Source organism: Spelaeicoccus albus, from assembly GCF_013409065.1.
Taxonomy (GTDB): Bacteria; Actinomycetota; Actinomycetes; order Actinomycetales; family Brevibacteriaceae; genus Spelaeicoccus; species Spelaeicoccus albus.
Genome location: NZ_JACBZP010000001.1, coordinates 2,873,124 through 2,928,105, shown reverse-complemented (window position 1 = coordinate 2,928,105; position 54,982 = coordinate 2,873,124). Strand labels below are relative to the sequence as shown.

Genomic DNA, 54,982 nt, shown 5'->3' with positions numbered 1-54,982 from the left:
ACAATTACGTCCATGCCGGAATGGTCGGCCTGGACGGCGAGAAGATGAGCAAATCGCTCGGCAATCTGGTCCTGGTGTCCTCGCTTCGAGCCGAGGGCGTCGATCCGGCAGCCATCAGGCTGCTCATCCTGGCCAACCATTACCGGACCGACTGGTCGTTCACTCGCGAAGGGCTGAAGGACGCCGAAGCACGTCTGGCACGGTGGAAAGACGCCGTCGACGGTCATTCATGCGGGCCTGCCGCGCCCACTGTGAGCCGGCTCCGCGAGCGGTTGGCCGACGATCTTGACACGCCGGCTGCGCTCGACGCGGTCGATCGGTGGGCCGCGTCCACCGGCGGGACTCCGGCCGATGGGCCCGCCATGTGCACGGCGGTCGATGCGTTGCTCGGTATCCGGCTCTAATACTGGGCGGCTCTACCGTTTCGGACCATCGGGCGGGTTGCGGCGCAGGTATTTCTCGAACTCCCGGGCGATCGCCTCGCCGGATGCCTCCGGTAAGTCCGCGGTGTCCTGCACTTGTTCGAGTTGGTGGATGTACGCCGCGACGTCCTCGTCCTCTTCAGCCAGTTCGTTGACGCCTCGTTCCCAGGCGCGCGCATCCTCAATGAGCTCGTTTTGCGGAATCGACACCGAAAGGAGTTCCTCGATCTTGGACGTGATCGCCAGCTGGGCTTTCGGTGACGGCGGCGCCGCCACATAGCTCGGGACGGCGGCCCACACCGACACCGCGGGAATTCCACGCACGGATGCCTCATGGGACAAAATGCCGATGACGCCGGTCGGGCCCTCGTAATGGTTCACCTCGATATCGAGTGTCTCGCGCAATTCGGCGTTCTCGCTGCTGACCGAGACCGGGATGGGCCGGCTGTGCGGCACGTCGGCCAAGAGCGCGCCGACAAGGATAATTCCTGCCGCGCTGCTGCCGTGGCTCAAAATGGTGTCGACGAACCGGTGCCACCGAAATGACGGTTCGACTCCCAACACAATGACGGCGTCGAGGTCTTGGCCTTTCACGGACGCTTTGAACACCCTGGTGCCCGGCCACGTGATTGACGAAACCCCGTCGGCGTCGCGTCCGACCACGGGCCTCGTGAACTGGAAATCGTAGAACACGTCCGAATCGAGCTCCGTGATCTCTTCGGCGTCCCAGTATTCGCACAAGTCCGACACCGCCGCGCTTGCGGCGTTTCCGGCATCGTTCCATCCCTCGAACGCGACGATCATGACCGTGTCGCGTTCGGCGCCCTCGGCACGCGCATGCGCCCGGCCGGTCTCCGTGATGAGCGGTATCGCCGGCTGGTCGGCACCGGATGTTTGATCCTCCATACGGCTACCCTACGACGGGGCGGTCACCGCGCGCGGAGTGCGGGCAGGCACGATAGAGGTATGCCTGAAGAACTTGCCGCCGTCCTCTGGGACATGGACGGGACCCTTGTTGATACCGAACCGTATTGGATCAAGGAAGAATCACGGATGGTGGCCGAGTACGGGCACGGCCGGTGGAACAACGACGACGCCATGTCGTTGGTCGGTAATCCGTTACTGACATCCGCGGAACTCATTCGGCAGCGCGGCGGGGTCGACCTCGCGCCGGAACGGATAGTCGATATGCTCCTGGACTCGGTGATCGAGCAGGTCCACGAGCACGTGCCGTATCGTCCGGGCGCCTACGAGTTGCTGCTGGCTCTGCGCGACGAGGGTATCCCGTGCGCTCTCGTCACGATGTCCTACCGCAATTTCGCCGAGGCAGTCGTCGAATCGTTACCGGACGGCAGCTTCCGCGCCATCGTCCCGGGCGACGAAGTGTCTCGCGGCAAGCCCGACCCCGAGCCCTATCTCACGGCCGCCGCGGCGCTCGGCGTCCGGCCGGAGCAGTGCGTGGCGTTGGAGGACTCCAAGCCCGGCATCGGCGCAGCCGAGGCCGCGGGAGCTTGTACCGTCGCGGTACCGCATATGGTGCCGATCGACGACGCCCCGTCGCGCACCGTGCTGCCGACGCTCGACGGCGTCACGCCGGCCGACCTGCGCCGCATCTTTGCGGCGTCCCGATCATCGAAAGTCTGAAGGGCCGCAGCGTCACCGACCCGACCATCCGACCCGGCCCCCGCACGCCCGCACGCTCGCCCGCCGAGTGGTGGTGAATGGCTGCTAAATCTGCGATTTCGCAGCCATTCGCCACCACTCGGCGCGGGATCAGATGACCGTGACGTCGGGCGGGTCCGGGGGAGTGCCGCCCCAGGCCGGGCAAATGGGCCGGTGGTGACACCAATTGCACAGCTTGGACTTCTGCGGGCGCCAATTTCCCGACCGGGCGGCAGCTCGAATCTCATCCCACAAGGCTTCGATTTTTCCCTCGGTGACGTGCATGTCTTCGATCCGGGGGCGGTACCGCACGACGTCCCGGCTGCCGAGGTACATCAACTGCAGCGTATGCGGCAGCACGCCGCGCAGCCGATAGACCACGAGTGCGTAGAACTTCATTTGGAAATCGGCCTTTGCCCCGAACGCGGGCGGCGGAGCCTTGCCCGTCTTGTAATCGACGATCCGAGTTTCACCGGTCGGGGCGACATCCACGCGGTCGATGAAGCCGCGAAGCGTGACGCCGTTGTCCAGCCGCGTCTCGACGAACAGCTCGCGGTCTTCCGTTTGCACGCCACCGGGGAATTCCAGGGTGAAATAGTCGCCGACCAGGGAGGCGGCGGACTCGAGCCATGCAGCCCGCTCGTCCGGCCCGGAAAACAGTTCCTCAACCGTCGGGTCCTTGGCCAGCAAGTTCGACCAGGCTACCGGCAGCATTGAATGCGCGGCTGACGGCGTGCGCTCGGCGGCCGGCAGCTCGAACAAGTCCTCGAGCACGGCGTGCACGAGGCTGCCCTTCAACGCGGCAAGGCTCGGCGGTTCCGGGAGTTTGTCGACCACGCGAAACCGGTACAGCAGCGGGCATTGCATGAAATCGTTGGCGCGGGACGGCGACAGCGAACGAAGTTCGACCATGTTCCGACTGTAGCTGGCGCCACCGACCGTCCGGTGGTCGTCGCCCGCCGATATGCTGGAATCATGCCGAGTTCAGAAACGCCTGCGGTCGAGGATGCCCAGCAATACCGCGGGCTTCGACTCGGTACGATCCTCGGCGCCCCGGTAGTGCTGTCCTGGTCATGGTTCATTGCGGCAATCATCATCATCGTGATCTTCACGCCGTGGGTGTCCGGCTACGGCGTGCCGATGCCGCTGTCGATAGTCGTGGCATTCTCGTACGCCGTGCTGCTCTTTGTATCGGTTTTTCTGCACGAGCTTGCCCACGCAATCGCCGCCAAGGTATACGGCCACGACATCATCGGCATCGAGCTGAACGTGTGGGGCGGGTACACGCACTTCACCTCGGATTCGGGACGGACCGACGGCTCGCCTGCCGTGCGCTCGCTCGTCGTCTCCGTGGTCGGGCCGCTCACGAATCTGTTTCTGGCTCTGGCCGGATGGCTCATCCTGCACGGCACTGCTCTCGGCTCGGTCACGTGGCTCCTCTTGTTCGCCATTACCTTCGCCAACCTGGCTCTCGGCGTCGTCAATCTGCTTCCGGGCTTGCCGTTGGACGGCGGTCGAGCACTCGAGGCGGCCGTCTGGGGTGCCACCAAACGCCGGAACCAGGCAACGATCGTCGCGGCCTGGGCGGGCCAGGTCATCGCGATCCTGGCCGTGGTCGTGATCCTCGGCTCGTCGATGGTCCGCGGCGCGCGCCCGTCGGTCTTCACTGTGCTCTGGGCCGGTTTGATCGGCTACTTCCTGTTCACCTCGGCGCACGCCGAACTGAAGGGCGCGAAAATGCGCGAGCGGGTTGAGAAATTCAACTTGCAGCGGGTGGTCGCCCCGGCCGTGGCAGTTCGGAGCGAAGCGACAGTAGCCGATGTGTTGTCGCTCGAGCCGCGAGTGGCCGCCGGAAGCGCCACGGCAGTGGTGTTCGACGAAACGTCGAAGCCGTGGGCGCTCGTGAACGCGGCGGCCGTCCGATCCGTCGCCGAGCCCGTGCGAGCCGACACTCCGATTGCCGGCTGCAGCCACGTCATCGACCACTGGCTCGTCATGCACGCCGGAATTTCCACGCCCGACATCATCTCGGCACTGTCCCAGCAACCGGGCACTGCGCATGTCTTCTTCGTTCACGACGCGGTGATCACCGGCTACCTCGATGTGCAGCATCTTTACGCCGCACTCGTCGATCGCTGACCTCCACCCCGTACGCTGTTCCCAACCCACCCGAACAGGAGCCACCATGACAACCGCTCAGATAGGCGTCACCGGACTCGCCGTGATGGGGGCCAATCTGGCCCGGAATTTTGCCCGCAACGGCTACACCGTCGCCCTGCATAACCGCACCAAGGCACGCACGGACCAGCTGGTCGCCGACCACGGCTCGGAAGGCGACTTCGTGCCGACCGAAACGCTCGAGGAGTTCGTCGCGGCATTGGAGCGTCCGCGCCGCGTGCTCATCATGGTGAAGGCCGGCGACCCCGTCGATGCGGTGATCGACGAGATCACTCCGCTGCTGGAAGCCGGCGACATCGTCATCGACGGCGGCAATTCGCAATATACCGACACCCGACGCCGTGAGGCGTCGCTGTCCGAACTGGGTCTGCATTTCGTCGGCATCGGCGTCTCCGGCGGTGAAGAAGGCGCCTTGAACGGTCCGTCCATCATGCCGGGCGGATCGGCCGAGTCGTACCGGTCGCTGGGCCCCATGCTTGAAAAGATCTCGGCCCACGTCGGCGACGACCCTTGCTGTGCCTGGATCGGCACCGACGGCGCGGGACATTTCGTGAAGATGGTGCACAACGGCATCGAATACGCCGATATGCAGCTGATCGGCGAAGCGCACGACTTGTTGCGGTCCGTAGCCGGTATCGAGCCGGAAGAACAGTCCGGGATCTTCGCCGACTGGAACACCGGCGACCTGGCGTCGTTCCTGATCGAAATCACGGCCGAAGTGCTTGCGCACCGCGATGCCGCGACGGGCAAACCGTTCATCGACGTCGTCGTGGACAGCGCCGGGCAAAAGGGCACCGGCCGCTGGACCGTCGCCTCGGCGCTTGACCTCGGCTCACCGGCCAGCGGCATCGCCGAGTCCGTGTTCGCCCGCGCCCTGTCGTCGCAGCGCGACCAGCGTGAAGAGGCGAGGAACGTGCTGTCCGGGCCCGAACCGGCCGGCGAAGCGGACGAGTCGTTCGTCGACGACGTCCGGCAAGCGCTCTATGCGTCGAAACTCGTCAGCTATGCGCAAGGGTTCGACATCATCGTGCGCGGCGCCGACGAATACGGTTGGGATCTCAATCTGTCGGAAATCGCCTCGTTGTGGCGCGGCGGGTGCATCATTCGCGCCGATCTGCTCGACGTCATTCGGCGAGCCTACCGTGATCAGCGCCCGGCAAACCTCTTGTTCGCCCCCGAGTTCGCCGATGCCATAGCCAAGGCTGCGCCGGCCTGGCGGCGTGTCGTGGCCGCCGCCGTTCAGTCCGGCGTGCCGGTGCCTGCGTTCTCGGCTTCGCTCGCGTACTACGACGCGCTCCGCCGCGACCGGCTGCCGGCGGCGCTCACGCAGGGTCTGCGCGACCTCTTCGGCGCCCACACCTATCAGCGTGAGGACGCCGAGGGCACGTTCCACACGATGTGGGGGCAGGACAAACGCGAGGTGCGTCAGTGACGCAGCCCGATCCGTCCGGCCGGCCGGAATCGTCGGACCAGGCCGCCCCGACCGGTTCGCAGCGCTGGCGCGGCCCGTTCCGCGCCGGCGACCGCGTACAGTTGACCGACGCCAAGGGCAGGATGAACACCATCACCCTCGTCGCCGGCAAGACCTTCCACACGCATCGCGGCCATTTCGAGCACGACGATTTGATCGGGGCACCCGAGGGGTCCGTCATCAGCGGCACCGGCACCACCGAGTACCTGGCTCTGCGCCCGCTGCTGTCCGACTACGTGCTGTCCATGCCCCGCGGAGCCGCCGTGGTCTACCCCAAGGACGCCGGCCAAGTCGTCCAGATGGCCGATATTTTCCCGGGGGCCCGCGTCGTCGAGGCCGGTGTCGGCTCGGGAGCGTTGTCCATGTCGTTGCTCCGGGCAGTCGGGGACGACGGGTACCTGCACTCGTTCGAACGCAGACGAGAGTTCGCGCAGATCGCCCAGGGCAATGCACGCGAGTTCTTCGGCTGCGATCATCCGGCTTGGACCGTGTCGGTCGGCGACCTGGCCGAGACGCTTCCCGACGCCGAACCGGCCGGCAGTATCGACCGCGTCGTGCTCGACATGCTCGCGCCGTGGGAATGCCTGGACGCCGTCGCCCATGCCTTGGCGCCGGGCGGAGTGCTCATCGGATACGTGGCAACCGCCACCCAACTGTCCCGCACGGCCGAAGCGCTGCGGGCCGATGGACGCTTTACGGAGCCGGACGCCTGGGAATCAATGGTTCGCGGCTGGCACCTGGACGGTTTGGCAGTGCGGCCGGAGCATCGGATGATCGGACATACCGGTTTCTTGATCTCGGCCCGTCGGCTGGCCGACGGCGCGGTGCCGCCCAAACGCCGCCGCCGTCCGCAAGGCACCGAGGCCACGGACGAGGACAAAGCCGCCTGGACCGAGGGCAAGGACTTCACGGACGACTCGTTGGGCGTGCGCCCCGTCTCAGATAAGAAGATCCGCCGCGTGCTACGAGATACCGACGGCTGATGTGACCTAGAGTCGTAAGTAGTGGTCAGCTCCACTGGACCGTCGTTGCACTGGGAGGCGTGATGACCGAGAACACACATCCGGAACGTGACCCTGCGGCGGATCGAGAGCTTCGCGCCGAGGTGATGGGCCTGCGTCGCGATTTGCACGATGTATCGCTTCGGAACACCCGACTTGTCGAAACGCTGTCGAACGCCCGCGAAGAACTCGTGCGGTTGAAGGCCGAAGCCGAGCAGCTCGCGCAGCCGCCGAACAGCTTCGGCACGGTGCTTGCCGTGACGACCGGCGGCGACAGCGTGCTCGTCGACGTGTTGCAGGCCGGCCGCAAAATGCGCGTGTCGGTGTCGGCCGACATCAACCCGGACGATCTTGTGGTCGGGCGCGAAGTGACGTTGAACGAGTCGCTCGTCATAGTGGCTGTCTGCGATTTTGAGCGGACCGGCGAGCTCTATTCGGTCAAGGAGTTCTTGGGCGACGATCGCGCGCTCGTGATCGGGCATGCGGACGATGAGCGCGTCGTCACGCTGTCGGGCGAACTGAGGAACGGCTCGGTGCGTGTGGGCGACGCGTTGACGGTGGACACGCGATCGGGCCTCGGATACGAGAAAATTCCCCGCGCCGAGGTGCAAAACCTCGTGCTCGAGGAGGTTCCCGACATCGGGTACCGCGACGTGGGCGGCCTCAACGCGCAGATCGAGCAGATTCAGGACGCCGTCGAGCTGCCTTTCCTGCACTCGGATCTTTACCGCGAGCACAATTTGCGCGCCCCGAAGGGGATCCTGCTGTACGGCCCGCCCGGCTGCGGCAAAACACTGATCGCCAAGGCAGTTGCCAACGCGCTTTCCAAACGCGTCGGCGAACTGCGCGGAACGGAGTCCGAGCGCCGCACCGAGGCAAAGAGCTATTTCTTGAACATCAAGGGCCCGGAACTTCTCGACAAGTACGTGGGCGAAACGGAACGGCATATCCGGCTGATCTTTGCCCGAGCGCGCGAAAAGGCATCGGAAGGGTCGCCGGTGGTGGTGTTCTTCGACGAGATGGATTCGCTGTTCCGTACCCGCGGCACGGGTGTGTCGTCGGACGTCGAAACCACTATCGTGCCGCAACTGCTCAGCGAGATCGATGGAGTGGAACGCCTCGACAACGTAATAGTGATCGGCGCGTCGAACCGTGAGGACATGATCGATCCGGCAATTCTGCGCCCCGGCCGGCTGGACGTGAAGATCAAGATCGAGCGGCCGGACGCCGATGCGGCGATCGACATCTTCGGCAAATACTTGACGCCCGACCTTCCGCTGCATCCGGACGATCTCGCCGAACACGGAGGCGATGCCGCTCGGACCGTGGCCAATATGATTCAGCGCACCGTCGAACGGATGTACGCGGACGACGAGTCGAACGAGTTCCTCGAGGTCACCTACGCCAACGGCGACAAGGAGATACTCTACTTCAAGGACTTCGCGTCCGGTGCCATGATCCAAAATATCGTCGACCGGGCCAAGAAGGCTGCCATCAAGGACTTCCTGGGCAGCGGAACCCGAGGACTGCGAGTGGATCACCTGTTGGCCGCATGCGTCGACGAGTTCCGCGAGCACGAAGATCTGCCCAATACGACGAACCCGGACGATTGGGCGAAGATCTCCGGCAAGAAGGGTGAGCGGATCGTGTACATCCGCACCATCATCCAGAGCAAGGAAGGCACCGTGACGGGCAAATCGATCGATACCCTGAACAACACCGGCCAATACCTGTAACCGGTACCGCAAAACGCCCCGCGCCGTACAAAACGCCCGGTTATGACGGGGCGGGCTATACGCCGCGGGGCGTTTTGCGGCGAGAACGGCGGAGGATTGGGATGGCCGCCGCCCGCCAGCCGAGCAGCAGCACGCCGACGGCGACAAGCGCCACCACAATGAAGCTGACGGCGGTACCTTGCCCGCTGACGACTCGCAGGGCCATGCCGATGCCGACGGTGATCAGCCAAATTCCGATACCGGAGCGCACGATCGACATTGGGCGCAGCCAGGCAGCGGTGCCGATCCAGCCGACCGCGAGACCCGCCAGGAACGGCCACCAGGTCGTCATCGTCCCGGCAAGCGTGATGCCTTCGGCGTGCGAGCTGCGACCGATGACGACGAACGCGAGGGTGAGGACGACGTCGAGGACCGCGGCAGTCGCGACGAGAGATTTGGAGTGCACCCTCCCACTCTAAACGGCGCCTCAGCGACGGGCCCGATCACCGCATCGTGAGGCCACGTAGGCTGGTGTCATGAGCGTTCGTCGTGTCATGGGAATCGAGACGGAGTACGGTGTCAGCGCGCCCGGTGACCCCGGTGCCAACCCGATGCTGATGTCCGCCCGCGTCGTGCACGGCTATGCTGCGCCGCGAGGCCTGCGGTCGGCCGGATCGCAGTGGGATTTCGCCGACGAGACGCCGTTGCAGGATGCGCGCGGGTTCTCGATGCCGCGCGCGGACGCCGACCCCAGCCAGCTGACCGATGAAGGCATCATCGACGAGCCGAACCTGGTGAACGTCGTCCTGCCCAATGGTGCGCGTTTGTACGTCGATCATGCGCATCCCGAATATTCGTCGCCGGAGGTGACGAATCCGAAGGACGCCGTCCGCTGGGACAAGGCCGGGGAGCAGGTCATGCTGGCCGCGAGCCGTCAGCTGGCCGGTGAGCCGCGCGGCGGCCCCGTCAACCTGTATAAGAACAATATCGACAACAAGGGATCGTCGTACGGAACGCACGAGAACTACTTGATGCCGCGGTCCACACCGTTCGGTCGAATAGTCGCCGGCCTCATTCCATTCTTCGTCACTCGGCAGGTCTTCACCGGCGCGGGCCGGGTCGGTTTGGGCCAGCGGGCCGAAACCGAGGGCTTTCAAATCAGCCAGCGGGCCGACTACTTTGAAACCGAGGTCGGCCTGGAAACGACGTTGAAGCGTCCGCTCGTCAATACGCGCGACGAGCCGCACGCACTTGCCGACAAATACCGGCGGCTGCACATCATCCTGGGTGACGCCACGCAGTCGCAAATCGCCACCTATTTGAAGATGGGCACCACGTCGCTCGTTCTCGAACTGATTGAAAACGACAGGGCGCCGGACATCGAGCTGAATCATTCACTGGAAGCGCTCTACACGATCAGCCGCGATCCGACCTGCACGGTCCGCGTGCCGTGCTCCGACGGCAAGTCGTACACGGCAATCGAATTGCAGAAGCGTTATCTGGAGGCCGCACAAAAGTACGCGGCCGAGACCGGAGCCATCGATGACGACGACACCCGGGACGTGTTGACCGAATGGGAGACGATCCTGACGCGGCTCGCGGCCGATCCGCTTCAATGCGGCGACGTGCTCGACTGGGTCGCCAAGTACACGCTGTTGGACGGCTTCCGCCAACGTGAGCAGTTGAGTTGGGCGGCCCCGAAGCTGGCGCTGATCGACTTGCAGTTCTCCGACGTCCGGCCGGAAAAGGGATTGTTCGCCAAGATGCAGGCGCGCGGCAAATTCCGCCGCCTGTGGTCGGACGAGGCGATAGCGTACGCCGTCGACAATGCCCCCGAAGACACGCGCGCCTACTTTCGCGGGCAGTGCATCAGCCGGTACGGCAGCTCGATCGCCGCCGCCAGCTGGGATTCGGTGGTGTTCGACCTTGCCACCCATCGGACTTTGCAACGAGTGCCGATGCTCGAACCGTTGCGCGGAACCCGTGATCACGTGGGCGGATTGTTCGACGACGACCCGTCCGCGGAGGAACTCGTCAGTGCGCTCGGCGCGGATTGACGGTGCCCCGGCATAGGATCGGGGATACGGACGTTGAACCGGAGTACACGGTGATCGAACGAAAGGATCGACCATGGCTGGCCAAGAGCAAATCAATCCGAAACGCCGCGAGAACGAGCCGGAAGAGCCCCCGGAGGCTCCGCCCGCACCATCGGCCCAGGCCGATACGGAAGGCGTGGACGACCTGCTGGACGAGATCGATGACGTGCTGGAATCCAATGCGGAGACCTTCGTGCGCAGCTTCGTGCAAAAGGGCGGTGAGTAAGTGAGCGCGGAGCGCGGACTGAATGACGCATATATGAACGTCGGCACGTCGTCGTTCCAGGAATTCCTCGCCGCCACGGCTCCCGATCTGCTCCCGGCGAAGCGTTCCCTGCCGGGCGGCGACGTGCCGGACAGCCCGCACGGAACCACGATCGTGGCGCTGACGTTTTCCGGCGGCGTCCTGATCGCCGGGGACAGACGGGCCACCATGGGCAATCTGATTGCGAGCCGGCATGTCGACAAGGTGTTCCCGACCGACCACTATTCGGCGGTCGGCATTGCCGGCAGCGCGGGCTTGGCGATCGAGTTGGTACGGCTTTACCAGGTCGAGCTCGAACACTACGAAAAGATCGAGGGCGCGCTCCTCAGCCTCGAGGGCAAGGCGAACCGGCTGGCCGGGATGATCCGGACGAACCTGGGGCTGGCGATGCAGGGCTTGGCGGTCGTGCCGCTGTTCGCCGGCTACGACCACGACGCCGGAATGGGCCGGATCTTCTCGTTCGACGTCACGGGCGGGCGCTACGAGGAATTCGACCATCACACAATCGGTTCGGGGTCGGTGTTCGCCCGCGGCGCGCTGAAGAAACTGTGGAAGCCGGGCTTGTCGTCGGAGGCCGCCACGGCGGTCGCTATCGAAGCGCTCTACGACGCCGCCGACGACGACAGCGCAACCGGCGGGCCGGACGTGACGCGTTCACTGTGGCCGACGGTGTGCGTGATCACCGACGACGGCGTCACTTCACCGCCGGCCGACGAGCTCGGCGCCATGTCGCGCGCTGTCATCGCCCGCCGCACCGACGAAGCAGGGGAGGCCTGAGACATGTCCATGCCGTTCTACGTCTCGCCGGAACAGCTCATGAAGGATCGCGCCGACTATGCGCGCAAGGGCATTGCCCGTGGTCGGTCGGTAGTCGTCTTGAGCTATCTGGACGGTTTGGCGTTCATTGCCGAGAATCCGTCGAACGCCCTCCACAAGGTGGCCGAGATCTACGACCGGATCGGCTTTGCCGCCGTCGGCAAATACAACGAGTTCGAAATCCTCCGGCAAGCAGGCGTGCGTTACGCCGATCTGCGCGGGTATTCCTACGACCGGTCGGACGTCAGCGCACGCGGCCTGGCGAACGCATACGCGCAGACCCTCGGTGCCGTATTCACCACCGAGCAGAAGCCCTACGAGGTGGAGATCGTCGTGGGTGAACTCGGGTCCAACACCGGAAACGACCAGATCTACCGGCTGACGTACGACGGCTCGGTCGTCGATGAACGGCACTTCGTGGCCATGGGCGGCCAGTCCGAACAGATCAATGCCGCCTTGAAGGAGCGGTGGCGGCCGGAAGCCGACCTGTCCGAGGCGATCCGCACCGGCGTCGCGGCGCTCGGCAAGGGGGCTGCGGACGCCGTCCCGGAGGCCGACGCGCTCGAAGTCGCGGTGATGGAACGCGGCGCCCGGAGGCGCACGTTCCGGCGTATCGGCGCGGCCGAGGTGGCCCGGATAGTCGCCGCCGAGCCCGATTCCGGGGCGCAGAACGCGTGAAAAAACGGATCTTCGGCATTGAGACCGAATACGGGGTCGCCTATTCGGCCGACGGCGAGCGACAACTCAGCGCGGAGGAAGTGGCGCGATATCTCTTCCGCAAGGTGGTGGCCTGGGGACGCTCGTCGAACGTGTTCTTGCGGAACGGGTCGCGGCTCTACCTCGACGTCGGTTCCCATCCCGAGTACGCGACCGCCGAATGCGACGACGTGCGCCAGCTCGTCATCCACGACAGGGCGGGGGAGCGGATCTTGGAGGGCCTCCTGGCCGACGCCCAGGAACGAGTGGCCGACGAAGGCTTTTCCGGTCAGGCGTACCTGTTCAAGAACAACACCGATTCGGCCGGCAACTCGTACGGGTGCCACGAGAACTATCTGATCACCCGGCGCGGCGAATTCGCGCGGCTGGCCGACGTGCTCTTGCCGTTCCTCGTCACCCGGCAGATCATGGTGGGCGCCGGCAAGGTGCTCAGCACGCCCAAGGGCGCCGAATACTGTTTGTCGCAGCGCGCCGATCACGTATGGGAAGGCGTGTCCTCGGCGACCACCCGGTCGCGACCCATCATCAACACCCGCGACGAGCCGCACGCAGACGCCGAGCTGTATCGGCGCTTGCACGTGATAGTGGGCGACTCGAACATGTCCGAGACGACCACCTTGCTCAAGGTCGGCTCGACGGCACTCGTGCTTGACATGATCGAAGCCGGGGTTCCGCTGCGCGACTCCAGCCTGGAGAACCCGATCCGCTCCATCCGCGACATCAGCCACGACCTCACGGCGTCCAAACTCGTCACGCTGGCCAACGGTCGGCGTGCATCGGCCCTCGATATGCAAGAGGAGTTCTACGCCAAAGCCGAGGCGTTCGCGGCCGAGAACCCGACGAGCCTGGGCTCGCCCGAACGCACCAAGCAGGTACTCGACCTGTGGCAGCGCACCCTGCTGGCCATCCGACGCGGCGACCATACGCTGATCGACCGCGAGATCGACTGGGCCATCAAGAAACGCGTGATCGACCGGTACCGCGCCAAACACGATCTAAGGCTGGACGACGTGCGCGTTGCCCGAGTGGATCTGGCCTACCATGACATTTCCCGCGATCGCGGCCTGTACAACCTGTTGGCGGACCGCGGCCTCGTCGAACGGATCTGCACCGACGTCGAGACGTTCGAGGCGACGGCTCTGCCGCCGCAGACCACCCGGGCCAGGCTCCGCGGGGACTTTGTGCGCGCTGCTCAAGAGCACCGCCGCGATTTCACTGTCGACTGGGTACATTTGAAGCTCAACGACCAAGCGCAGCGGACGGTCTTGTGCAAGGATCCGTTTCAAAGCGTCGACGTCCGGGTCGAACGTCTCATCGAGAGCATGTAGATCCGTCCGGCACTCGCCACGGTTAGGAAATTGCCAGCTTGCCGCGCTACTCTGACACCGCCACGTGCGCCCCCATAATTTTTACACATTGAAGGTTGATCAAGTGCGTCGAAGTGTCATTGCAGGTTTGCTGGCGGCAGTGCTCGTCGTGTCCGGTTGCAGCAACGGGAACGACGATGCCTCGTCGTCCCCATCGCCGTCCACCGGCAGTTCGGCGGTCTCGGCCAAGGACGCGAAGTCTCATGGAATAGGCGACATCACGGTTGCCGGCAAATCCGGTAAAGAACCGACCGTCGACTTCAAGGCGCCGCTCGTGGCGAAAGACTCGTCAAAAATCGTGCACCGCGGCAAGGGCAAACCGGTGAAGAAGGGCCAGCTGGTCAGCGCCAATATGACGATGGTCAGCGGCAATACCGGCAAGACTCTTCAATCCAACTACGGTCTGAAGAAGTCCGCGCAGTTCCCGATGGACTCGAAGCAAATCAGCCCGGCCCTGTTCAAGGCCGTCAAGGGCGCGAACATCGGCAGCCGCATCCTGTTGCTGCTCAACGCATCGGCGCAGCAAGGACAGCCGCAGCAGACGCTCGTCTACGTCATCGACGTCACCGGAGCGAAAACCATCCCGACTCGGGCCAAGGGCACGTCGGTGCCGCCCAAGAAGGGGTTGCCGAAGGTCAAGCTGGCCAAGGACGGCAAGCCGTCGATCTCGGTGCCGAAGTCGAAGGCGCCGACGAAGCTCACCGTCCAGCCGCTCATCAAGGGCAAGGGCAAGGTCGTCAAGGCCGGCGACAACCTCACCGTGAAATACACGGGCGTGCTGTGGAAGAACGGCAAGGAGTTCGACAGCAGCTGGGGAAAGTCGCCCAGCACGTACACGGTGCAGAACATTGGCCAGGCGCGAGTCATCAAGGGCTGGAACAAGGGGCTTGTCGGTCAAACGGTCGGCAGCCAGGTCTTGCTCGTGGTGCCGCCGTCGATGGGGTACGGCAAGGACGACAACAACGGGATCCCCGGCGGCTCGACGCTGGTCTTCGTCGTCGATATCCTGTCGGCCGACTCGTAAATCGCGCGTGACCCGTCCGGAACGCGCCCGAACAACAGACAAGGACACCCATGAGCGCTAATCGGAGCAAGCCGCAAATCGAATTTCCCGGCGAGATCCCGCCGGCTGACCTCGAGGTCGTCGATGAGGTAGTCGGCGACGGTGCCGAGGCGAAGGCGGGAAGTGTCGTCAGCGCTCACTACGTCGGCGTGGCTTTTTCCACGGGCGAGGAATTCGATGCTTCGTGGAACCGCGGCAGCCCGCTCGAGTTCCAGCTGGGCGTCGGACAGGTCATCGCCGGATGGGATCAAGGCATCGCCGGCATGAAAGTCGGCGGACGTCGTCGTCTCACCATCCCGGCCAAGCTGGCCTACGGCGACGCCGGCGCGGCAGGAGCCATCGCCCCCGGCGAATCTCTCATCTTCGTCGTCGACCTCATGGGCGTGCGTTAGCCGCGTACCGTCCCGCAGCCGCCGCGCTGACGAAGGCCGCCCGGTCGTCGCCCGGGCCCCTGCCCATGGTTCTCAAAGGAACCGGGCAGCCGGCCAATGCGTCGTCCAGGCCGTCCGCCGGCACGTTGACGAGAACGTGCCGGCCGCGCGGCGCTCCGAGCGCGGCCGCTTGCCTGCGCACGTCCGCACCGAATTTCCCCGGCAGCTCCGGCACCGCGATCTCGGCGGGCGCCAGGGCCACCTGCCCGTAGGCGGTGAGCGAATGGTGCGAGACGCCGAAATGTCGGTGCCTCTCATCGGCCTCGGAGACGCGCAGCGAACCGATGGGACGCCCGTGCAAAACGGACGCCGCATTGACGGCTTCGCCGGCCGACACGCCGGAGAACCCCCATTTCGTCCCGGTGCCCAGGTTGCCCGGGCCCTGCGCCACAATAGCGATATCGGCCCGGAGCACGCTTTTGGCGGCAAGCAGTCCCGTGTGCAGGCTGACCGCCTCAATATCGCCGCCAAAGCTCTGCCCCACGCTGACGGTCCCGGCGATCCAGCCGGACTCGGTCAGGCCGGCAGCCGTGGCGGAGAACCGGGCGGGCAACGCGCCGCCGTCAGTCATCACGTACGCCACCACCAGCGACGGATCGACAAGCCGGATCCCCGCCACTATCGCCGGCAGCGCCGAGTGCAGATCGGCCACCACGACCGGCATCCCGTCCAGCGAGTCCGCCGCCGCCAACGCGTCATGATGCGGCGATTCCTGATCGTCCACGCCCAGCACCATGGTCTGCATCGGCGTGTACCGGGCCTTGACGAGGTGTCCGGGCCCGTCCGGCGGATCGGCCGGGAGCCGGTCCGGCAACGCCACCACCAGCGCAAACCCGCCCGTGCCGAGACCTCGGGCCAGCGCCGACACGTTCACCAGCACGTCGTCGCCGCGTTCCGGCGTCCCCACGAGGTCCGTGTACGCCACGGCCCGGACGTCGCTGGTCGTCGCTCCCGGGAGCGACGTCGACGGCGTGACGGTGAGTTCACGCACTCCCGGCCGGTCGGACAGGATCGACGCTACGCGCGCCCTACGCCAATGAATCACCTTCGAAACGCTACCCGGCGCGCGGCAGGTTCACCACTCGCCGGCGCGATCTCAGGTAGATTTGCACTGTGCCTACCAGTTCCACGCCCGTCGGACGCACCGAGCGACTGCTGAACCTGGTGATCGCCTTGCTGTGGACCCGAACGTGGTTGACGAAGAGCCAAATCCGACAAGCCATCGAACCGTATGCCAACGCCAAATCCGTTGAGGCGTTCGAGCGCATGTTCGAACGCGACAAGGACGAGCTGCGCGAACTCGGCATTCCGGTCGTCACCGGCACCAATGAGACGTTGTTCGACGACGACACGACGACCACCGGTTACAAGATCGACCGCGAGGCCTACCAGCTGCCGGTGCTCGACTTCACTGCCGCAGAGGCAACCGTGCTGGGCATCGCGTCCCGGACCTGGCAGCAGGCCTCGCTAGCCGGGCCCGCAGCGCGTGCCTTGACCAAGCTTCGTGCCGTCGGCGTCGAGCCGGACAGCGAATCGCTGATTGGCGTCGAGCCGCGGGTGCGCACCGTCGAGCCGGCGTTCGCGCCGCTGTATCGCGCCGTCGGACATCGACGCTCCGTGACGTTCAGCTACCGCAAGCCCGGCGGCGACACGGCCGAGCGCCACCTCCAACCCTGGGGACTGTTGACGTGGCACGGCCGTTGGTACGTCAGCGGCCACGACACCGACCGGGATGCTCCGCGCGTCTTTCGCCTCTCACGCATCACCGGAACGGTGAAGGCCGTCGGACGTTCGGGCGCGTACGAGATCCCCGACGACTTCGATGCTCGCCGGGTGCTCTCGAACGATCCGGCCCCCACCTATCCTGCCCGGCTCGGCCTTGCCGCCGGCACCGGACAGTCCTTGCGCATGCGGGCCTGCGGAGATCACCCGTTCGACGCCGACCAGATCGACATCGACTTCACCGACCTCGGCTCGTTCGCGGCCGAACTGGCCGGCTACGGACCGGACGTCGTCGTGCTGTCGCCGCCCGAACTCCGCCGAGCAGTGATCGAACGGCTCGAAGCATTTGTCGCCGGAAGCGAGGAGGGAGCCCGATGACTCTGCCCGCGACCGATCATTTGTCCAGGCTGCTGGCCATGGTGCCGTATCTGCTCGACCATCAGGGCATCGGGCTGTCCGATGCCGCGGCCCGGTTCGACATCACCGAAGACGAACTCGTTGACGACCTGCAGCTGCTGTTCCTTTGCGGCACACCCGGGCACATGCCCGATGACCTGATCGAGGCCGATTGGGAATCCGGCCACGTTTACCTCGGCAACGCCGACGAGCTTTCCAAACCCGTGCGATTGTCGATGGACGAGGCGCTCACGCTTATCGTGGGCCTGCGCATGCTCGCCGACGTGCCCGGCCTGGCCGGCAAGGACGCCGTGGACAGCGCCCTTGCCAAACTAGTCGAGGCGACCGGCGGGCTGTCGGCAGCTCGGACAATTGGCGTGGACGCTGCCGAGGCCGGCAGTGCCGACGTCCTTGCCACGCTGCAGCGGGCGCTGGGCGCGACCCGGCGCGTGCACATCTCATACCTGGTGCCGGCACGCGACGAGGTCACCGAACGGGACGTCGACCCGATGACTCTCACGTCGACGGACGGCCACTGGTATTTCGAGGGCTGGTGTCATCGCGCAGCCGATGTGCGGCTGTTCCGCACCGACCGGATCACGGCGGCAGAGCTTCTCGACATCGATGGGACACCCCCGGAACGGGCCGAGCCGAAGGACTTGAGCACCGGCATTTTCGTGCCGGCTTCGACCGACACGGCAGTGACGATGGAACTTGAGCCGGAAGCCGGCTGGATTGCCGAATACTATCCGACGGACGAGGACGTCGATTTGGGCAACGGCAGACGTCGCATCGTATTGCGCACTGCCGACACGGGATGGCTCCGCCGGCTGCTGCCGCGCCTCGGGGGAGCGGCAACGGTCATCGAACCGGCGGAAATCCAGGACGGCGCCGTCGAAGCGGCCCGCTCGGCTCTGAACCGTTACCGGGAGCTCGGGTGATGTCGACGTCCATATGGCGTACAATGAAAGCTAACGTTTAAAGGAGAACAACACCATGGGCAGACTGTTCGACGGACCACAGATCCTCATCGTGATCTTCATCATCGTGTTGATCTTCGCTGCGCCGAAGCTTCCCGGACTTGCCAAGAATCTCGGTAAGTCGATGAAGATCTTCAAGAGCGAGGTCAAGAGCCTTCGCGACGATGACGACAACGAGTCCGACTCCGATACCGAGTCGGGGGAGCCGCAACGGCCCATCGAAGGAAACATCGTCGACAAGGACCAGAAGTCCTCCGGCAGTACCTCGTCAACTCGCCACACGGACAGTTAACCGGCGGTGGCGCGAACTGTGACGCGCCGCGGTCGTAATGCCGACGGGCGGATGCCCCTCAAAGCGCACATCATCGAGCTGCGGAACCGTCTGATTATCGCCGCGATAGGCGTCGTCCTCGGGGCAGTTGCCGGTTGGTTTCTCTACGATCCGGTCTTCTACATACTTCAGCAACCCATCCAAGAAGTCGCCGCCGCACGCGGAAACACGGCCGACGTCAACTTCCAAAGCGTTGGCGCCGCCTTCGACATGAAGTTGAAGGTGTCGCTGTTCATCGGCGCCATCGTGTCGTCGCCGGTGTGGATCTACGAGATCTGGGCGTTCGTCACCCCGGGCCTGACAAAAAAAGAACGCGGATACACGCTCGGCTTCATGGGGGCGGCCATCCCGCTGTTCCTGCTGGGTTCCGTCGCTTCCTTCTTTGCCCTGCCGAACGCCGTCAAGGGCCTGACGAGCTTCACCCCGAAGGGCGCCAGCAATATCATCAACGCTCAGGACTACCTGAGCTTCGTCATGATGATTGTGCTGATGTTCGGCATCGCCTTCGTCATCCCGGTCATTGTCGTGGCGTTGAACATGGTGGGAATCCTCAGCGCGAAGACGCTCGTCAAGGGCTGGCGCATCATCATCATTCTCACGCTGCTGTTCTCGGCCATCGCGACGCCGACGCCGGACGCCGTGTCCATGTTCTTCCTGGCCGTCCCCATGCTCGTCTTGTTCGTCATCGCCTGGGTGATCTGCGCGGCGAACGACAGACGCCGCAAGCGCAAGGCCATCGCCGAGGGCACCTGGGTCGATCCGGATGCGGACGACGATCTTGACGAGTACGACGCCGACGATGCGGACGCCGGCCGAAACGATCCGGATGCAAAACGGGAGTGACCCACAGCTAGGCTGAAGTCATGAGTTCTCCCGCGGAGCGCTACGCCGCCGCACGGAAGGCGGCCCGCGCACGGCAACCGGAGTTCGGGAAATTCAGCCGGTCGCTCGGCTTTGAACCGGACGATTTTCAAATCGACGCATGCCGGTCCCTCGAAGCCGGCAAGTCGGTACTCGTCGCCGCGCCCACCGGTGCCGGAAAGACGGTCGTTGCCGAGTTCGCGGTCCACCTGGCGATCGGATCGGGCCGGAAAGCGTTTTACACGACTCCCATCAAGGCGCTCAGCAACCAAAAATACGGCGAACTGTGCGCCGCCTACGGCAGCGACCGCGTGGGCCTGCTGACCGGTGACGTGAGCGTGAACGGCGAAGCCCCCATTGTCGTCATGACGACCGAAGTGCTGCGTAATATACTGTACGCGTCGTCGGCCACCTTGTCCGGACTGGGCTTCGTCGTCCTCGACGAGGTGCACTATCTGGCGGATAAATTCCGCGGGCCCGTGTGGGAAGAAGTGATCATCCACCTGCCGCCGTCCGTGCAGACCGTCTCGTTGTCGGCGACAGTGTCCAATGCCGAGGAATTCGGCGACTGGCTGGGCGAGGTCCGGGGGGAGACCGACGTCATCGTCACCGAAGCCCGTCCGGTGCCGCTGTTTCAGCACGTCATGGCCGGTAGCCGCCTGTACGATCTCTTTGTCGACGGCTCGGTCAACCCGCAGTTGAAGCAGCTGGCTTCCGTGGAGACCAGACCCAGGCAGCAGCCGGGGCACCGCCGCAGCCGCCGCGAGCGATATGACCTGCGGCGCGGCGATCAGGGCCGCACGCGCCGTCCCAGCCGCTCAGCGGTCATCAAGCGACTGGACTCCGAGGCGCTGTTGCCCGCCATTACGTTCATTTTTTCGCGCACCGGCTGCGACGCGGCGGTTCAGCAATGCTTGCGGGCGCACGTGACATTGACGACGCCGGAGGAGCAACGCGTCATCAAAGACACCATTGACGAGCGGTGCGCGGAGCTGCCGGCCGAAGACCTCGACGTTCTCGGGTTCCACGACTTCCGGGCCGGTCTGCTGTCCGGGTTGGCCCCGCACCACGCCGGTATGCTGCCGACGTTCAAACAGCTCGTCGAAGAGCTGTTCGTCGCCGGGCTGGTGCGTGCCGTGTTCGCCACCGAGACTCTGTCGCTGGGCATCAACATGCCCGCGCGCACCGTCGTATTGGAAAAACTTTCGAAATTCAACGGGCAGACGCATACCGACATCACGCCGGGGGAGTTCACGCAGTTGACCGGGCGCGCCGGACGCCGGGGCATCGACGTCGAGGGACACGCGGTCGTCCTGTGGGGCCCGGGAATGAACCCGAAGAGCGTGGCGGGGCTCGCCTCGGCACGCAGCTACTATCTGCGGTCGAGTTTCCGACCGACTTACAACATGTCCGCCAATCTCGTCACCCAGGTGGGCCGTGAGGCGGCACGCGGAATCCTGGAAACGTCGTTCGCCCAGTTCCAGGCCGACAAGGGAGTCGTGGGCCTGGCGCGGAAGGTGCGCGAGAACGAGAGCGCCCTCGACGGCTACGCGAGGGCGCAGCAGTGCGACCACGGCGACTTCGCCGAGTACGCAGCTCTCCGACGTGAGCTGACGGACCTGGAAAAGCGCGCGTCCTCGGGGGCCGCCAGCGGCATGAAGCACCGGCTGCGCCGGTCACTGCTCGACCTGTTGCCCGGTGACATCATCGACATCGGCACGGGCCGGAGAGCCGGCCCCTCGGTAGTCGTCCTGCCCGGGCACGTGAGTAAGCGCGGCAATGCGCAAATGCCCACGGTGTTGACGCTCGACGGTCAGCTGCGGGTCGTCCGCGAGACGGATGCCGTCGATCCGGTCGAGCCCGTCGGCCGAATCAAGGTTTCCAAACATTTCGACGTCCGCAGCCCGAAATCACGGCGCGATCTGGCTTCATCGTTGCGCAGCGCGCTCCGTGAAGGTCGGCGCACGCCGCACGATCTTCGAAACCGTCGACGGACGCCGCCGCGGTCGTCCGCCGACGACGAGGCCATCGAAGCGCTGCGCCGGCGGATCGCCTCTCATCCCTGCCATGGCTGTTCCGAACGCGAGACCCATGCTCGATGGGCTGAGCGCTGGTGGAAGTTGCGTCGGGAAACGGATGCGCTGGTACGCCAGATCGAGGGGCGGACCAATTCGATCGCCAAGGTCTTCGACCGGGTGTGCGGGGTGCTGGAACGTCTGGGCTACCTGCCGGGGCACGCTGACGCGTTGTGCCGGATCTACGGCGAGCGGGACCTTCTCACAGCCGAATCGCTGCGCGCGGGACTTTGGAAGGATCTCGAACCGGCGGAGGTCGCCGCCTTGGCGTCGACGCTTGTCTATTCGGCCCGCCGCGAGGAGTCCGGAATGCTGACACGGTTCCCGACCCGGCGCCTGAGCTCGGCCGTCGACGGCCTGCTGGGTACCTGGGCCGCCCTCGAAGCCGTCGAGTCCGATTTTCGGGTCGAGCGCACGGCCGAGCCCGATCAGGGGATCATTTGGCCGATGTACAAGTGGGCGTCGGGTAAGTCACTGGACGCCGTCCTCACCGGCGGCGATCTGGCGGCCGGCGATTTCGTCCGGTGGGCCAAACAGGTTCTCGATCTGCTCGATCAGCTGCGAGGCGTCGGCGACCCGGCCTTGCGCCGCACCGCCGGAAAAGCAATCGACGTCGTGCGACGCGGGGTCGTCGGCCAGGCCCTGGAGTAGTCCCGCTCAGCCCTTCTTGCCGAGCCGTCGGACGAACGATTCGATGTCCGAGCTCGACACCGACTCGGTGGTCAGATAGGTCCACGTCGAACTCGGCCGCCGCATCCCGTGTCCGACCAGGTCGATGCCGTTCTCGTTGAATTCCGCGTTGTTCACGGTGTCGATCGTCGAGGAGAGGACATCGGGCCAAAACGTTTCAAACGCCTTGATGGACTCGATGTTGAACGCCTCGTGCGGCTTTTCCCGGGCCAAGCTGCGCAAGTGGATGCCTTCGCGAAGATCGTTCAGGAATTCCAAGTGCTCGACCCACCGCTCGTCCAGATGGAACAGTAGCGCGTCGCGCAGTCCGGCGTGCACTGCCGCTTCGCCGAATTCCTCGATCGCGTCGTCGACTATCGAATCGCGGGCGCCCTCAATCACTTCGCTTTGGCCAACCCCGTCATGGCGAATGCCCTCGCGCTTATCGAGCACAAGCGATCGCTGCTTTTGCACCAACTGATTGAACCGCCACGTGTCGCGGTGGATTGCCGTGTTCTCGCCTTCCAGAATCCGTTGCGCGTGCTCCAACAGCGGCGCGGCACGGCGGTGCGTGACACGGCCGCTCTCGTCGGCGGCGTCCGCGAGCCTGGACGCTTCCGGCACGCGCCGGAACAAGTCGTCGTCGAGGCTGGTGAAGAAGACCGAACTGCCCGGGTCGCCTTGCCGACCGGACCGGCCGCGCAGCTGATCGTCGAGCCGGGAGCTGTGGTAGCGTCCCGCGCCGATCACGACGAGGCCGCCCAAGTCGACGACTTCGTCGCCGCCAAGACGGATGTCCGTGCCGCGCCCGGCCATTTGCGTCGACACGGTCACGGCACTCTTGGCGCCGGCTTTGGCGATGATCTCGGCCTCGCGCTTGTCGTCTTTCGCGTTGAGCACCTCGACGTCGATTCGCCGGGACGTCAACTGTTCGGCAAGCCGTTCACTATCGGCCACGCTGCGCGTGCCGATCAGAACGGGCCTGCCGAGTCGGTGGTGCTTGCGGACTTCGGAGATGAGCGCCTTGTCCTTGGCCGCGGTGGTGGCGTAGATCCGATCCTCTTCGTCGTCGCGCACGCACGGCACGTTCGGATCGATGACGGCGATCTCGAGCCCGTAGAACTCGCGCAAGTCCTCGCCGACGGCAACCGCCGTCCCCGTCATGCCGCAAATGCTGCGGTAGGAGTTGATCAGCTCTTCGACGGTGATCGAGTCGAGGATCTCGCCGCTGGCCGTCGCGCTGACTTCTTCTTTCGCTTCGACAGCCGCTTGAAGCCCGTCCGGCCAACGTTGCAACTGCGCCACGCGGCCGCGAGAATCGCTGACGAGCCGGATCTGCCCGTCAACCACCAGATAGTCGACGTCGCGGTGGACCAGGGCGTGCGCATACAACGCTATGTTGACGGCTGAAAGACGGTCGGAATCGTCGCCGTAAAGGTCGATACCGCCCAGTCGTTCTTCGACGGCGTCCAGGCCGGCTCCGGTCAAGCTGACCGCTCGGTTGTCGGGGCTGACCTCGTAATGCACGTCGGGATCCAGCTCCGCGATGATCCGCGGAAGTTCGGCGTCGAACGCTTCGGTGTTCGTGCTGCCGGCCAAAACGAGCGGCACGCGCGCCTCGTCGATGAGGATCGAATCGGCCTCATCGACAAGGACGACGTCGAATTCTTCGATGCGTTGGTCGGCGTCGCGTTCGATGAAGCGATCGCGCAGCAGGTCGAAGCCGACCTCATTGACGGCCGCATAACAGATCGGGGCGGCGTAGGCTCGCTGCCTGTCATCGGCAGGAGTGTTCTGATCGATCGAATCGGTTGCGACGCCGAGCATTTCGTGCAGCGGCAGCATCCACTCGCGGTCGCGCCCGGCCAAATAGTCGTTGACGCTGAGCACATGCACACTGCGGCCGGCCAACGCCCACCCGGCGGCGGCCATCGCGCCGGCAAGAGTCTTGCCTTCGCCGGTGGCCATTTCGACCACGTGGCCCGATAAGAGTCCGAGCGTGCCGAGGATCTGCGTATCGAATGCGCGTTCATCGAGCGCGCGCCGCCCGGCTTCGCGGGCGATGCCGACGAATTCGATGTGTTGGGCGCGCGTCGGTTCGCCGTCGCCGTACACGTCGCCGGCAGCGTCGCGCAATTCATCGTCGCTGAGTTTCTTCAGCTCTTTCTCCGCGTCGCCGATCTGCTTCAATGCGGCGTGCGCCCACCGGAAGCTGCTGCTGGCCGCAGCGCCCGGGCGGTTCAGCAATCGGGAGAACAAGGTGCCGACGGCCATCAGAGGGTCACCGGCCAGGCACCGTCGACGACGGCGTCGGGGTTGTGCCGACGCAAATACGATTGCAGGCTCGCCGCTTGTTCCCGTTTCCAGTCGGCTTGCAGCGCGTGCAGCTGTTCGGCGGTGTGTCCGGCCAAATCGGGGTAACGGTGGCCCAGGACGGCGGCGACACGGGCTGCGGCAACGGCATCCGACGTCGCGTCGTGGGCGTTCGTCAACGGCACGCCGTAATGCGCGGCCGTGACCTCGAGAGTACGTTTTCCTCGGCGGAATCGATCCATGTGTTTGTCCATCACTAGGGTGTCTATCACCCACCCTAGGGTGCCTTTCTGTGGGTTCGGTGGATCCAGGTGCCAGCGAAGCGCTTCGGCGTGCAGCACCGTCAGATCGTAACTGACATTGTGCCCGACCACCGGGATTCCCTGTCGAGCAGCCTGACCGATCCGGTCAATGATCTGCTGCAGCGCGGCGGCCGCCGGCATGCCCTCCGCCCGCGCACGCGCCGACGTGATGCCGTGGATGGCCACGGCAGATTCCGGAATGTCGATGCCCGGGTCGACGAGCCATTCACGGGTGTCGGTGATTGCCCGGGTCAACGGATCGGGTCCCGGGCCGAGCTCGGCAGCGGTCGCCGTCACGATGCGGGCGGTGGCGGGGTCCACGCCCGTCGTCTCCAAATCGAAGGCCAGCAATGCGCCCGCAGTCCAGCTGATCTGGTTCGAGATCATGATTGCTCCCTGTTGTCGGCGGCCCCGTCGGCGGCAGCGCGGTCGCGAGCGGCAAGAAGCCGACTCAAGCTCGAATCGACACGTAGCGGCTTCGCCCAGGTCAGCGCCGCCGACCGGTCGGCGGCCGTATCGAATGCGCCGGCGACCGGCGCGCCGGCGCCGTCGACCCACGATGACACCGGAAGGTCTTTGACGGTCGTGACGACCCGGTACGCCCGGCGCAGGTCATCGGCCGATTGCTCGATCGCCGCAGCGATACGGGGGGTCATCGGTTTGACCGGATCGGCCGCGGCATCGATGATGCCGTCGAGATCGCCGAACGCGTCCACGAGCTTGGCAGCGGTTTTGGCGCCGACGCCGGCCACGCCGGGCAATCCGTCGGACGGATCGCCGCGCAACGTCGCCATCACGGCGTACGCCGTGCCGGATGCGACCGAGTACTCGTCGCGCAAGATCGTCGGATCGATGCGGGTGGCTTCGCGGATCGATTTGCCCGGATAGACGACGTTGACGTCGTCATCGACCAGCTGGAACAAGTCGCGATCGCCGGTGACTACCACTTTGTCGCCGGCTGCTGCCGTGACAAGCGATGCGATCACGTCGTCCGCCTCGTAGCCGGGCACGCCCGCCACCGGGATGTCCGCCGCGCGCAACGCCGTGCGGATCCAGTCCAGCTGCGCCAACAGCTCCGGCGGCGTCTCCTGGCCGTCCTCGGTGACCCGGTGGGCCTTGTACGAGGGGACGAGGTCGACTCGGAACTGCGGCCGCCAATCGTCGTCCCAACAGGCGAGCACATGTGACCCGCCGTAGGTTCCGATGAGGTGCGCAATCATGTCGAGCAGGCCGCGCACGGCGCCCACCGGCTGCCCGTCGTCGGTCGTGATCGACGAGGGCATCGCATAAAACGCCCGGTAATAAAGCGCCGGGGTGTCCAGCACGAGTAGCGACGGCGCCGCGGGGTCTTCGGTCATGCGTCGACTCTATCGGGCGGCACCGACATTTCTCATCCCCGTTCGGTCGGCGCCGGCCCCGTCACGACTCACGGACGTGAGATGGGCCACCGGGTGCAGCGCATGACGGCGCGGCACGGCAAACTGGAGGACATGCACAAGACTCTCTTTCTGGGCGGCGATGTGTATTCGCCGGCCGATCCCTTTGCCACGGCCATGCTCATCGACGGCGATTCGGTGGCGTGGGTCGGATCGGACGAGGCGGCGCGCGCCGTCGGCGACAGCGCGGAGGTGGTGGAGCTGGACGGCGCGCTGGTGACGCCGGCGTTCGTGGACGCCCTGGCGGACGGCTCGGCGCCCGACGCCGCCTCGGCCGGTGCCGCCCGCGGCGTCGCGGCGGTTCACATCACGGTCGGCGCGGACGACGTCGAGCGGTTCGCGCCCGACGAGGAATCCGATACGGCAGTCTATATTGCCGCGCAGGTGTCTACCGCCGCCGAAGCCGACGAGTGGAAGGACGCCGCGCCGTGGCTGACCGGTTTTGCCGCTGAGGTCGGAGACGACGGTGACATCGCCGCTCAGATCGCGGCCGCCACGTCGGCCGGCTTGCAAGCCCGCTTCACGGCGGCGGACGATGGACAGCTGGCCCGTGTGCTTGCCGGGTACGATGCGGCTGCCGAGTCTGCCGGCCGAGCCCGGCTTGCTGCGGCCGGCCACCGCGTCGATATCGCGCACGCCGCCTCCGACGACATGATCGCCGAGATGAATTCGCGCAGGCTGTCGGTCGGCGTCCGGCCCGGCGACGGCGAGGCGCGCATCGGCAGCATGATCAAGGCGGGCATTCCGGTTGCGTTCGGAGCGGCCGGCACGGACGGTGCGCCGGATCCGTGGGGGTCGGTGCGCGCTGCAGTATTCGCCGACGACCCGAATGAGCGAATTTCCGCCCGTGCCGCGTTCACTGCCCACACCCGCGGCGGCCGACGCGTCGCCGGCGGGCCGGGGGACGGCGCGCTGGTGCCCGGAGCGCAGGCCACGTTCACGATCTGGGCGCCGACCGATCTGCTGGTACAGGTCGCCGACGAGCGGATCGCCGCCTGGAGCACCGATCCGCGCTCCGGCACGCCGGGCCTGCCGGACCTGGCCGATCCGGAGTTCCGCCCCACGTGCTTGTCGACGGTGCGCCGCGGTCGGCGGGTCCACATGTCCGAACAGGGTCGAAGCGCGTGAGACCGACGACAGTCGCTAGCACGAAAATCGCGACACGCCACGGGACACGCCGAAGGTTTACGAAATATTCACCGACAGAGCGTGCGTCTGACCAGCGCAAACGTGCATCGTCCCTGGTCAGAGCGGGATTGACACCACCGTACCAACAGGTAGGTTCGTACTTGGTCATCACGACCGATTTGTCGCACATGGTCCGATCCGGGCGGTCAGTAGAAAACGAATTGCAGCAGCTTTTCGGCCCGAAGGCCGCACCGGATCGGACCAGTGTGACACTAAGGCGGGCCCGATGACCGTTCCCGGCAGCCGCACGCTCGTCGTCATGCCGACGTATAACGAACGCCGTTCCCTGCCGACATCGGTGACCGCACTCCTGGACGGCGACCGCGAGATCGACATCCTCATCGTCGACGACAATTCTCCCGACGGCACCGGACGGATCGCCGATTCACTCGCCGCGGATTCCGACCGTGTCTTCGTACTGCACCGGCATCGCAAGTCCGGGCTCGGCAACGCCTATATCGCCGGCTTCCGCTGGGGGCTCGGGCACGATTACGACGTGTTCGTCGAAATGGACGCCGACGGTTCACACCGCAGCGAGGATCTCCCGCGGCTGCTGGACACGATCACTGCCGGCGCGGACGTCGTACTGGGGTCGCGGTGGGTGCCGGGCGGACGCGTCGTCAATTGGCCCCGGCGTCGCCAGCTGCTGTCCCGGTCGGCGAACACGTATGTGCGGGTGGCCATGGGAATCGGACTGCACGACGCCACTGCCGGCTTCCGCGCCTACCGGCGCAGCGTGCTCGAGGCGCTCGACCTCGACACCATCTCGTCGCAGGGCTATTGCTTCCAGGTGGACATGGCATGGCTCAGCAGGCTTGCCGGGTTCGCCATCGCCGAGGTGCCCATCACGTTCGTCGAACGAGAATACGGCACCTCCAAGATGACCGGCGCCATAGTGGGCGAGGCTTTCGTCTTGACGACGGCGTGGGCGATACGACAACGGGCCCGCCAGCTGAAATCGCTGACGAGCCCGTTGCGGCGTGCGGCAAACCGACGCCGGAAGAATTAAGACCTGCTACTTCTTGGCCTTGCGCTTGGCGGGTTTCTTTGCCGATTCCTTGCTCTCGCCGGTAGCCGGGCTCTGGTGCAGTCGGCCGGCGTGCAAGAGTTCCAGCCGCTCGTCCAGAAGCGCCTGCAATTCTTCGGGGCTGCGCCGCTCGAGCAGCATGTCCCAGTGGGTGCGCACGTGCTTCTCGTCATCGGCGCCGGCCTCTTGCGTCCCCTTGAGGATGCCGTGGCCGCTGGTGCCCGATTCCCAGGTCTGCGGAATATCCGCTTCGACCGAGAACGGCACGGTGAACGTGCTGCCGTCCGCACACACGTATTCGGCAATCTGACGTGGTGCCGGCTCAACGCCGGCATCGGACTCCAAGCTCCTGGAGCCAAGCTGTGTCCCTCGGAGGCTGCGCTCGCTCATGCTTTACCCTCTCATCGATGATGCCGCGATCCGCGGCGGAAAAGTCTTCACTCGGACAACGCGCGACTCCCGGCGTTTGTTCCGGTGCAACACGGCAGTCTATCGGTTCAGGCTCCGGTTGGCCAAAGCTCGCGGGCTGCCGCCACGTCCCGTAAAACATCGACGGCGTCCGACACGATGCCGTCGACGCCCAGGTCAATCAGCTCGTTCATGACTGCCGGGTCGTCAATTGTCCACACGTCAACGGCCAGCCCGGCGAGGTGAGCCCGCTCAACGAGCCGGCGAGTGACCACGCGGAGGCCCGAGTAGTCCAGCGGCAGCTGGAGGCGGGTCGCGCCGCCGTCCACCGCGCTCCGGCGAAGGCGGGGGAGGGTGCCCAGGACGAACAGCGCCGTCTCGCGGGTCGAGGCCGACGTGGCGACGTCCGGCATCAGACGCCGGAACAACCGCAGCCGCCGATTGTCGAACGAAGCCACGGTGACCCGGCTTGCCGCGCCGGTACGGGTCAGCACGTCCGCAACGCGGCGGGGTGCGCCGTCGTCCTTCAAATCGATGTTGAAATGGCAATCCGGCAGCTCGGTCAGAACTGCTTCAAGACGGGGGAGGGGTTCGCGCCCGGCCACCAGCACGTCGTCCAGCGCACGCGACGTCGTCTCCGACAGCAGCCCGGGCATGCCGGTCATCCGGGTCAGCTCCGCATCGTGCAGCACGTACGGGACGCCGTCGCAGCTGGTGCGGACGTCGGTCTCCAGATAGGTGTATCCGAGGTTGCGGGCATTCATGAACGCGCGCACCGTATTCTCGATGCCTAAATTGGCGTCGAGAGCGGCTCCGCCGCGATGAGCGGTCGGCCGGAACTGTCGCATCGGCATCACCCTAGCCGATCACGGCAGCCAGGCCGTCGCCGTCGACCCTGTCGAAAATCACGTTGGTCTCGGTGTGCAAAACCGCCGGATGCCCGATCAGGTATTGCAGCACGAAATCGCGCAGCCCGGCCGAGTCTTTGACGATCACGTGCAGCAGGTAATCGTCGGCACCGCCGGTGTGGAACATCGTGATGACGCCGGGCCATCCCGGGGCGGCCTGCTGAAAGCTGTGTACGTGCGAACCGTCGTGCGCACGGAGCCGGACGGCGATCATGGCTTGCAGGGCCGTCTGGAAGGTACTCACGTCGATGTCGGCCCGGAATCCGCGCAACACGCCCGCGGAGATCAACCGACGCAGCCGGACCGAGACGGTCGATTCCGCGACGCCGATCTTCTCGGCAAGTGCGCTTCCGGACATTCGGGCGTTGACGCTGAGCGCCGACAGTAACGCCCTGTCCACGCCGTCCAGGGAAATATTCTTCGCGGTCATCGCCGCTTCTCCCTCCATTTCGCAAGATCGTTCGGCAATACAGTCGTGATCAAAAGCATATCCATGACTGGTTGGGATAGACAGGCGATCTTGCTGTAATCGGTGCATGTCTACGCATGATTCACATTTGGAAACCCTTGCCGTTCATGGCGGGATGGAAGGGCTCACTGCGCAAGGATCGCATGTGCCGCCCATCGACTTCTCCACGACCAATCCGCTGCCCGGAGTCGAGACCGGCGGAATGGCCTATGAGCAGATGGCCGGCGGCGGAAGGCCCGGCTCGGACCAGTCGCACGTTTATCAGCGCCTGTGGCAGCCCGGCGTCGCGCGGTTCGAAGAGAGCCTGGCCGGACTCGAATGCACGGCCGAGTCGGTAGCATTCAGCACCGGGATGGCCGCGATGAGCGCCGTCCTGACGGCAATGGTGCAGTCGGGCAAGCGCCACGTCGTCGCGATGCGTCCCTTGTACGGCGGCACCGATCACGTGCTCGACACCGGACTGCTCGGCACCGAGGTGACGTGGGCCGACGACGAAGACGTCTCGGCAGCGATTCGGCCGGATACCGGACTCGTCGTCATCGAGACGCCGGCGAATCCGACTCTGGAGCTTGTCGACATCGCCGCCGTCTGCCGGTCTGCCGGCGATGTCCCGGTGCTCGTCGACAACACGTTCGCCACCCCGGTGCTCCAGCGGCCGGCCGAGCTCGGCGCCGCGTTGGTACTGCACAGTGCGACGAAGTACTTGGGCGGGCACGGCGACGTGATGGGCGGCGTCGTGGCGTGCGGTCCCGAGTGGGCGGTCCGGCTGCGCGGCGTCCGTGCGCTGACCGGGGCACTGTTGAATCCGTTTGCCGCGTACCTGCTGCATCGGGGACTGCGGACGCTGCCGGTTCGAGTACGCGCACAGCAGGAAACCGCGAAGTCCCTGGCGCGTTTTCTCTCCGAGCACCCGCGGGTGGCGCGTACCTTGTATCCGGGTCTGCCCGGGCAGGATCCGCGCGGACTGCTCGAATCGCAACAATCCGGCCCCGGCAGCATGATCGCCTTCGAAGTGGAGGGCGGGCATGCGCGGGCGGCGGCTTTCGCCGAAGCGTGCACTCTCATCGGGCACGCCGTGTCATTGGGCGGCGTGGACACGCTCGTCCAGGTGCCGGCGTCGATCACGCACCGGCCCGTCGCCGGCGATGCCAAGCCGGACGACGCGATCGTGCGGATGTCGGTCGGGCTCGAGCACGTGGACGATCTCAGCGACGACCTCGACAAGGCGCTGACCGCCTAGGCGCAGGCGGCGTCCGGCCCTATTCCTCGGTGGAGTCGTCGGGCGCCGTCGGATGCGTGCGGTCGGTGAATTGCCGGAACTTGTCGCGCACCTTGTCCATGAGCGGCGATTTGCCGCCGGGGGAGTTGTAGCGGCCGGCGAGTTCTTGGCCGGACATTTCGTGAATGGCGTCCATCACGCGGTCCGTCAGCTCGCGGCGCGACCGCGCCGATTTCGCGTTCACGTCGGGCTTCGGCTCGATCATCTCCCCGAACTGGACGGTGATGCGATGCAGCCGGGGGAGTTTGGCGCCTTTCGGCAGGAGTTTCGGCGTGTCCTTCAAAGCGACGGGCACAATCGGCGCTTTGCTTTGCAACGCCAGCCAGGCAACGCCGGTGCGTCCCCGGTAGAGCCTGCCGTCCAAGGACCGCGTGCCTTCCGGATACACGGCGTAGGCGCCGTCGCTTTCCAAGATGTCCAAGCCCTTGTCGAGAGCCGCCTGGGCGGCGGCGCCGGCTCCGCGCTTGACGCTCACGGCACCGATGGCCGTGAAGAACATGCGCATGCACCAGCCCTTGAATCCGGGCGTCGTGAAGTATTCGTCCTTTGCCATGAACGACACCCGGCGCGGCGCCACCAGCGTGATCACGATGCTGTCGACGAATGCCAGGTGGTTACTGGCCAGGAGGACGCGGCCCTTCTTCGGGATGTTCTTTCGGCCGATGACCTTCGGAAAGAAGATCAGACGCGCCAGCGGGCTGGCAATGCCGCGAGCCAGGGCGAACCACATAGGCCCTCTCTTTCGTCGCGGCGGCAATGCCCGATCCGGGCCATCGCCCAGAATAGTCGATCGGCACTTTCCAGGATAAATTCGGGCCGATCGAATCGCGTAATCGGCATCGCCCCGCTTCGCGTCGGCGTCACTCTTCCGCGTAGGCGTCTTGCACGTCGTACGCCCACGCCGAACACCGAGCCCCGCGAGGAAGAGCTACAACGGGTCACGGCTCGAGGTAGCGCGTGTATCGCGCGAGTCTCCTGATCTTGTCGTGCTTGGAGTACCGGACGGCGCGGATGATCTTGGTGGGCATGACGTCGTCGGCCCACTCGGTCACGCGCAGCACCAGAGCGCCGGCAATACACCCGCCGATCAGATCGGTGGCCCAGTGCCAGCCCAAGTAGAACGAGTCGACAACTGTCATCACGGTGATCAGGATGACGACGCCCACGAGCACGCGATACGCACGTCTGGTCAAGTATCCGTACCGAAGCAGAAGGTAGACCATCACGCCGTACAGCAGGACGGCTTCGGACGCGTGCCCGGACGGATAGCTGATGCCCAGCCAGGCGTTCTTGAAGATCCCGCCGTGAAAAAACGCCGGGTCGCCCAGTTCGGGGGACTGGCGGGCCATCAACACCTTGAACCAGCCGACGAATCCGACGATCAGGAACTCGGCGAGGCAGGCGACCAGGAACGGCCGCCACGACCGTCGCGCCCACGAAACGCAGACGGCGATGATGCCGAGGATCGGCACGGCGACCGCTTGCCCGGCGATCGGGTCGAGAACGTTTTCAATGAACGGCCGCCACGACGGCATGATGAATGACGACCAGTCCCGGTTCAGTGCCCTGTCGAGACCTTGCAACGGTCCGGCGGCCAGGAACGTAAACACCAATAACACGCCGGCCAGCACCGGAATGGTGGTGATGGTGCGCCATAATGTCCGTTTTCGTGAAACACGGGGTAGGCCCCCGCCGTGTTTCGCCGCAGGAGCGTCGTCGTCCATCCCTGCGGACCCCGATTCGATATTGCGCATTACGAAAATCGATATTACCGCCGCCGGGGCGGCTGACCAATTCGCACTCGCGCAATTGACGGAGCGTTTTATCGAAGATAACGGGCATCTTCGAATAAGCTGAGAATCCACACCGAAACTCACGAAACGGGGGGAGGCGCTGGTGGCTCCGCAATTCTCGGTCGGCGACCATGTGCGATGGAACTCCGAAGCCGGCACTGTTCAAGGGACCATCGTCCGCGTGCACACCGAAGACGTCGAATACAAGGGCCATATGCGCCGGTGCAGTCCTGAGGATCCGCAATACGAAATCGCCAGCGACAAAACAGACCATATCGCCATGCACAAAGGCGCCGCTTTAACGAAGATCGACTCGTGACGCTGCGTGATCTCGAATCGTTGCGGCGGGTACGCGACCGAATTGATCGCGAATACGCGCAGCCGCTCGACGTCGAGGCACTTGCTCGCGGCGCGCACATGTCGGCCGGGCATCTCAGCCGTCAATTCCGCCGGGCGTATGGCGAGTCGCCGTATTCGTACTTGATGACGAGGCGGATCGAACGCGCCATGGCGCTGCTGCGGCAAGGCGATCTGAGCGTCACGGACGTCTGCTTCACTGTCGGCTGTTCCTCGCTGGGCACCTTCAGTACGCGATTTACCGAGCTGGTCGGCGTCCCGCCGAGCATCTACCGAAAGCAAGCGACAGCGGCCACCGAGGGTATTCCTTCGTGCGTGGCGAAGCAGGTGACGAGACCGATCAGGAATCGAGAAGCGCCGGCCGGGTCCCGTCAATAGACTAAGCGGCATGGATATCACTATTGCCGCTAGTTTCCTGCCGCATCACGACCACGAGGCGTCGCTGTCTTTTTACCGAGACACCCTCGGGTTCGAAGTCCGACGCGATGTCGGATACGGCGGCATGCACTGGATCACTGTCGGGCCGTCCGGCCAGCCCGACACGTCCATCGTCTTGTACCCGCCGGAGGCCTCGCCCGGCGTCACGGACGACGAACGCCGCACGCTTGCCGAAATGATGGCCAAGGGCACGTACGGTCTCGTCCTATTGTCCACGAACGACGTCGACGCCACCTTCGACGCCGTGCAGTCGGCGGGCGCCGAAGTCGTCCAGGAACCGACGGACCAGCCATACGGCGTCCGCGATTGTGCTTTCCGTGACCCGGCCGGAAACTTGCTGCGAATCCAGGACGCCCGATGAACCCGGTCGCTGCGCTGCGGGCCGACAGCCATGACTTGATCCGCGTGCACGGCGCACGGGTGAACAACCTTCGCGGCATCGACGTCGAAATCCCCAAGCGGAGGTTGACGGTGTTCACCGGGGTCTCCGGATCGGGCAAAAGCTCGTTGGCGTTCGGAACCGTCGCTGCCGAATCGCAGCGGATGATCAACGAGACCTACAGCGCGTTCGTGCAAGGGTTCATGCCGACTCAGTCTCGCCCGGACGTCGATCTGCTCGAAGGGCTGACAACCGCCATCGTCGTCGGGCAGGACAGGATGGGGTCGAATCCGCGGTCGACAGTGGGTACGGCCACCGACGCCGATGCGCTGCTGCGCATCGTCTTCAGCCGCCTTGGTCGGCCGCATATCGGCTCACCGAACGCCTTTTCGTTCAATGTCGCATCGATCAGCGGCGCCGGAGCCGTGACCTTCGAGCGCGACGGCAAGAAGGTCAAGGAACGGCGCAGCTTCCAAGTCACCGGCGGGATGTGCCCGAACTGCGAAGGCCTGGGAAGCGTCAGTGACGTCGACCTGACCCAAATCATCGACGACGGCAAATCGCTGCGTGACGGGGCCATTACCGTGCCGGGCTACGGCTCCGGCGGGTGGAATGTGCGTCTCTACGCCGAGTCGGGGTTCGTCGACCCGGACAAACCGGTTCGCGAATTCACCCAGACCGAGCTCGATGATTTTCTGTACCACGAACCCGTCCGCATGAAGATCGCGGGCATCAACATGACCTACGACGGGCTAATTCTGCGCATTCGGCGTTCCATGCTCTCAAAGGATCGGGAATCGATGCAGCCGCATATTCGCGCCTTCGTCGATCGCGCCGTCACGTTTACGGCGTGCCCGGAGTGCGGCGGTACCCGCCTGAACGAGGGCGCGCGGTCGTCGACGGTCGCCGGAATCAACATCGCCGACGCTTGCGCCATGCAGATCACGGACCTTGCCGAATGGGTGCGGACGCTGCATGAGGAATCGGTCGCGCCGCTGCTCACCGCCTTGGCCGATCTGCTCGAGTCGTTTGTCGAGATCGGTCTGGGCTACCTGTCGCTGAACCGTGCGACCGGCACCTTGTCCGGCGGTGAATCGCAGCGCACGAAGATGGTGCGGCATCTCGGCTCCTCGCTGACCGACGTCACATACGTCTTCGACGAGCCGAGCATCGGGATGCACCCGCACGACATTCAACGGATGAACGACCTGCTCCTGCGTCTTCGGGACAAGGGCAACACGGTGCTCGTCGTCGAACATAAACCCGAAACGATCGAGATCGCCGATCACGTGATCGATCTCGGCCCCGGCGCGGGTACGGACGGCGGCACCGTGTGCTTGGAAGGATCGGTCGACGATTTGCGGGCCGGCACGACGATCACGGGCCGTCATTTGAACGATCGGACGACGTTGAAGGAATCGGTTCGCACGCCGTCCGGTGCACTGGAAATTCGCGGTGCGGACACCCACAATCTCCGGTCGGTCGACGTCGACGTTCCGCTCGGCGTGCTGTGTGTCGTCACCGGAGTCGCCGGATCGGGGAAGAGTTCGCTCATCAACGGTTCCGTGGCGGGCCGCGACGGCGTCGTGACGATCGACCAGACCGCTATCAAGGGCTCGCGTCGCAGCAATCCGGCCACGTATACGGGGCTGCTCGACCCGATCCGCAAGGCGTTTGCCAAGGCCAACGGCGTGAAGGCCGCGTTGTTCAGTTCGAACTCCGAGGGCGCCTGCCCAGGATGCAAGGGCGCGGGAGTCATTTACACCGATCTCGGCGTCATGGCCGGGGTGACGAGCATTTGCGATGAATGCGACGGCCAACGGTTCCAGGCTGCCGTACTGGACTACGAGCTGGCGGGCAGAAATATCAGCGAGGTCCTGTCCATGTCTGTCGACGAGGCACGGGATTTTTTTGGCGGGGGAGAGGCACGCATCCCGGCAGCATTGAAGATCCTCGATCGGCTGGCCGACGTCGGGCTTGGCTATCTGACTTTGGGGCAGCCGTTGACGACGCTGTCGGGAGGGGAGCGCCAACGACTGAAGCTGGCCACGCACCTGGGGGAGAAGGGCGGGGTGTACGTCCTCGACGAGCCAACCAGCGGATTACATCTTGCCGATATCGAGCAGCTGCTCGGCATGCTCGATCGCCTGGTCGATGCCGGTAAATCCGTGATCGTCATCGAACATCACCAGGCCGTGATGGCGCACGCCGATTGGATAATCGATCTCGGACCGGGAGCCGGCCACGACGGCGGCACAGTGGTGTTCGACGGCACGCCGTCGGATCTCATTGCGGCCCGCCCGACGCTGACCGGCAAATACTTGGCGGCGTACTTGGAGTCCTAGCGACCGGCTCAGCGTTTTAGTCACCGAGTTGATCATGAGCCGTCGTATCCGGCTCGGCCAACTCGCGCCGAAGCTCACGGCCGTCATCGATCATTGTGTCTTCTTGACGCGCGGCCTTTTCAATGCCTCGCGTATCCCGGGCCGGCAACTGGATACGGTCTTCGGCGACGATGCCGGCCTGCAGTTGGCGGGCGCGTTCGGTCTCCACGTTGAACTCGGCGCCGAAGAGCAGCACGATGTTCATGATCCACAGCCATAGAAGCAGCACGATCACGCCGCCGATCGCACCGTAGGTGGCGTTATAGCTTCCGAAGTTGGCGATGTAGAAGCCGAATCCAGCCGTCGCCATACCCATGACGATGATGGTGAACACGGCGCCGATACTGAACCAGCGCAGTCGTTGCTGTTTGACGTTCGGGGTGGCGTAATAGAGCACCGTGATGACAAGAACGACCAGCGCTACCAGGACGGGCCACTTGGCGACGTTCCACACCATGATGGTGAGCGAACTGAACCCGATCAGACTGCCGATCCGCTCGGCGATCGGTCCGGATACCACCAAGATCAACATCATGATGATTGCGATCGCGAGCACGCAGACAGTCACGAGCAGCATGAAGGGATAGAGCTTCCAGAACGGCCGGCCTTCGGTGGCTCGGTAAATTCTGTTCATCGCCCGGCCGAAGCCTCGCACGTACCCGGAAGCGCTCCAGACGGCGCCGGCGAGTCCGACGATGAGAGCGGCCCCGGCCCCCGGGGACGTCGCCAATTGATGCAATGGTTCTCTGAGCAGGTCCAACGCATTGTCCGGTACGCCCAGTTTCATTGCAATATGCAGCAGCGACTGCGTCGATCGTTTGCCTTGGCCGATGACGCCGAGAGTGGACACGATCGCCAGAAGAGCCGGGAAAACGGACAAGACGGCAAAAAATGTCAGTCCGGCGGCGAGGTCGGTGCAGCCGTCGCGTCTGAACTCGTAGAGCGTGCGCTTCAGGGCGTACGCCCACGTCGGTTTGGCCACCTCCACGGGCGTGGCGGGGAGCGGACCGGTCTGTTGCGCCCGGTGCGGCTCGTCGGGATATGTCATGGAATCCTTATTACTACATCGGGGGTTATCGTCGGGCGCGACTGCTGTCCAGCCCGGCCACTATCAAGTCGATGCCGAAAGTGAACTCGGCCGTCGGATCCGCGCCGCCGACGGGCAGTGCGTCGGCGAGCACGCCGACGCTGTCGTACTGCATCCGCTGCTGTTCGTACGAGACGTGCCCGAGTACGAAGTGCAACAAGGCCATCGCGGCTCGCCTCGCCGTTTCCCGATCGAAACCTCCGGCGGCGACAGCGGCCGCGAACCGATCTCGGGCCATCGTAGAGCCCAGGCCGAGCGCAAGCGTGCCGGCCACCACTTCGGCGCCGTCGCGATAGGCAAGTAGCGCATCGCGCAGCGCGACGGCTTCGGCGCGAACACTCGTTGTCCACGACGAATCGGGATCATCGGCCGCGGCTCGTGCCACTATCCGATCGGCGAGTTCGGCCAACAGATTTTGTTTATTGGCGAAGTGCCAGTACAGGGCGCTCGGCTGCACGCCGAGCGCGTTCGCCAGACGGCGCATGGTGAGGTCCGGCAGGCCGTACTCGTCGAGAATGTGCAGCGCCGTGCGTACGACGTCGTCGCGCGTATGCCCGCGGCCGCTTCCGGTTCGTGTCATACCGCTACTATAGTGAACAGCGTTCTAGTGAACACTGTTCAGGTAGGGATCACTCCACCGTCACCAGCAAAGGAATCTCGATGACAAAACCTGCCACGCCGGCCGCTCGAACGCGTTTCCGGCGGTGCGATGCCACCGATCTGGCCCGAGTATCCGTGTGCGCCGCAATTGTCGCGGTCCTGGGGCTGCCCGGGGGATTTACCGTCCTGGGCGCCGTGCCGATCACCGCGCAGACGCTTGGTGTGATGTTGGCCGGGGCAATCCTCGGACCATGGCTGGGGGCGCTGTCAATGTCGGTGTTCCTGGCGTTGGTCGCCATCGGCTTGCCGTTGATGGCCGGCGGCCGTGGGGGGATCGGCGTGTTCCTCGGGCCGTCCGCCGGCTTCGCCATCGGCTGGATCGCCGGGGCCTTCGTGATTGGCCTGATCGTACACGCCGGCGGGCGCCCGGTGCTCTGGCGAACTCTCCTTGGCGTGGTGACCGGCGGGATTGCGGTAATTTACGCCGTAGGCATCCCGGTGCAAAGCGCGCTCACACGCCTTCCGCTTGCGGAGACCGCGCTGACCAGTCTGGTGTTCGTGCCCGGCGACCTCATCAAATGCGTTCTCACCGCCGCTGTCGTGATGACCCTAGTCCGCGCATATCCGCGTGCCTTCCGTCGCACGTGGGCTGCTGCGCCGGTCGACGATCACGACCCGGAATTCGTGCCGTGATCGTCCCGTTGAGCGGCGCCCCGGACGGTCTGCTCGATCGTCTCCGCGTGGTGCGTGCGTCCGGAGACGTTCCGCTTGTCACGGATCCCCGCTGGTCCCGTACCCAACGGGATGCCGTGGTCGCCGCAGCAGTTTCCGCGGATGTGACCGAAGACATCGCCTGGGCGACCCTGACCTCCGGGAGCAGTGGTTCGCCGCGCGTCGTGCTGCGCAGTGCACGGTCGTGGGCCGAGTCGTTCGACGCTGTCGCCACACTACTGAATGCCGGGCCCACCGACTCCGTGGCACTCCCGGTTCCGCCCGTCTCCTCGCTGACGTTGTTCTCGATGGCGCACGCGCTCGCAGGCGGCCCGCACCCAATTCTCGGTACCGACCGGCAAACCGATGCGACGTGCTTGCACGGCACGCCACAGTCGCTGCGTGCCGTGCTCGACTCGGGTGCGCTCCCGCACTTGCACACTGCGTTGATCGGCGGGTCCAGGCTCGATCCGGCGCTTCGCCGGCGGGCCGAGGCGAGCGGAATCGACGTGCGGGCCTATTACGGTGCGGCCGAGCTGTCGTTTGTCGCCGTTGACGACGGAAACGGTTTGAGGCCGTTTCCGGGGGTCGAACTGAGTAGGCGAGCGGGGGAGTTGTGGGTGCGTTCGCCCTTCGTCGCAACCGGGTATGCCGGCGCGCCCGGTCCACTCCGTCGGGACGGTGCATGGGCGACGGTCGGCGATCGCGTGGAGCCCGTCAACGGCGGGATGCGCCTACTCGGACGGGCGGACGACGCCATTTTGAGCGCCTCGGCGACGATCGTGCCGGACGAGGTTGAGGCTGTGTTGCGCTCGATACCCGGCGTCCGCGATGCCATCGTGTTCGGGTTGCCGAACGGACTCGTGGGCTCGCTGGTCGCGGCTTTCGTTGAGCTGGAAGGAGACGCGTCCGAGGCCATCCGCGCCACGGTCGGCGTCCACCTGGCGCCCGCGCACCGGCCGCGGCAATGGTTCACGGGCGTGCTTCCCCGCACGGGGTCGGGCAAGCCGGCTCGAGCCGAGGCCGTCCGCTGCGTACTGGCCGGAGAGGTGACTCGGCTTGCCGTTTGACCACGACCCGGTCATCATCGCCGCCAGGCGTACACCAATCGGCATACGCGGCCGAGCGCTTGCCCGCTTGCGCGTGGAAGAACTCGCCGCCCCGGCTATCCGTGCCGCCTTGGCCGACGCCGAGATTGCAACCGGTCCGCTGCCGGCCGTGGCCGACGTCCAACTGGGCAATTGCATGGGCCCGGGCGGAAACCCCGGGCGCATTGCCGCACTTGCCTCCGGGTTGGGGGCGGAGGTCCCGGGCGGCACCGTTGACCGGCAGTGCGGTAGCGGGCTCGCCGCGGTGATCGATGCGGTCGCCGCGGCCCGCATTGATACCGACAGCGTGCGCGTAGCCGGCGGCGTCGAGAGTGCGTCCACCGCGCCGGTGCGTTCGATGAACGGACTCCCGTACAGCCGGGCGCCGTTTGCCCCGGACGGATTCGCGGACCCGGACATGGTGCGAGCGGCCGAGGATCTTGCCGGGCGTGACCGCATTTCGCGCTCGCGCCAGGACAGGCACGCCGGTCGCAGCCATGCGCGCGCACGCGCGGCAGCCGAGGCAGGTCGGTTCAACGACGAGCTGGTGCCGGTGGCCGGGCTCGACCGTGATGAAGCGATCGGTGGCGCCGAACCGCTGCTGCTGCGGCTGCCGGCGATCTTCCCGGGCGGCACTCTCACGGCGGGAACCGCCACACGGTTCGGGGACGGCGCCGCAGCGCTGGTTCTCGCCCGAGCGGGCTCAACGCCGGGACTTGCGGTACGGGCTTGCGCCACAATCGGCTGCGATCCTGCCTTTCCGGGTATCGGGGCCGCCCACGCCGTACGGACCGTTCTTCGACGCGCCGGCGTAGAGACGGCGGATGTGAGCGCGTTCGAAATCGTCGAGGCGTTCGCGGCGCAGAGTCTTGCCGTGCTCGACCGGCTTGGTCTGGCCGACGATGATCGGCGGATTTGCGCGGACGGCGGCGCACTGGCGATCGGGCATCCCTGGGGCGCCAGCGGAGCGATTGCCCTTGTGCGGCTCTTCAGCCGCCTCGTGCGTACCGGATCGCCGGCCGGGACACTCGGCGTCGCCGCCGCATCGGTCGGCGGCGGCATGGGCGTCGCCGCCGTGCTGGAGGTCGTCCGATGAGCGCGGCGGCCATCCACCTCGACTCCGTCGGGGTGCGTCTGGGGGAGGTGGACGTATTACACGACGTCTCGCTCGATCTGGACACGCGCACGGTGGCGGTCATCGGGGAGAACGGCTCCGGCAAGTCCACCTTCGCCCGACTACTCGGCGGATTGATCGCCCGGACCAGCGGCGACCTGAGTATCTTGAGATTCGACCCGGCCAAGCATGCCCGCGTGCTGCGTCGACGCATTGCCTTGGTGTTCAGCAACCCGGACGCCCAGATCGTCATGCCGACCGTCGCCGAAGATGTCGCGTTCTCGCTGCGCGCGGAGCGGCTCGGCCGGGACGAAATCACGGAGAGAGTCGACGCCGCCCTCGACCGCTTCGGGCTCGGCGCTCTGGCCGAGCGGCCCTCCCACGATTTATCGGGCGGTCAGAAGCAGCTCCTCGCACTGTGCGGCGCCTTCGTCCGCCGGCCGGACCTGGTCATCGCTGACGAACCAACCGCATATTTGGATGCACGCAACGCGCGCCGCGTGGCCGACCATCTGTTCGAAAGCGCCGGGCATCGTCTGGTGCTCGTGACTCACGATCTCGCTCTCGCCGCCCGCTGCGATTCGGCCGTCTTGTTCGGCGACGGTCGGGTGCGGGCGGTGGGCGAGACATCCCGCATTCTGGCCGAATACGAGGCGATGCTCGAATGCTGACGCTCTATCGGCCCGGAGACGGGCTGTTGCATCGCACCCCCGCGGGACCGAAGGCGCTGGTCGTGCTGGCCGCCGTCTTGGCCGTCTCGCTTTTGCCGTCCACCTGGTGGGCAGCCGCAGCGGCGACGGTCGCGGGCGTCCTGGCATACGCCGTGGCCGGGCTTCACGACGGCATGCTCGGGATGCGAGAACTCGGTTCTCAGGTATTCGGCATCCGCTGGATCATCCTGATTACCGTCACCGGTCAGCTGATTTTCCTTGGGGCCGAATCGGCGTTCGCCAACACCACACGGGTCGCGGCAGCGATCGTGCTCACCGGGCTGTTGGTACTCACCACGCGCGTCACGGCGCTGCTCGATGCCGTCGAACGCGGCCTGAAGCCGCTGGAACTGTTGCGCGTCGACCCGCAACGAGTGGCTCTCTTGCTCACGGTGACGCTGAGCACTGTTCCGGTGTTGGCACGGCTCGCTCGCGACGTACGCGAGGCCCAACGGGCACGGGGTGCGCGCGGTAATCTGCGCACCTTTGTCGTCCCGTTCCTCGTGATGGCGTTGAAGCATGCGGACGAACTCGGTGACGCGCTCACCGCCCGCGGCGTGCAATGACGGTCCGTGACGGCCGCTCGGACCGGTACGCTCACTGACCATTAAACAAGTCCGATAAGGTACATTATGTCAAGTAACGCAGTCATCGGCCGACGCCACTCTTCACCACCAGCTCAGGCGGCTCTGTCGAGCGAGCTCAATTAGCGCGTCCATACGGCAGCTCACGACACTGGCGTCCAGCGCTCCGCAACCAGGCCGAGAGACACCAAAGCCGCGCTGACCAGGTCCTGGTCGTAAAGGATCTTGCAGCCGTCGGCGACGACACGAGCGGTGCCGGGATCAACAGGCTGATCCATCCACGCGCACGTCGTGATTCCGAACTCGACCACGAGGCCGCCGGGTTGGCGGACTCGTCGCTCATGCATCGGGCCCCATTGCGCGCTTCGGACCAGGGTGCTGCGCGGCGCAACAATCGCAGATACGAAGTCGAGCGACTCCAAGTGCTTCTCGACGTCATCTGTCAGGAACACCAAATCGACATCGCTGCTCATGCGCGGTCGTCCGTACGCGTACGACCCCACCACGATCGCTGAGCGAATGTCCTGGACACCCGCAGCCCAGTCAGCAGCATTTCGTACGACTCGATTGACCAATTGTCGGCGTGCCCGAAACCGTGCGCTCACGTAAGCATTATCCATGAGGCGCCCCAATTGATCGCTTGGCTGGAACGACCTCGAATATCGCTTACGCGTCGGACAGGCGTGCGCGCGTCGCCGGCGACGAATACGCACAAACTTGATACGCAGGCCGTCCAGAAACAGTCTGCGTATTGCATCGGAGGAATCACTCACCGGTCAGTGCCTGCCGCCCTTTAACGTGCGCAAATCCGGTTTGACACGGTCGAACGCTGCCCAGCCGCTTGAGCAAAGTCCACTTTGGCGCGTTGCCACAACGACGCGGTAATTCGCCCGATACATCGCCGCTGCCGCGGGTATTGACCAATGAAGATAGTCGTACAATGATTTTAACGAGAGGCCGAGAATGTGCCTCCGATCTCCGCGAACGGTGGCGGACTTCATTGCAATCAGAGCCAAGCGCGCCGACGGCTTGATCGATGGTGTTGACCATGAATGCGTACACACGGACATGGTGGCGAGTATGGATCGTATTTGCCTGCGTGGTGGCCGGTCTCGCGTTTGCTGCGTGGACGATTCAAATCGGTGTCTTCTTCGTGCTCGGCGCCGCGGCCGGCGTCATCGTCGTGGTCCGGAGGAACCACGCACGACTCCCCCGCGGCGATCTCATTCGCCGAGCGGCACGTGTTGGCGCCCGGACCGGAATTTTTACATCTGCCGTGATCGCGTGCGGCCGGCTCGGCGGGACTCTAGTGTGGCCGGTGATCCTTGTGGCAGTACTGACATGTCCCGCGCTGACCGGCATCGTGACGAAATACACCGACAAATTACGCCCCATGCGATTGCCTGCCGTCCCGGATGCGGATCGAGCCGACGCGGCGGGGTTCGGCAAGATCTTGGCAGGGGTCGACGACGACGAACTCTGCCGCGCGTGGTTTGAAAGTTACGCGTTGCTGCAACGCCAAGCAGCCACGAACAACGGCCAGTACGTGGTGTCCTATCGGCAAGCGTGCCTGGACGAACTCGAGCGCCGACATCCCGCCGAAATGCACAAGTGGCTCGAGTCCGAGCCACCGCCCACGGCGAATCCGCGCAACTTTTTCAAAGCCGACTGATCAATCGGCGTCATCGTCGGGATTGACCACGTGCACCGCCGCTTCTTCTGCCCCTGCCGCGCCACCGTCGATCCCGACGTCCGTCGCGATGACGTCGTCGTCGGTCTCGTCGCCAATTCCACTGTTGTCCGTGAGGCGGCCGGCTCGCGTATCGCCGACCTCTCCCCCGACGGAGTCGTCGTCGGATGCCGGATCGGCCCAATCGTCGGGTTGTTCCCGTTCCACGCGTTCGTCAAGCGTTTCTCCTTCGCGCTCTTCGGACGCCGTGAATCCCTCGCGCATCGGTTCCGAGGGCTTTTCCGGCGGTGAGACGCCCTCGTCGAGAGCGTCATCGAGGCCGCGATCCACCAGCGTGTCCTCCTCCGGAAGCTGGTTCGAATCCGGCTCGGCAACGTATTCGTTGGTCTCGTTCGGTTCCGTCATCGTTCAACTCGCTCCTCAAGGACTTGTCGACTACGCGACGATTCGCTTCTGTGTCCTTGTCTCCGTGTCTACTCGGACGACGCCGGGGAGTCAACGTCCGCATGCCGATCCGTGCGGCTTCCCGCTGACGAGACGGCGTCCGGCGAATCACGATAGGCTGGGGCGGATCCGCCTGCCCACCAAACAAAGGCTGTTATGACGCCCCGCGCACTATTCCGGTCGGTCGCCTTTGCCGAGGCCGTCACCTGGACTCTTCTGATCATCGGCATGTTTTTGAAGTACGTGACGAATACCTCCGACCTGGGCGTGCGTATCGGCGGCGGAATCCATGGATTCGTCTTTCTGTGCTATATCGCCGTCACCTGCTTCCTCTGGGTGAACCAGCGCTGGTCGGTCAAGACCGGCAGTTTGACGGCGCTGACGGCCATTTTGCCCTACGTCACCATTCCGATGGAAAAGTCCCTCGACTCGCGTGACCTGCTCGGCGGCGGATGGCGTCTGGCCGCAGGCGGCGACAGCCCGCGCGGCATGGTCGAGCACGTGCAGGCCTGGGTATTGCGCCGGCCCCTTCTCGCCGTCGGCACGGCCGTCGTTGCGATCGCAGTCGTCTTCAGCGCGCTGTTGTCACTCGGTCCGCCGACCCAGTGGTTCGCTTAACGGGCGTCGCATAGCTCAAATGAGCGTGTGCCCCGCCGGACGTGCGGGCCGCCCGCTCCGGGCAGCTCGCACGTCAGCGGCCGTCACCGCGTGACGGCCTTGTGATTGCGTCCCTTGACCGCACCCCAGACGCCGGCCACGATGAGCCCGCCGATGATGGCGAAGATCCACGTGCCGATGGAAAAGAAATGATTGCTTCCCGCGCCGAAGAGGCCCGAGATCCAGCCGCCGAGAATAGCCCCGACCACGCCGAGAATAAGACTGGTGAACCAGCCGCCGCCAACCCGGCCCGGCATGATGGCCTTGACGATCGCGCCGACGATGAGTCCAAGAATGATGTAGCCGATGAACCCCATGATGGTGTCCTCCTCAATCGATGAGCCGTAGCTCATGAACAACGATACCGACCAAATGAATATTTCCGCCGATTTTCAGGCAAGTGTGTTCGATTCTTAACCCAACTTTAGCCCAAAAGAGCGCGTTGTCAGTGCTGCATGGAACGATGCAGGTAATGGATTGAGGGGGCGATTTCGGTGACGTTGCCGAACGAATCGCATGCAAACGCTGCAAACGCCGGGGCCCAACTCGGGGCCGATCAATTCGGGGCCGATCAACTCGTGGCCGGTCTGCATTCCGATGAGCTCGTTGCCCTGCTCGGCAGCACCCTGACAGCGCTTCAGCACTCGGACCTCTCCCCCATGACGGACCGCCAATTAATCGATGTGCTCGACGCCGTCGACTCCGCCCGCTCACGCGCTGCATCGGCCTATCTTCGTTTCGTTTCGCAAATAGACCGGCGCGGTGCGGCGCCCGCCGGCCGCACCGGCGTCGCCGATACGGCAAAGCTGCTCGTGACCCGGCACGGCATTTCGCCCGGCCGGGCGAAAGCCGATGTCGGCGCCGCAGCAGCGATCTACGGCCGGCCAACGGCCTCCGCACTCAGTGGAACCACGCCGTCGTTGCCCGGCCCGTTGTCGGAGCTCGGCGAACAACTGGCAGTCGGCACAATTCGCCTCGACCATGTCGATACGGCGGTCCGCACGCTGGAGAAGATTCCGACCCACTTGCTTACCGACACCGACGGAGACGGCGCGCGTCCCTTCGCCGTGAGCGTGCTTGCCAAGTTCTTCGCCCGGTCGGCCCCAACGACCCGGCCGCAAACGTTGAATCTGATGGCCCGACAGCTGTTACGCCGTCTCGACCCGGATACCGACGATCATTACGACCCGAAAGCTTACGAACGCCGTGGTTTCACACTGGGCACGGACCTGACCGGCATGACTGTCGGCACCCTGCAGCTCGACCCCGCCGCTGCGGCGGATCTTCATGCATGCCTCGACCCACTCGCCGCGCCGCGCCCGGACCAGCGTGACGAGGACGGCACCATCATCGCGCGTGACGAGCGGTCCCCGGCGCAACGCAACGCCGACGCCTTGCACGAGATGGCGCGTGCGGCAGCTGGAGCACTTGGAATCGCTCCGGCACCCGAGCTCGGGGGCCGGGCACAACCGCAGACAGCGGAATCCGTCGCACGGGGGCTGTTCGATCTTCGCTCCGGGCCCGACCCTGCCGGATGCGATCCGGCCTGCGGTAGCCGTGCCGGTAAACTCCGGCCCGGCCGACACCAAGCTCGAGTATCCGTGATCACCACTCTCGAGCAAATCTCGGCGATCAATAAGCGTCGCAACGGCTCGCTAGCGGAAGGCCGGCCCGGTTACGCCCCCGTCGACCCGACGGCCTCACATTGCGATCAACTCGGCCCGCTCGCGCCGGGAGGCACGGCTCGCATTACGTGCGACGGCGTATTCAATCGGGTAATCGTCAATGCCAAGGGGGCCATCGTCGACCTGGGCAAATCAGTACGACTGGCGTCACCCAGCCAGCGCCGAGCTCTCACGGCGCGCGACCGCGGATGCGCCTTTCCGGGTTGCGACAGGCCTCCGACCTGGTGCGATGTCCACCATGTGGTGTGGTACTCACGTGGCGGTCCGACGACTCTGGCAAACATGTGTTTGCTCTGTCCGGCGCATCATTCCCTGATACACACGGGCGCCTGGATAGCTGAAATGTTTGATGGAATTCCGTACTTTCGACGAGACCGTAACGAGTCGTCGCCGTTCGTCTATGGCACTGTCGTCTCCGCTGCCGGCTGGATAAGAAACAGCTACTTCGACAAGTTGAAGCAGGCTTCCGACGTGGCCGGCGCAATAGTGACGCATCATGACTCGTCGCAAGTTGCCGGGGCTGGATAGAGTCTTTTCGGTTCCATATGGTTCATTGGTAAGCGTGATGAGATCGGACCTGCTGACTCTACTGAGCGGTGACGTCGTCGATGTGGCCCCGACGCTTCTCGGCTGCGTGATCGGCCACCGAAACGCCGATGGTTACGTGGGAGTTCGTTTAACCGAGGTCGAAGCCTACAAAGGCGAGTTGGACCCCGGTTCGCATTCGTACCGCGGCAAAACCGCCCGGAACTCGAGCATGTTCGGCCCGGCCGGCACACTGTACGTCTACTTCACGTACGGGATGCACCATTGCGTCAATCTGGTCTGCGGCGACAGCGACAGCTCGCGCGGGGCCTTGCTGCGCGCCGGCGAGGTCGTGGACGGCGTAGACCTCGCCACGTCTCGCAGGTCCGGTCGACGGCGCTCCCCCGCGCCGTTCCGGAGCCTGGCCCGAGGGCCGGCGTGTGTCGCCCAGGCGCTTGGACTCACCCTGGCCAACGACGGTGAGTCGGTCTTCGACGACGATTGGTCCTTCGATCTTCCCCCGCAGCCTATCGACGCCGGGCGCATTCGAAGCGGGCCGCGAGTCGGGCTGCGCGGGCCCGGCGGCGACGGCGATCAGTATCCGTGGCGATTTTGGCTGGACGGTGATCCGACGGTCTCGGCGTATAAGCCCGCGGCAGCACTCAAACCCCGCCGATAGCAACGGGCGGGACGATTCTCTTCCGTTTTGGACACGGCTCCGGCGGCAACGGACGCGGCGTCTTTGAAAGATGGAATCACGCCAAGAGTTGACTCAATCCAGTTATTGGCGTGAGATGGCCGTGATGTCTTTTAGTGTGACGGACCGCACACAGCGGCTGCGAACGTCGGGCCTGCGGGTCACGGCGGCGCGGCTTGCCGTGCTTGCCGCGCTGGATGAATTTCCGCACTCGACGGCGAAGGCCGTGACTGAAACCGTCCGTACCGGTCTCGGTCACATTTCGACCCAGGCAGTGTACGACGTTCTCACGGCGTGCGAATCCTCCGGACTCGTCCGACGTATTGAACCGCCGGGCTCGCCGGCACGCTACGAGACTCGGACCGGCGACAATCATCATCATTTGCTGTGCTCCCGGTGCGGTCGCGTGGCGGATGTGGATTGCGTCGTCGGGCATCAACCGTGTCTGACTCCAAGCGATTACCAAGGCTTCCGCGTCGAAACGGCGCAAGTGCTTTTCATAGGCACGTGCCCCGAATGCTTGGAGACGGATGCTCAACCCGATGTGAAAAGAGGGAATTAATGACGGATCAGAATGCTACGACCAACGAGGCCGGCATACCGGTCGAGAGCGATGCGCATTCGTTGACGGTCGGCCGCGACGGCCCGATCCTCCTCCACGACCATTACCTCATTGAGAAGATGGCGCAGTTCAACCGCGAACGGGTTCCCGAGCGGCAGCCGCACGCCAAGGGCGGCGGTGCGTTCGGCACGTTCGAGGTCACCAATGATGTGAGCGCGTATACGAAGGCGGCAGTATTCCAACCGGGCGTCAAGACGGAGGTCCTCGTCAGGTTCTCCACCGTCGCGGGTGAGCGCGGAAGCCCCGACACCTGGCGCGATCCCCGCGGCTTCGCGGTGAAGTTCTACACCACCGAGGGCAATTACGACATGGTGGGCAACAACACGCCGGTGTTCTTCATGCGCGACCCGATGAAGTTCCAGGACTTTATCCGTTCGCAAAAGCGCCGTGCGGACAACAACCTGCGCTCAAACGACATGCAGTGGGATTTCTGGACCCTCTCCCCCGAGTCGGCGCACCAGGTCACCTGGCTGATGGGCGACCGCGGTCTGCCGAGCTCTTGGCGTCATATGAACGGCTACTCCAGCCATACCTATATGTGGGTCAACGCCGAAGGCAAGAGATTCTGGGTGCGCTATCACTTCATGACCGATCAAGGTTCGAAGTTCCTCACGCAGGAGGACGGCGATGCGTTGACAGGATCCGACGGCGATTACCACACGCGCGATCTGTGGAACGCTATCGAGGACGGCGACTATCCCACCTGGACGCTCAAGATGCAGATCATGCCGTACGAGGACGCGAAGGACTATCGCTTCAACCCCTTCGATCTGACCAAGACGATCTCGCACAAGGACTATCCGCTCATCGAGGTCGGCAAGATGCGGTTGGACAAGAACCCGGCCGACTATCACACGCAGATCGAGCAGGCCGCGTTCGAGCCGAGCAATATGGTTCCGGGGATCGGTCCGAGCCCCGACAAGATGCTGCTCGGCCGCATGTTCTCCTACGCAGATGCGCACCGGTACCGGATTGGTGCCAACTACAACGAGTTGCCCGTCAATGCTCCGCATGCCACGGAGAAGCACAGCTATTCCAAGGACGGGCACATGAGGTTCTCGAACCCGGGCGACCCGGTGTACGCGCCCAATTCGAAGGGCGGCCCCGCGGCGGACGTCGAGCGCTACGGTGAGCCCGCCGGTTGGGAGGCGGACGGAGAAATGGTTCGCGCCGCGTACACGCTGCACGCCGAGGACGACGATTGGGGCCAACCCGGCACCCTGGTTCGCGAAGTGCTCGACGACGCTGCACGTGACCGTTTGGTCAGCAATACCGTCGGTCACCTGCTGGACGGAGTGACCGAGCCGGTGCTCCAGCGGGCGTTCGATTACTGGAAGAACATCGACCCGGATATCGGCAAGCGTATCGAAGCCGGCGTCCGGGAAGGCCAGGCGTAACGCGGGTCGTTCCACCGAATCCCCGAGGGGCGGCGCCGAGTGTCTCGGCGCCGCCCCTCGGCGCGTGTGGATATGCTGGGTAGCGTCAACTGCCGCCTTTTGGATACGGGGATATTCCGCTCATGCAGCTCGCGTCGCTTTCTTCCGATGACCTCACTGCCCTGCACTCGCAGCTCACGCGAGACTATGCGGATCTGAAGGCGCGCGCGCTGCAGCTCAACCTGACGCGGGGAAAGCCGTCACCGGAACAACTCGATCTGTCGAGCGATCTGCTGACGGTGCTCGACGCCGACGACTACCGTGCCGCCGACGGCACCGACTGCCGCAATTACGGCGGCCTCGCCGGTCTGCCCGAACTTCGCGCGATCTTTTCCGAGCTTCTCGGCATCGATGCGGCCCAGCTACTTGCCGGTGGGAATTCGAGTCTCACCATGATGTACAACACAATTGATTTCGCGCTCCGCCACGGTGTGGACGGCGAGCATCAGCCCTGGTCAGCCGGGCCCGTCAAATTCTTGTGCCCCACTCCCGGCTACGACAGGCATTTCTCGATGTGCCAATCGTTGGGCATCGAGCTCGTCCCCGTCGCGTTGGGAGACGACGGTCCGGATATGGACGAAGTGCGCCGGCTCGTTGCGGACGACCCGTCGATCAAGGGCATGTGGGCGGTACCGGCATATTCCAATCCGACCGGTTCGGTGTATCCGGAACCGGTGGCGCGCGAGCTGGTGTCGATGCCGACGGCGGCGCCGGACTTCCGAATCTTCTGGGACAACGCTTACGGCCTGCACCACTTGACCGACTCCCCCGCTCCGGTTGTCGACATCCTCGGCCTGGCCGAAGCCGCCGGGAACCCCAGTCGCGTCTTCATCTTCGCCTCCACGTCAAAGATCACCTTTGCCGGCGCAGGCGTCGCTTTCTGGGCATCATCGCCGGCGAACGTCGATTGGTTTACCGGCCATCTGGCCATGCAAAGCATTGGACCGGACAAGATCAACCAGCTGCGCCATGCCAAATTCTTTCGGAATTCAGACGGCGTGCGTGCGCATATGCGTGCCCACCGCGAACTGATCGAGCCCAAGTTCCGCATCGTCGTTGACATGTTGGCCGACCGGCTCGGCGGTTATGACTTCGCCGCGTGGACGACGCCGCGAGGCGGATATTTCGTCAGCTTGGACGTGCAGCCCGGGACTGCCGACACGGTAGTCAAACTTGCAGGGGATGCCGGCATCGCCATGACGCCGGCCGGCGCTGCGTTCCCGTACGGCGTCGATCCGAAGAACTCGAACATCCGCATCGCGCCGACGTACCCGAGCACCGAGGACGTCCGCGCGGCGATCGACGGATTGTGCACGTGTGCATTGCTGGCTGCGACGGCCGCCCTGTTGAACAGCGCCGACTAACCGGCAGACGCGCGGCGTCAGGCGCCGGTCAGCCCGTCGATCTCGGCAATGTCTTCGTCCGACGGCTCCCACGCGGCCGCTGACGTGTTCGACTCGACCTGTGCCCGGCTCGTCGCCCCGGCGATGACCGACCCGACCGCCGGGCGTGAGCGCAGCCATCCCATTGCCACGTCCAGCAGCGTGATGCCGCGTTGCCGGGCGAAAGCTTCCAGGCCCTCGATGACGTCGAAATTCGCGGCCTCGAGACGTTCCGGTCGCGAGGCCAGCCGAGTACCTTCGGGGGCGGCCTGTCCGCGCCGATATTTTCCGGTCAAGAGACCCGATGCCAGCGGAAAGTACGGCAAGATGCCGGCACCGACCCTCTCGGCGGCCGGAATTACTTCGCCTTCCACGTCGCGTGCCAGCAGCGAATACTTGTTCTGAGCCGAGATGAACGGCGTGTATCCGGCAGTGCGAGCCGTCCAATCGGCGTCCACGATCTGCCAGCCGGCGAGGTTCGACGAGCCCACGTAGCGGACTTTGCCGTCGGTGACCAGCTCGTGCAGCGCGGCCATCGTCTCCTCGATCGGCGTGACGGGATCAGGGGCGTGCAGCTGGTACAGATCGATGTAGTCGGTGCCCAGGCGGCGCAGACTGTGTTCGACGGCAGCTCGGATATACCTCCGTGATCCGCGTACTCCCCAATCGGGGCCGTTCGCCCCACGAGCGTCCATTCCGAATTTCGTCGCAACTATCACTTGTTCACGCCGCGATCCGAGCGCCCGGCCGAGAATCCGCTCGCTGTCGCCCGGCTCGCCGCCGTAAGTGTCGGACGTGTCGAAAAGAGTGATACCGGCATCGAAGCAGGCATCGACGACCTCGCGGGCACCGTCAGGATCGAGTTTCACGCCAAAGGAGTTGGTTCCGAGGCCCACCGACGAGACCATCAGGCCCGATGCACCGAGCGGTCCGTACTGGACTGAAGCTGTCGAATTCGTCATGTCCGCCATTATGGTCGGCCCCACGGAGACGGCCGCAGGCGGGTCCCGGCTCTCATTCGGCGGTCGCGCTCAACCAGTCGTCGAAGGTGCGCGTGCCAACGGCACGTTCGGGGATCAAGTTCAACCCCGCGGCCAGAAACGCACCGAACGGGCCCGGAACCGGCACCCCGACTATCGATGCTCGACTGTGCCGGGACTTCTTCCACGCCTCGGCCAGGGCGCGCATCGGCAACACGTCGGGGCCCCCGACCGTTCGGATCGGCATGTCCGGGTCGTCTTCCTCGACAAACCGGATCAACTCGCGTGCGACGTCGCCGGTGTCGATGGGCTGAAAACTTGCCTTCTTCGACACCGGCAACACGCCGATGCGCGCGGCCGGACGAAAAATCATGTCCAGAAATTCATGGAACTGGGTGGCGCGCAGCACCCGGAAACCCGCACCGGAATCCAGATAGAGCCGTTCCTGCGCGGCCTTCGTCCGGTAGTACCCCATTCGCGACTGGTCGGTGCCCGCGATCGACAGGACCACTCCGTGCCGGACGCCGCGATCACGCGCGACCCGCACGAGCCGCTCGGCGCCGGCCAGCAACACGGACTTGTTGCCGCGGCGCATGTCCCCCGTCGTATCGATGATCATCTCGACGTCCGTCAGCGCTTTGGTCAGCCCGACACCCGTCACCAAGTCCGTCGAGACGTATTCGGCGCCTTCGACGCGGCGGGGCGAATCGTCGTCCGGAACACGGCGACTGAGTGCGCGCACCGGCTCACCGGCCGCCGCCAGCTGGGCCACGACCTTGGAACCGACGAGTCCGGTGCCTCCTGCAACAGCGAACATAGTTCAACTGTAATCGTTATAGAACCCTCGTCCGGCCTTCTTGCCGTGGAATCCGGCATCCACCATCCGGCTGAGCAGCACAGGCGGCGCGTAGGCAGGATCGCCGGTCTCGGCGTGCACCGACTTGGCGATGGCCAGCGTGGTGTCCAACCCGACCAAGTCGTTCAACCGCATCGGCCCCATCGGGTGTGCGCAGCCGTTCACCATTCCGGCGTCGATGTCCTCAAGGCTCGCCGCCCCCGATTCGTACATGCGGATCGCCGACAGCAGATACGGCACCAACAACGCGTTGACGATGAAGCCGGGCCGGTCCTGCGCGCTGATTGTCACCTTGCCCAGTACGTCCTCGGCCAGGCTTCGGACGGCGTCGACGACGTCCGGGGCCGTCAGTACGGAAGAAACGATCTCCACCAGCGGCTGAACCGGCGCCGGATTGAAGAAGTGCATGCCCACGACGCGTTCGGGCCGGCTCGTGGCCTTGGCGAACCGCACGATCGGCATGGACGACGTGTTCGACGCCAGGACGGCATCCGGCTTCGTCACTACCGCATCAAGGTCGGCGAACACCGATTTCTTGATCTCTTCGTTCTCGCTGGCAGCCTCGATGACCAGATCCCGGTCGGCCAACTCGCTGATATCCGTCGTGAAGCGGAGGGAGCTGAGCACAGCGTCCCGGCGTTCCGCCGTGAGCTTGCCGCGCTCGACCGCCCGGTTCAGTGATTTGCCGATCCGTGCCCGGCCCGCATCGACAGCTTGCTCGTTGATATCCCGCACTATCACGTCGAGGCCGGCCTTGGCCGCCACTTCGGCGATTCCCGATCCCATCAGACCGCAGCCGACTACCCCGATGAGTTGCATCTTTCCCTGCCTTCCCGGCGAAGCTCGCCGTCGAATCAGAACCAGTCGGAGCCGCGAATTTCCTTCAGCGCAGCGCCGCGAGCTTGTCGGTCGAGTCTGTCCAGATACACGTGACCGTCCAAATGGTCCGTCTCGTGCTGCAACGCCTGGGCAAGCGTGCCGGTGCCGGAAACCGTGATCGGCTCATTGTTCATGTCGACGCCCTTTACCGTCGCCGATGTGTGCCGGGACACCGGATACCAGAGCCCGGGAACCGAAAGGCAGCCTTCCTCCATCGGCTCCATCTCGGCGCCGAGATCGACGATTTCGGGATTGATGACGTAGCCGAGCTCATCGTCGACGTTGTACGAAAACACGCGCAGCGAGACGCCGATCT

Annotated in this window: 58 protein-coding genes (2 of these 58 only partly in view); 37 read left to right on the top strand and 21 right to left on the bottom strand. The window is 65.0% G+C overall.

Annotation, left to right across the window (positions count from 1 at the left end):
• Positions 1-404 carry the end of a cysteine--1-D-myo-inosityl 2-amino-2-deoxy-alpha-D-glucopyranoside ligase gene (gene mshC, locus BJY26_RS13625; RefSeq protein ID WP_179428777.1) on the top strand. Its footprint begins 823 nt before the window's first position, so only the last 404 of its 1,227 coding nucleotides appear in the window; its start codon lies off the left edge, out of view; the stop codon is at positions 402-404.
• Positions 405-416: 12 nt separating this feature from the next.
• Here the strand turns inward: mshC and BJY26_RS13620 are convergent, their stop codons facing one another.
• Positions 417-1,328: a PAC2 family protein gene (locus tag BJY26_RS13620; protein ID WP_179428776.1), complete on the bottom strand. Its 912-nt coding sequence runs from the start codon at positions 1,326-1,328 to the stop codon at positions 417-419.
• A 60-nt stretch (positions 1,329-1,388) separates the two neighbouring features.
• Between BJY26_RS13620 and BJY26_RS13615 the strand changes: the two genes are divergently transcribed.
• Positions 1,389-2,066: an HAD family hydrolase gene (locus BJY26_RS13615; protein WP_179428775.1), complete on the top strand. Its 678-nt coding sequence runs from the start codon at positions 1,389-1,391 to the stop codon at positions 2,064-2,066.
• A 129-nt stretch (positions 2,067-2,195) separates the two neighbouring features.
• Here the strand turns inward: BJY26_RS13615 and BJY26_RS13610 are convergent, their stop codons facing one another.
• Positions 2,196-2,996 carry a RecB family exonuclease gene (locus BJY26_RS13610; RefSeq protein ID WP_179428774.1) on the bottom strand — a complete coding sequence of 267 codons (801 nt, stop codon included), beginning with the start codon at positions 2,994-2,996 and terminating at the stop codon, positions 2,196-2,198.
• A 63-nt stretch (positions 2,997-3,059) separates the two neighbouring features.
• Between BJY26_RS13610 and BJY26_RS13605 the strand changes: the two genes are divergently transcribed.
• The 4 genes from BJY26_RS13605 (at position 3,060) to arc (ending at position 8,470) form a co-directional block, all read left to right on the top strand.
• Positions 3,060-4,223: a site-2 protease family protein gene (locus BJY26_RS13605; protein WP_179428773.1), complete on the top strand. Its 1,164-nt coding sequence runs from the start codon at positions 3,060-3,062 to the stop codon at positions 4,221-4,223.
• 46 nt (positions 4,224-4,269) lie between these two features.
• Positions 4,270-5,694 carry an NADP-dependent phosphogluconate dehydrogenase gene (gndA, locus tag BJY26_RS13600; RefSeq protein ID WP_179428772.1) on the top strand — a complete coding sequence of 475 codons (1,425 nt, stop codon included), beginning with the start codon at positions 4,270-4,272 and terminating at the stop codon, positions 5,692-5,694.
• Complete coding sequence (locus BJY26_RS13595; RefSeq protein WP_237249154.1) at positions 5,691-6,716, top strand: tRNA (adenine-N1)-methyltransferase; 1,026 nt, start codon at positions 5,691-5,693, stop codon at positions 6,714-6,716. Before gndA ends, BJY26_RS13595 begins: the two co-directional genes overlap by 4 nt.
• 62 nt (positions 6,717-6,778) lie before the next feature.
• On the top strand, positions 6,779-8,470 hold the full coding sequence (gene arc / locus BJY26_RS13590) for a proteasome ATPase (protein ID WP_179428770.1): 1,692 nt from the start codon (positions 6,779-6,781) through the stop codon (positions 8,468-8,470).
• Between the two features lie 55 nt (positions 8,471-8,525).
• Here the strand turns inward: arc and BJY26_RS13585 are convergent, their stop codons facing one another.
• On the bottom strand, positions 8,526-8,915 hold the full coding sequence (locus tag BJY26_RS13585; RefSeq protein ID WP_179428769.1) for a DUF3054 domain-containing protein: 390 nt from the start codon (positions 8,913-8,915) through the stop codon (positions 8,526-8,528).
• A gap of 70 nt (positions 8,916-8,985) precedes the next feature.
• Between BJY26_RS13585 and dop the strand changes: the two genes are divergently transcribed.
• The 7 genes from dop (at position 8,986) to BJY26_RS13550 (ending at position 15,165) form a co-directional block, all read left to right on the top strand.
• Entirely contained in the window at positions 8,986-10,506 is a 1,521-nt protein-coding gene (gene dop / locus BJY26_RS13580; protein WP_179428768.1) for a depupylase/deamidase Dop, read from the top strand.
• A gap of 73 nt (positions 10,507-10,579) precedes the next feature.
• Positions 10,580-10,771 carry a ubiquitin-like protein Pup gene (locus tag BJY26_RS13575; RefSeq protein ID WP_179428767.1) on the top strand — a complete coding sequence of 64 codons (192 nt, stop codon included), beginning with the start codon at positions 10,580-10,582 and terminating at the stop codon, positions 10,769-10,771.
• A 33-nt stretch (positions 10,772-10,804) separates the two neighbouring features.
• Positions 10,805-11,587 (top strand): proteasome subunit beta, encoded by a 783-nt coding sequence (gene prcB, locus BJY26_RS13570; protein WP_179429971.1) that lies wholly within the window; start codon positions 10,805-10,807, stop codon positions 11,585-11,587.
• Positions 11,588-11,590: 3 nt separating this feature from the next.
• Positions 11,591-12,304, top strand: a complete 714-nt coding sequence (gene prcA / locus BJY26_RS13565; RefSeq protein WP_179428766.1) for a proteasome subunit alpha — start codon at positions 11,591-11,593, stop codon at positions 12,302-12,304.
• A complete protein-coding gene (pafA, locus tag BJY26_RS13560; RefSeq protein WP_179428765.1) occupies positions 12,301-13,671 on the top strand; it encodes a Pup--protein ligase in 1,371 nt (456 codons plus the stop codon). The genes prcA and pafA overlap by 4 nt, the downstream gene beginning before the upstream one ends.
• 103 nt (positions 13,672-13,774) lie before the next feature.
• Positions 13,775-14,734 carry an FKBP-type peptidyl-prolyl cis-trans isomerase gene (locus BJY26_RS19610; RefSeq protein ID WP_179428764.1) on the top strand — a complete coding sequence of 320 codons (960 nt, stop codon included), beginning with the start codon at positions 13,775-13,777 and terminating at the stop codon, positions 14,732-14,734.
• 50 nt (positions 14,735-14,784) lie between these two features.
• Complete coding sequence (locus tag BJY26_RS13550; RefSeq protein WP_179428763.1) at positions 14,785-15,165, top strand: FKBP-type peptidyl-prolyl cis-trans isomerase; 381 nt, start codon at positions 14,785-14,787, stop codon at positions 15,163-15,165.
• Here BJY26_RS13550 and BJY26_RS13545 read toward each other — a convergent pair.
• On the bottom strand, positions 15,149-16,249 hold the full coding sequence (locus BJY26_RS13545; protein WP_179428762.1) for a DUF3866 family protein: 1,101 nt from the start codon (positions 16,247-16,249) through the stop codon (positions 15,149-15,151). The two genes, BJY26_RS13550 and BJY26_RS13545, sit on opposite strands and share 17 nt — an antisense overlap.
• Positions 16,250-16,317: 68 nt before the next feature.
• On the opposite strand from BJY26_RS13545, the gene BJY26_RS13540 reads away from it, so the two are divergent.
• Genes BJY26_RS13540 through BJY26_RS13520 form a run of 5 tightly spaced genes read left to right on the top strand, consistent with a single transcriptional unit; the run spans position 16,318 to position 22,220 of the window.
• Positions 16,318-17,304 (top strand): helix-turn-helix transcriptional regulator, encoded by a 987-nt coding sequence (locus tag BJY26_RS13540; protein ID WP_179428761.1) that lies wholly within the window; start codon positions 16,318-16,320, stop codon positions 17,302-17,304.
• Positions 17,301-18,263: a helix-turn-helix transcriptional regulator gene (locus BJY26_RS13535; protein WP_179428760.1), complete on the top strand. Its 963-nt coding sequence runs from the start codon at positions 17,301-17,303 to the stop codon at positions 18,261-18,263. The genes BJY26_RS13540 and BJY26_RS13535 overlap by 4 nt, the downstream gene beginning before the upstream one ends.
• A gap of 55 nt (positions 18,264-18,318) precedes the next feature.
• Positions 18,319-18,594 carry a twin-arginine translocase TatA/TatE family subunit gene (locus tag BJY26_RS13530; protein ID WP_179428759.1) on the top strand — a complete coding sequence of 92 codons (276 nt, stop codon included), beginning with the start codon at positions 18,319-18,321 and terminating at the stop codon, positions 18,592-18,594.
• Positions 18,595-18,645: 51 nt separating this feature from the next.
• Positions 18,646-19,476 (top strand): twin-arginine translocase subunit TatC, encoded by an 831-nt coding sequence (gene tatC / locus BJY26_RS13525; RefSeq protein WP_179428758.1) that lies wholly within the window; start codon positions 18,646-18,648, stop codon positions 19,474-19,476.
• A 20-nt stretch (positions 19,477-19,496) separates the two neighbouring features.
• Positions 19,497-22,220, top strand: coding sequence for a DEAD/DEAH box helicase (locus BJY26_RS13520; protein WP_179428757.1), 2,724 nt, complete (start codon positions 19,497-19,499; stop codon positions 22,218-22,220).
• Positions 22,221-22,226: 6 nt separating this feature from the next.
• On the opposite strand, the gene secA2 is transcribed toward BJY26_RS13520, so the two are convergent.
• Genes secA2 through BJY26_RS13505 form a run of 3 tightly spaced genes read right to left on the bottom strand, consistent with a single transcriptional unit; the run spans position 22,227 to position 26,211 of the window.
• Positions 22,227-24,512 carry an accessory Sec system translocase SecA2 gene (gene secA2, locus BJY26_RS13515; protein ID WP_179428756.1) on the bottom strand — a complete coding sequence of 762 codons (2,286 nt, stop codon included), beginning with the start codon at positions 24,510-24,512 and terminating at the stop codon, positions 22,227-22,229.
• The gene (locus BJY26_RS13510; protein WP_179428755.1) at positions 24,512-25,240 is read right to left on the bottom strand and encodes an exonuclease domain-containing protein; all 729 of its coding nucleotides are present in this window, start codon (positions 25,238-25,240) and stop codon (positions 24,512-24,514) included. The genes secA2 and BJY26_RS13510 overlap by 1 nt, the downstream gene beginning before the upstream one ends.
• Entirely contained in the window at positions 25,237-26,211 is a 975-nt protein-coding gene (locus tag BJY26_RS13505; RefSeq protein ID WP_179428754.1) for a 5'-3' exonuclease, read from the bottom strand. The genes BJY26_RS13510 and BJY26_RS13505 overlap by 4 nt, the downstream gene beginning before the upstream one ends.
• 81 nt (positions 26,212-26,292) lie before the next feature.
• On the opposite strand from BJY26_RS13505, the gene BJY26_RS13500 reads away from it, so the two are divergent.
• A complete protein-coding gene (locus tag BJY26_RS13500; protein ID WP_179428753.1) occupies positions 26,293-27,417 on the top strand; it encodes an amidohydrolase family protein in 1,125 nt (374 codons plus the stop codon).
• A gap of 286 nt (positions 27,418-27,703) precedes the next feature.
• Positions 27,704-28,486 (top strand): polyprenol monophosphomannose synthase, encoded by a 783-nt coding sequence (locus BJY26_RS13495; RefSeq protein WP_179428752.1) that lies wholly within the window; start codon positions 27,704-27,706, stop codon positions 28,484-28,486.
• A gap of 6 nt (positions 28,487-28,492) precedes the next feature.
• Here the strand turns inward: BJY26_RS13495 and BJY26_RS13490 are convergent, their stop codons facing one another.
• The 3 genes from BJY26_RS13490 to BJY26_RS13480 all read right to left on the bottom strand — a co-directional run bounded on the left by BJY26_RS13490 (position 28,493) and on the right by BJY26_RS13480 (position 30,250).
• The gene (locus BJY26_RS13490) at positions 28,493-28,894 is read right to left on the bottom strand and encodes an RNA polymerase-binding protein RbpA (protein WP_179428751.1); all 402 of its coding nucleotides are present in this window, start codon (positions 28,892-28,894) and stop codon (positions 28,493-28,495) included.
• A 107-nt stretch (positions 28,895-29,001) separates the two neighbouring features.
• Positions 29,002-29,760, bottom strand: coding sequence for a glycerophosphodiester phosphodiesterase family protein (locus BJY26_RS13485; protein WP_179428750.1), 759 nt, complete (start codon positions 29,758-29,760; stop codon positions 29,002-29,004).
• A gap of 10 nt (positions 29,761-29,770) precedes the next feature.
• Complete coding sequence (locus BJY26_RS13480; protein WP_179428749.1) at positions 29,771-30,250, bottom strand: Lrp/AsnC family transcriptional regulator; 480 nt, start codon at positions 30,248-30,250, stop codon at positions 29,771-29,773.
• A 106-nt stretch (positions 30,251-30,356) separates the two neighbouring features.
• On the opposite strand from BJY26_RS13480, the gene BJY26_RS13475 reads away from it, so the two are divergent.
• The gene (locus BJY26_RS13475; protein WP_179428748.1) at positions 30,357-31,529 is read left to right on the top strand and encodes a trans-sulfuration enzyme family protein; all 1,173 of its coding nucleotides are present in this window, start codon (positions 30,357-30,359) and stop codon (positions 31,527-31,529) included.
• A gap of 19 nt (positions 31,530-31,548) precedes the next feature.
• Here BJY26_RS13475 and BJY26_RS13470 read toward each other — a convergent pair whose 3' ends face one another.
• Together BJY26_RS13470 and BJY26_RS13465 are read right to left on the bottom strand one after the other, a co-directional pair.
• Positions 31,549-32,298 carry a lysophospholipid acyltransferase family protein gene (locus tag BJY26_RS13470; RefSeq protein ID WP_179428747.1) on the bottom strand — a complete coding sequence of 250 codons (750 nt, stop codon included), beginning with the start codon at positions 32,296-32,298 and terminating at the stop codon, positions 31,549-31,551.
• Between the two features lie 208 nt (positions 32,299-32,506).
• Positions 32,507-33,322 (bottom strand): phosphatase PAP2 family protein, encoded by an 816-nt coding sequence (locus tag BJY26_RS13465; protein WP_179428746.1) that lies wholly within the window; start codon positions 33,320-33,322, stop codon positions 32,507-32,509.
• Positions 33,323-33,464: 142 nt separating this feature from the next.
• Here BJY26_RS13465 and BJY26_RS13460 point away from each other — a divergent pair, with 142 nt between their 5' ends.
• From BJY26_RS13460 to BJY26_RS13445, 4 genes are read left to right on the top strand one after another with little or no spacing between them, the layout of a single operon-like run.
• A complete protein-coding gene (locus tag BJY26_RS13460) occupies positions 33,465-33,680 on the top strand; it encodes a hypervirulence associated TUDOR domain-containing protein (RefSeq protein ID WP_179428745.1) in 216 nt (71 codons plus the stop codon).
• Positions 33,677-34,096, top strand: coding sequence for a helix-turn-helix transcriptional regulator (locus BJY26_RS13455; protein ID WP_237249155.1), 420 nt, complete (start codon positions 33,677-33,679; stop codon positions 34,094-34,096). Before BJY26_RS13460 ends, BJY26_RS13455 begins: the two co-directional genes overlap by 4 nt.
• A gap of 10 nt (positions 34,097-34,106) precedes the next feature.
• Positions 34,107-34,517 (top strand): VOC family protein, encoded by a 411-nt coding sequence (locus BJY26_RS13450; protein WP_179428744.1) that lies wholly within the window; start codon positions 34,107-34,109, stop codon positions 34,515-34,517.
• The gene (locus BJY26_RS13445) at positions 34,514-36,880 is read left to right on the top strand and encodes an ATP-binding cassette domain-containing protein (protein ID WP_179428743.1); all 2,367 of its coding nucleotides are present in this window, start codon (positions 34,514-34,516) and stop codon (positions 36,878-36,880) included. The genes BJY26_RS13450 and BJY26_RS13445 overlap by 4 nt, the downstream gene beginning before the upstream one ends.
• Positions 36,881-36,896: 16 nt before the next feature.
• Here the strand turns inward: BJY26_RS13445 and BJY26_RS13440 are convergent, their stop codons facing one another.
• Positions 36,897-37,967 (bottom strand): YihY/virulence factor BrkB family protein, encoded by a 1,071-nt coding sequence (locus BJY26_RS13440; protein WP_179428742.1) that lies wholly within the window; start codon positions 37,965-37,967, stop codon positions 36,897-36,899.
• A 25-nt stretch (positions 37,968-37,992) separates the two neighbouring features.
• Entirely contained in the window at positions 37,993-38,586 is a 594-nt protein-coding gene (locus BJY26_RS13435) for a TetR/AcrR family transcriptional regulator C-terminal domain-containing protein (protein WP_179428741.1), read from the bottom strand.
• Between the two features lie 80 nt (positions 38,587-38,666).
• Between BJY26_RS13435 and BJY26_RS13430 the strand changes: the two genes are divergently transcribed.
• The 5 genes from BJY26_RS13430 to BJY26_RS13410 are packed head-to-tail and all read left to right on the top strand — an operon-like array spanning position 38,667 to position 42,795.
• Positions 38,667-39,299, top strand: a complete 633-nt coding sequence (locus BJY26_RS13430) for a biotin transporter BioY (protein ID WP_179428740.1) — start codon at positions 38,667-38,669, stop codon at positions 39,297-39,299.
• Positions 39,296-40,387, top strand: a complete 1,092-nt coding sequence (locus tag BJY26_RS13425; protein ID WP_237249156.1) for an AMP-binding protein — start codon at positions 39,296-39,298, stop codon at positions 40,385-40,387. Before BJY26_RS13430 ends, BJY26_RS13425 begins: the two co-directional genes overlap by 4 nt.
• Positions 40,377-41,501, top strand: coding sequence for a thiolase family protein (locus tag BJY26_RS13420; RefSeq protein WP_179428738.1), 1,125 nt, complete (start codon positions 40,377-40,379; stop codon positions 41,499-41,501). The genes BJY26_RS13425 and BJY26_RS13420 overlap by 11 nt, the downstream gene beginning before the upstream one ends.
• Entirely contained in the window at positions 41,498-42,190 is a 693-nt protein-coding gene (locus BJY26_RS13415; RefSeq protein WP_179428737.1) for an energy-coupling factor ABC transporter ATP-binding protein, read from the top strand. The genes BJY26_RS13420 and BJY26_RS13415 overlap by 4 nt, the downstream gene beginning before the upstream one ends.
• Positions 42,184-42,795 carry an energy-coupling factor transporter transmembrane component T gene (locus BJY26_RS13410; protein WP_179428736.1) on the top strand — a complete coding sequence of 204 codons (612 nt, stop codon included), beginning with the start codon at positions 42,184-42,186 and terminating at the stop codon, positions 42,793-42,795. The genes BJY26_RS13415 and BJY26_RS13410 overlap by 7 nt, the downstream gene beginning before the upstream one ends.
• A gap of 161 nt (positions 42,796-42,956) precedes the next feature.
• Here the strand turns inward: BJY26_RS13410 and BJY26_RS13405 are convergent, their stop codons facing one another.
• Positions 42,957-43,433, bottom strand: a complete 477-nt coding sequence (locus BJY26_RS13405; RefSeq protein ID WP_342354696.1) for a nucleotidyltransferase domain-containing protein — start codon at positions 43,431-43,433, stop codon at positions 42,957-42,959.
• Positions 43,434-43,861: 428 nt separating this feature from the next.
• Between BJY26_RS13405 and BJY26_RS13400 the strand changes: the two genes are divergently transcribed.
• The gene (locus tag BJY26_RS13400; protein ID WP_179428734.1) at positions 43,862-44,485 is read left to right on the top strand and encodes a hypothetical protein; all 624 of its coding nucleotides are present in this window, start codon (positions 43,862-43,864) and stop codon (positions 44,483-44,485) included.
• Here the strand turns inward: BJY26_RS13400 and BJY26_RS13395 are convergent, their stop codons facing one another.
• A complete protein-coding gene (locus tag BJY26_RS13395; RefSeq protein ID WP_179428733.1) occupies positions 44,486-44,908 on the bottom strand; it encodes a DUF5709 domain-containing protein in 423 nt (140 codons plus the stop codon). It lies immediately after the preceding gene.
• A gap of 195 nt (positions 44,909-45,103) precedes the next feature.
• Here BJY26_RS13395 and BJY26_RS13390 point away from each other — a divergent pair, with 195 nt between their 5' ends.
• A complete protein-coding gene (locus BJY26_RS13390; RefSeq protein ID WP_179428732.1) occupies positions 45,104-45,565 on the top strand; it encodes a DUF3817 domain-containing protein in 462 nt (153 codons plus the stop codon).
• Positions 45,566-45,648: 83 nt separating this feature from the next.
• Here the strand turns inward: BJY26_RS13390 and BJY26_RS13385 are convergent, their stop codons facing one another.
• Positions 45,649-45,921 carry a GlsB/YeaQ/YmgE family stress response membrane protein gene (locus BJY26_RS13385; protein ID WP_179429969.1) on the bottom strand — a complete coding sequence of 91 codons (273 nt, stop codon included), beginning with the start codon at positions 45,919-45,921 and terminating at the stop codon, positions 45,649-45,651.
• Between the two features lie 177 nt (positions 45,922-46,098).
• Here BJY26_RS13385 and BJY26_RS13380 point away from each other — a divergent pair, with 177 nt between their 5' ends.
• From BJY26_RS13380 to BJY26_RS13360, 5 genes are all read left to right on the top strand, one after another.
• Positions 46,099-47,817 carry an HNH endonuclease signature motif containing protein gene (locus BJY26_RS13380; RefSeq protein ID WP_179428731.1) on the top strand — a complete coding sequence of 573 codons (1,719 nt, stop codon included), beginning with the start codon at positions 46,099-46,101 and terminating at the stop codon, positions 47,815-47,817.
• Positions 47,818-47,854: 37 nt separating this feature from the next.
• Entirely contained in the window at positions 47,855-48,493 is a 639-nt protein-coding gene (locus BJY26_RS13375; RefSeq protein WP_179429968.1) for a DNA-3-methyladenine glycosylase, read from the top strand.
• Between the two features lie 124 nt (positions 48,494-48,617).
• Positions 48,618-49,073: a Fur family transcriptional regulator gene (locus tag BJY26_RS13370; RefSeq protein ID WP_179428730.1), complete on the top strand. Its 456-nt coding sequence runs from the start codon at positions 48,618-48,620 to the stop codon at positions 49,071-49,073.
• A complete protein-coding gene (locus BJY26_RS13365) occupies positions 49,073-50,530 on the top strand; it encodes a catalase (RefSeq protein ID WP_179428729.1) in 1,458 nt (485 codons plus the stop codon). The genes BJY26_RS13370 and BJY26_RS13365 overlap by 1 nt, the downstream gene beginning before the upstream one ends.
• A gap of 122 nt (positions 50,531-50,652) precedes the next feature.
• Complete coding sequence (locus BJY26_RS13360) at positions 50,653-51,933, top strand: aspartate aminotransferase type Ic (protein WP_179428728.1); 1,281 nt, start codon at positions 50,653-50,655, stop codon at positions 51,931-51,933.
• A 17-nt stretch (positions 51,934-51,950) separates the two neighbouring features.
• Here the strand turns inward: BJY26_RS13360 and BJY26_RS13355 are convergent, their stop codons facing one another.
• The 4 genes in view from BJY26_RS13355 to def are tightly spaced (at most 52 nt apart) and all read right to left on the bottom strand, a layout consistent with a single transcriptional unit that may run on beyond the window.
• On the bottom strand, positions 51,951-52,913 hold the full coding sequence (locus BJY26_RS13355) for an aldo/keto reductase (protein WP_218852412.1): 963 nt from the start codon (positions 52,911-52,913) through the stop codon (positions 51,951-51,953).
• 52 nt (positions 52,914-52,965) lie between these two features.
• A complete protein-coding gene (locus tag BJY26_RS13350) occupies positions 52,966-53,748 on the bottom strand; it encodes an SDR family oxidoreductase (protein ID WP_179428726.1) in 783 nt (260 codons plus the stop codon).
• A gap of 3 nt (positions 53,749-53,751) precedes the next feature.
• The gene (locus tag BJY26_RS13345; RefSeq protein WP_179428725.1) at positions 53,752-54,606 is read right to left on the bottom strand and encodes a 3-hydroxybutyryl-CoA dehydrogenase; all 855 of its coding nucleotides are present in this window, start codon (positions 54,604-54,606) and stop codon (positions 53,752-53,754) included.
• A gap of 35 nt (positions 54,607-54,641) precedes the next feature.
• Positions 54,642-54,982, bottom strand: partial view of a peptide deformylase gene (gene def / locus BJY26_RS13340; protein WP_179428724.1) — the 3' portion only. Its footprint extends 151 nt past the window's final position; the window shows 341 of its 492 coding nt (coding positions 152-492); its start codon lies beyond the right edge, outside the window — the gene reads right to left on this strand; its stop codon occupies positions 54,642-54,644.

What these genes read in the sequence shown, in the direction of transcription:
- BJY26_RS13620 (WP_179428776.1), bottom strand. Translation starts at nt 1,328, where the DNA reads ATGGAGGATCAAACATCCGGTGCCGACCAGCCGGCGATACCGCTCATC.
- BJY26_RS13615 (WP_179428775.1), top strand. Translation starts at nt 1,389, where the DNA reads ATGCCTGAAGAACTTGCCGCCGTCCTCTGGGACATGGACGGGACCCTT.
- BJY26_RS13610 (WP_179428774.1), bottom strand. Translation starts at nt 2,996, where the DNA reads ATGGTCGAACTTCGTTCGCTGTCGCCGTCCCGCGCCAACGATTTCATG.
- BJY26_RS13605 (WP_179428773.1), top strand. Translation starts at nt 3,060, where the DNA reads ATGCCGAGTTCAGAAACGCCTGCGGTCGAGGATGCCCAGCAATACCGC.
- gndA (WP_179428772.1), top strand. Translation starts at nt 4,270, where the DNA reads ATGACAACCGCTCAGATAGGCGTCACCGGACTCGCCGTGATGGGGGCC.
- arc (WP_179428770.1), top strand. Translation starts at nt 6,779, where the DNA reads ATGACCGAGAACACACATCCGGAACGTGACCCTGCGGCGGATCGAGAG.
- dop (WP_179428768.1), top strand. Translation starts at nt 8,986, where the DNA reads ATGAGCGTTCGTCGTGTCATGGGAATCGAGACGGAGTACGGTGTCAGC.
- BJY26_RS13575 (WP_179428767.1), top strand. Translation starts at nt 10,580, where the DNA reads ATGGCTGGCCAAGAGCAAATCAATCCGAAACGCCGCGAGAACGAGCCG.
- prcB (WP_179429971.1), top strand. Translation starts at nt 10,805, where the DNA reads ATGAACGTCGGCACGTCGTCGTTCCAGGAATTCCTCGCCGCCACGGCT.
- prcA (WP_179428766.1), top strand. Translation starts at nt 11,591, where the DNA reads ATGTCCATGCCGTTCTACGTCTCGCCGGAACAGCTCATGAAGGATCGC.
- BJY26_RS13550 (WP_179428763.1), top strand. Translation starts at nt 14,785, where the DNA reads ATGAGCGCTAATCGGAGCAAGCCGCAAATCGAATTTCCCGGCGAGATC.
- BJY26_RS13535 (WP_179428760.1), top strand. Translation starts at nt 17,301, where the DNA reads ATGACTCTGCCCGCGACCGATCATTTGTCCAGGCTGCTGGCCATGGTG.
- BJY26_RS13530 (WP_179428759.1), top strand. Translation starts at nt 18,319, where the DNA reads ATGGGCAGACTGTTCGACGGACCACAGATCCTCATCGTGATCTTCATC.
- tatC (WP_179428758.1), top strand. Translation starts at nt 18,646, where the DNA reads ATGCCCCTCAAAGCGCACATCATCGAGCTGCGGAACCGTCTGATTATC.
- BJY26_RS13520 (WP_179428757.1), top strand. Translation starts at nt 19,497, where the DNA reads ATGAGTTCTCCCGCGGAGCGCTACGCCGCCGCACGGAAGGCGGCCCGC.
- secA2 (WP_179428756.1), bottom strand. Translation starts at nt 24,512, where the DNA reads ATGGCCGTCGGCACCTTGTTCTCCCGATTGCTGAACCGCCCGGGCGCT.
- BJY26_RS13510 (WP_179428755.1), bottom strand. Translation starts at nt 25,240, where the DNA reads ATGATCTCGAACCAGATCAGCTGGACTGCGGGCGCATTGCTGGCCTTC.
- BJY26_RS13505 (WP_179428754.1), bottom strand. Translation starts at nt 26,211, where the DNA reads ATGACCGAAGACCCCGCGGCGCCGTCGCTACTCGTGCTGGACACCCCG.
- BJY26_RS13500 (WP_179428753.1), top strand. Translation starts at nt 26,293, where the DNA reads ATGGGCCACCGGGTGCAGCGCATGACGGCGCGGCACGGCAAACTGGAG.
- BJY26_RS13495 (WP_179428752.1), top strand. Translation starts at nt 27,704, where the DNA reads ATGACCGTTCCCGGCAGCCGCACGCTCGTCGTCATGCCGACGTATAAC.
- BJY26_RS13490 (WP_179428751.1), bottom strand. Translation starts at nt 28,894, where the DNA reads ATGAGCGAGCGCAGCCTCCGAGGGACACAGCTTGGCTCCAGGAGCTTG.
- BJY26_RS13485 (WP_179428750.1), bottom strand. Translation starts at nt 29,760, where the DNA reads ATGCGACAGTTCCGGCCGACCGCTCATCGCGGCGGAGCCGCTCTCGAC.
- BJY26_RS13480 (WP_179428749.1), bottom strand. Translation starts at nt 30,250, where the DNA reads ATGACCGCGAAGAATATTTCCCTGGACGGCGTGGACAGGGCGTTACTG.
- BJY26_RS13475 (WP_179428748.1), top strand. Translation starts at nt 30,357, where the DNA reads ATGTCTACGCATGATTCACATTTGGAAACCCTTGCCGTTCATGGCGGG.
- BJY26_RS13470 (WP_179428747.1), bottom strand. Translation starts at nt 32,298, where the DNA reads ATGTGGTTCGCCCTGGCTCGCGGCATTGCCAGCCCGCTGGCGCGTCTG.
- BJY26_RS13465 (WP_179428746.1), bottom strand. Translation starts at nt 33,322, where the DNA reads ATGCGCAATATCGAATCGGGGTCCGCAGGGATGGACGACGACGCTCCT.
- BJY26_RS13450 (WP_179428744.1), top strand. Translation starts at nt 34,107, where the DNA reads ATGGATATCACTATTGCCGCTAGTTTCCTGCCGCATCACGACCACGAG.
- BJY26_RS13445 (WP_179428743.1), top strand. Translation starts at nt 34,514, where the DNA reads ATGAACCCGGTCGCTGCGCTGCGGGCCGACAGCCATGACTTGATCCGC.
- BJY26_RS13440 (WP_179428742.1), bottom strand. Translation starts at nt 37,967, where the DNA reads ATGACATATCCCGACGAGCCGCACCGGGCGCAACAGACCGGTCCGCTC.
- BJY26_RS13435 (WP_179428741.1), bottom strand. Translation starts at nt 38,586, where the DNA reads ATGACACGAACCGGAAGCGGCCGCGGGCATACGCGCGACGACGTCGTA.
- BJY26_RS13430 (WP_179428740.1), top strand. Translation starts at nt 38,667, where the DNA reads ATGACAAAACCTGCCACGCCGGCCGCTCGAACGCGTTTCCGGCGGTGC.
- BJY26_RS13415 (WP_179428737.1), top strand. Translation starts at nt 41,498, where the DNA reads ATGAGCGCGGCGGCCATCCACCTCGACTCCGTCGGGGTGCGTCTGGGG.
- BJY26_RS13410 (WP_179428736.1), top strand. Translation starts at nt 42,184, where the DNA reads ATGCTGACGCTCTATCGGCCCGGAGACGGGCTGTTGCATCGCACCCCC.
- BJY26_RS13405 (WP_342354696.1), bottom strand. Translation starts at nt 43,433, where the DNA reads ATGGATAATGCTTACGTGAGCGCACGGTTTCGGGCACGCCGACAATTG.
- BJY26_RS13400 (WP_179428734.1), top strand. Translation starts at nt 43,862, where the DNA reads ATGAATGCGTACACACGGACATGGTGGCGAGTATGGATCGTATTTGCC.
- BJY26_RS13395 (WP_179428733.1), bottom strand. Translation starts at nt 44,908, where the DNA reads ATGACGGAACCGAACGAGACCAACGAATACGTTGCCGAGCCGGATTCG.
- BJY26_RS13390 (WP_179428732.1), top strand. Translation starts at nt 45,104, where the DNA reads ATGACGCCCCGCGCACTATTCCGGTCGGTCGCCTTTGCCGAGGCCGTC.
- BJY26_RS13385 (WP_179429969.1), bottom strand. Translation starts at nt 45,921, where the DNA reads ATGGGGTTCATCGGCTACATCATTCTTGGACTCATCGTCGGCGCGATC.
- BJY26_RS13375 (WP_179429968.1), top strand. Translation starts at nt 47,855, where the DNA reads ATGAGATCGGACCTGCTGACTCTACTGAGCGGTGACGTCGTCGATGTG.
- BJY26_RS13370 (WP_179428730.1), top strand. Translation starts at nt 48,618, where the DNA reads ATGTCTTTTAGTGTGACGGACCGCACACAGCGGCTGCGAACGTCGGGC.
- BJY26_RS13365 (WP_179428729.1), top strand. Translation starts at nt 49,073, where the DNA reads ATGACGGATCAGAATGCTACGACCAACGAGGCCGGCATACCGGTCGAG.
- BJY26_RS13360 (WP_179428728.1), top strand. Translation starts at nt 50,653, where the DNA reads ATGCAGCTCGCGTCGCTTTCTTCCGATGACCTCACTGCCCTGCACTCG.
- BJY26_RS13355 (WP_218852412.1), bottom strand. Translation starts at nt 52,913, where the DNA reads ATGACGAATTCGACAGCTTCAGTCCAGTACGGACCGCTCGGTGCATCG.
- BJY26_RS13350 (WP_179428726.1), bottom strand. Translation starts at nt 53,748, where the DNA reads ATGTTCGCTGTTGCAGGAGGCACCGGACTCGTCGGTTCCAAGGTCGTG.
- BJY26_RS13345 (WP_179428725.1), bottom strand. Translation starts at nt 54,606, where the DNA reads ATGCAACTCATCGGGGTAGTCGGCTGCGGTCTGATGGGATCGGGAATC.